Annotated in this window: 49 protein-coding genes and 1 riboswitch (1 of these 50 running past the window's edge); of the genes, 11 read left to right on the top strand and 38 right to left on the bottom strand. The window is 40.4% G+C overall.

Annotated features, from left to right (window positions below; genetic code table 11):
• Positions 1-36: 36 nt before the first annotated feature.
• From ectA to AB1H92_RS05190, 8 genes are all read right to left on the bottom strand, one after another.
• Entirely contained in the window at positions 37-570 is a 534-nt protein-coding gene (gene ectA, locus AB1H92_RS05225; RefSeq protein WP_243835724.1) for a diaminobutyrate acetyltransferase, read from the bottom strand.
• Positions 571-1,416: 846 nt separating this feature from the next.
• A complete protein-coding gene (locus tag AB1H92_RS05220) occupies positions 1,417-2,475 on the bottom strand; it encodes a hypothetical protein (protein ID WP_115361789.1) in 1,059 nt (352 codons plus the stop codon).
• Positions 2,476-2,564: 89 nt separating this feature from the next.
• Positions 2,565-3,677, bottom strand: a complete 1,113-nt coding sequence (gene menC, locus AB1H92_RS05215; RefSeq protein ID WP_115361791.1) for an o-succinylbenzoate synthase — start codon at positions 3,675-3,677, stop codon at positions 2,565-2,567.
• An 11-nt stretch (positions 3,678-3,688) separates the two neighbouring features.
• Positions 3,689-4,516, bottom strand: coding sequence for a GNAT family N-acetyltransferase (locus AB1H92_RS05210; RefSeq protein ID WP_115361794.1), 828 nt, complete (start codon positions 4,514-4,516; stop codon positions 3,689-3,691).
• Between the two features lie 4 nt (positions 4,517-4,520).
• A complete protein-coding gene (locus tag AB1H92_RS05205; protein WP_115361796.1) occupies positions 4,521-5,651 on the bottom strand; it encodes a M20 peptidase aminoacylase family protein in 1,131 nt (376 codons plus the stop codon).
• A complete protein-coding gene (locus AB1H92_RS05200) occupies positions 5,648-6,508 on the bottom strand; it encodes a MurR/RpiR family transcriptional regulator (RefSeq protein ID WP_115361798.1) in 861 nt (286 codons plus the stop codon). The genes AB1H92_RS05205 and AB1H92_RS05200 overlap by 4 nt, the downstream gene beginning before the upstream one ends.
• A gap of 265 nt (positions 6,509-6,773) precedes the next feature.
• Complete coding sequence (locus AB1H92_RS05195) at positions 6,774-7,727, bottom strand: calcium/sodium antiporter (RefSeq protein ID WP_115361800.1); 954 nt, start codon at positions 7,725-7,727, stop codon at positions 6,774-6,776.
• Between the two features lie 215 nt (positions 7,728-7,942).
• On the bottom strand, positions 7,943-8,803 hold the full coding sequence (locus tag AB1H92_RS05190; RefSeq protein ID WP_172481047.1) for a DMT family transporter: 861 nt from the start codon (positions 8,801-8,803) through the stop codon (positions 7,943-7,945).
• 536 nt (positions 8,804-9,339) lie between these two features.
• Between AB1H92_RS05190 and AB1H92_RS05185 the strand changes: the two genes are divergently transcribed.
• Genes AB1H92_RS05185 through AB1H92_RS05175 form a run of 3 tightly spaced genes read left to right on the top strand, consistent with a single transcriptional unit; the run spans position 9,340 to position 13,422 of the window.
• Entirely contained in the window at positions 9,340-10,662 is a 1,323-nt protein-coding gene (locus AB1H92_RS05185; RefSeq protein ID WP_115361804.1) for a sigma 54-interacting transcriptional regulator, read from the top strand.
• A 50-nt stretch (positions 10,663-10,712) separates the two neighbouring features.
• Positions 10,713-12,035, top strand: coding sequence for an aspartate aminotransferase family protein (locus tag AB1H92_RS05180; RefSeq protein WP_115361805.1), 1,323 nt, complete (start codon positions 10,713-10,715; stop codon positions 12,033-12,035).
• Positions 12,036-12,054: 19 nt separating this feature from the next.
• Positions 12,055-13,422 (top strand): YjiH family protein, encoded by a 1,368-nt coding sequence (locus tag AB1H92_RS05175; RefSeq protein WP_115361807.1) that lies wholly within the window; start codon positions 12,055-12,057, stop codon positions 13,420-13,422.
• Between the two features lie 226 nt (positions 13,423-13,648).
• Here AB1H92_RS05175 and AB1H92_RS05170 read toward each other — a convergent pair whose 3' ends face one another.
• The 6 genes from AB1H92_RS05170 to AB1H92_RS05145 form a co-directional block, all read right to left on the bottom strand.
• Positions 13,649-14,389: an SDR family NAD(P)-dependent oxidoreductase gene (locus AB1H92_RS05170; RefSeq protein WP_115361811.1), complete on the bottom strand. Its 741-nt coding sequence runs from the start codon at positions 14,387-14,389 to the stop codon at positions 13,649-13,651.
• A gap of 272 nt (positions 14,390-14,661) precedes the next feature.
• Positions 14,662-15,033, bottom strand: a complete 372-nt coding sequence (locus AB1H92_RS05165) for a putative zinc-binding protein (RefSeq protein ID WP_115361813.1) — start codon at positions 15,031-15,033, stop codon at positions 14,662-14,664.
• A 338-nt stretch (positions 15,034-15,371) separates the two neighbouring features.
• Positions 15,372-15,713, bottom strand: coding sequence for a cupin domain-containing protein (locus AB1H92_RS05160; protein ID WP_115361815.1), 342 nt, complete (start codon positions 15,711-15,713; stop codon positions 15,372-15,374).
• An 11-nt stretch (positions 15,714-15,724) separates the two neighbouring features.
• A complete protein-coding gene (locus AB1H92_RS05155; protein ID WP_115361817.1) occupies positions 15,725-17,005 on the bottom strand; it encodes a TRAP transporter large permease in 1,281 nt (426 codons plus the stop codon).
• Positions 17,002-17,472 carry a TRAP transporter small permease gene (locus tag AB1H92_RS05150; protein ID WP_115361819.1) on the bottom strand — a complete coding sequence of 157 codons (471 nt, stop codon included), beginning with the start codon at positions 17,470-17,472 and terminating at the stop codon, positions 17,002-17,004. The genes AB1H92_RS05155 and AB1H92_RS05150 overlap by 4 nt, the downstream gene beginning before the upstream one ends.
• Before the next feature lie 63 nt (positions 17,473-17,535).
• The gene (locus AB1H92_RS05145) at positions 17,536-18,540 is read right to left on the bottom strand and encodes a DctP family TRAP transporter solute-binding subunit (RefSeq protein WP_115361821.1); all 1,005 of its coding nucleotides are present in this window, start codon (positions 18,538-18,540) and stop codon (positions 17,536-17,538) included.
• A 451-nt stretch (positions 18,541-18,991) separates the two neighbouring features.
• Between AB1H92_RS05145 and AB1H92_RS05140 the strand changes: the two genes are divergently transcribed.
• On the top strand, positions 18,992-20,143 hold the full coding sequence (locus tag AB1H92_RS05140; protein WP_115361823.1) for an aminotransferase class I/II-fold pyridoxal phosphate-dependent enzyme: 1,152 nt from the start codon (positions 18,992-18,994) through the stop codon (positions 20,141-20,143).
• A gap of 286 nt (positions 20,144-20,429) precedes the next feature.
• Here AB1H92_RS05140 and AB1H92_RS05135 read toward each other — a convergent pair whose 3' ends face one another.
• From AB1H92_RS05135 to AB1H92_RS05110, 6 genes are all read right to left on the bottom strand, one after another.
• A complete protein-coding gene (locus AB1H92_RS05135) occupies positions 20,430-21,704 on the bottom strand; it encodes a Zn-dependent hydrolase (protein ID WP_115361825.1) in 1,275 nt (424 codons plus the stop codon).
• A 99-nt stretch (positions 21,705-21,803) separates the two neighbouring features.
• On the bottom strand, positions 21,804-22,850 hold the full coding sequence (locus tag AB1H92_RS05130) for a C45 family peptidase (protein WP_115361827.1): 1,047 nt from the start codon (positions 22,848-22,850) through the stop codon (positions 21,804-21,806).
• A complete protein-coding gene (locus AB1H92_RS05125; protein WP_243835723.1) occupies positions 22,847-24,466 on the bottom strand; it encodes an amidohydrolase in 1,620 nt (539 codons plus the stop codon). The genes AB1H92_RS05130 and AB1H92_RS05125 overlap by 4 nt, the downstream gene beginning before the upstream one ends.
• 32 nt (positions 24,467-24,498) lie before the next feature.
• Positions 24,499-26,010, bottom strand: coding sequence for a sodium:solute symporter (locus tag AB1H92_RS05120; RefSeq protein ID WP_115361831.1), 1,512 nt, complete (start codon positions 26,008-26,010; stop codon positions 24,499-24,501).
• Positions 26,010-26,228 (bottom strand): hypothetical protein, encoded by a 219-nt coding sequence (locus AB1H92_RS05115; RefSeq protein WP_115361833.1) that lies wholly within the window; start codon positions 26,226-26,228, stop codon positions 26,010-26,012. The genes AB1H92_RS05120 and AB1H92_RS05115 overlap by 1 nt, the downstream gene beginning before the upstream one ends.
• A 759-nt stretch (positions 26,229-26,987) precedes the next feature.
• Positions 26,988-27,488 (bottom strand): TspO/MBR family protein, encoded by a 501-nt coding sequence (locus tag AB1H92_RS05110; RefSeq protein ID WP_115361835.1) that lies wholly within the window; start codon positions 27,486-27,488, stop codon positions 26,988-26,990.
• 221 nt (positions 27,489-27,709) lie between these two features.
• Here AB1H92_RS05110 and AB1H92_RS05105 point away from each other — a divergent pair, with 221 nt between their 5' ends.
• A complete protein-coding gene (locus AB1H92_RS05105; RefSeq protein ID WP_134268484.1) occupies positions 27,710-28,192 on the top strand; it encodes a cobalamin B12-binding domain-containing protein in 483 nt (160 codons plus the stop codon).
• A 178-nt stretch (positions 28,193-28,370) separates the two neighbouring features.
• Here the strand turns inward: AB1H92_RS05105 and AB1H92_RS05100 are convergent, their stop codons facing one another.
• From AB1H92_RS05100 to AB1H92_RS05090, 3 genes are read right to left on the bottom strand one after another with little or no spacing between them, the layout of a single operon-like run.
• Positions 28,371-28,826 carry a hypothetical protein gene (locus tag AB1H92_RS05100; RefSeq protein WP_115361839.1) on the bottom strand — a complete coding sequence of 152 codons (456 nt, stop codon included), beginning with the start codon at positions 28,824-28,826 and terminating at the stop codon, positions 28,371-28,373.
• Complete coding sequence (locus AB1H92_RS05095; protein WP_243835722.1) at positions 28,792-30,051, bottom strand: DnaB-like helicase C-terminal domain-containing protein; 1,260 nt, start codon at positions 30,049-30,051, stop codon at positions 28,792-28,794. The genes AB1H92_RS05100 and AB1H92_RS05095 overlap by 35 nt, the downstream gene beginning before the upstream one ends.
• Positions 30,048-30,857 carry a DNA replication protein DnaD gene (locus AB1H92_RS05090; protein ID WP_115361841.1) on the bottom strand — a complete coding sequence of 270 codons (810 nt, stop codon included), beginning with the start codon at positions 30,855-30,857 and terminating at the stop codon, positions 30,048-30,050. Before AB1H92_RS05090 ends, AB1H92_RS05095 begins: the two co-directional genes overlap by 4 nt.
• A gap of 356 nt (positions 30,858-31,213) precedes the next feature.
• On the opposite strand from AB1H92_RS05090, the gene AB1H92_RS05085 reads away from it, so the two are divergent.
• The 5 genes from AB1H92_RS05085 (at position 31,214) to AB1H92_RS05065 (ending at position 39,820) form a co-directional block, all read left to right on the top strand.
• Positions 31,214-34,210 carry an efflux RND transporter permease subunit gene (locus AB1H92_RS05085; protein WP_115361843.1) on the top strand — a complete coding sequence of 999 codons (2,997 nt, stop codon included), beginning with the start codon at positions 31,214-31,216 and terminating at the stop codon, positions 34,208-34,210.
• Positions 34,211-34,497: 287 nt separating this feature from the next.
• Positions 34,498-35,829, top strand: a complete 1,332-nt coding sequence (locus AB1H92_RS05080; protein WP_115361845.1) for an LLM class flavin-dependent oxidoreductase — start codon at positions 34,498-34,500, stop codon at positions 35,827-35,829.
• Positions 35,830-36,182: 353 nt separating this feature from the next.
• Entirely contained in the window at positions 36,183-37,133 is a 951-nt protein-coding gene (locus AB1H92_RS05075; protein ID WP_243835720.1) for an AEC family transporter, read from the top strand.
• A 159-nt stretch (positions 37,134-37,292) separates the two neighbouring features.
• Positions 37,293-37,394, top strand: a riboswitch (purine riboswitch).
• Positions 37,395-37,519: 125 nt separating this feature from the next.
• Positions 37,520-38,476: a nucleoside hydrolase gene (locus AB1H92_RS05070; RefSeq protein WP_115361847.1), complete on the top strand. Its 957-nt coding sequence runs from the start codon at positions 37,520-37,522 to the stop codon at positions 38,474-38,476.
• A 129-nt stretch (positions 38,477-38,605) separates the two neighbouring features.
• Complete coding sequence (locus tag AB1H92_RS05065) at positions 38,606-39,820, top strand: NupC/NupG family nucleoside CNT transporter (RefSeq protein WP_115361849.1); 1,215 nt, start codon at positions 38,606-38,608, stop codon at positions 39,818-39,820.
• A gap of 112 nt (positions 39,821-39,932) precedes the next feature.
• Here the strand turns inward: AB1H92_RS05065 and AB1H92_RS05060 are convergent, their stop codons facing one another.
• Positions 39,933-41,225 carry a (Fe-S)-binding protein gene (locus AB1H92_RS05060; protein ID WP_115361851.1) on the bottom strand — a complete coding sequence of 431 codons (1,293 nt, stop codon included), beginning with the start codon at positions 41,223-41,225 and terminating at the stop codon, positions 39,933-39,935.
• A complete protein-coding gene (locus tag AB1H92_RS05055) occupies positions 41,218-42,636 on the bottom strand; it encodes an FAD-binding oxidoreductase (protein ID WP_115361853.1) in 1,419 nt (472 codons plus the stop codon). The genes AB1H92_RS05060 and AB1H92_RS05055 overlap by 8 nt, the downstream gene beginning before the upstream one ends.
• A gap of 848 nt (positions 42,637-43,484) precedes the next feature.
• On the opposite strand from AB1H92_RS05055, the gene ggt reads away from it, so the two are divergent.
• Entirely contained in the window at positions 43,485-45,200 is a 1,716-nt protein-coding gene (ggt, locus tag AB1H92_RS05050; RefSeq protein WP_115364108.1) for a gamma-glutamyltransferase, read from the top strand.
• A gap of 243 nt (positions 45,201-45,443) precedes the next feature.
• Here ggt and AB1H92_RS05045 read toward each other — a convergent pair whose 3' ends face one another.
• From AB1H92_RS05045 to AB1H92_RS04985, 13 genes are all read right to left on the bottom strand, one after another.
• Positions 45,444-46,823, bottom strand: coding sequence for a M28 family peptidase (locus AB1H92_RS05045; RefSeq protein ID WP_115361855.1), 1,380 nt, complete (start codon positions 46,821-46,823; stop codon positions 45,444-45,446).
• Positions 46,824-47,101: 278 nt separating this feature from the next.
• Complete coding sequence (locus tag AB1H92_RS05040) at positions 47,102-47,617, bottom strand: flavin reductase family protein (RefSeq protein WP_115361857.1); 516 nt, start codon at positions 47,615-47,617, stop codon at positions 47,102-47,104.
• Between the two features lie 73 nt (positions 47,618-47,690).
• Positions 47,691-49,133 carry a cytosine permease gene (locus AB1H92_RS05035; RefSeq protein ID WP_115361859.1) on the bottom strand — a complete coding sequence of 481 codons (1,443 nt, stop codon included), beginning with the start codon at positions 49,131-49,133 and terminating at the stop codon, positions 47,691-47,693.
• 66 nt (positions 49,134-49,199) lie between these two features.
• The gene (locus AB1H92_RS05030) at positions 49,200-49,865 is read right to left on the bottom strand and encodes a cysteine hydrolase family protein (protein ID WP_115361861.1); all 666 of its coding nucleotides are present in this window, start codon (positions 49,863-49,865) and stop codon (positions 49,200-49,202) included.
• Between the two features lie 81 nt (positions 49,866-49,946).
• Complete coding sequence (locus AB1H92_RS05025; RefSeq protein WP_115361863.1) at positions 49,947-50,213, bottom strand: YciI family protein; 267 nt, start codon at positions 50,211-50,213, stop codon at positions 49,947-49,949.
• A gap of 11 nt (positions 50,214-50,224) precedes the next feature.
• Complete coding sequence (locus AB1H92_RS05020; RefSeq protein WP_115361865.1) at positions 50,225-51,670, bottom strand: aldehyde dehydrogenase family protein; 1,446 nt, start codon at positions 51,668-51,670, stop codon at positions 50,225-50,227.
• 24 nt (positions 51,671-51,694) lie between these two features.
• Positions 51,695-51,997 (bottom strand): hypothetical protein, encoded by a 303-nt coding sequence (locus tag AB1H92_RS05015; protein ID WP_115361867.1) that lies wholly within the window; start codon positions 51,995-51,997, stop codon positions 51,695-51,697.
• A 30-nt stretch (positions 51,998-52,027) separates the two neighbouring features.
• Entirely contained in the window at positions 52,028-53,524 is a 1,497-nt protein-coding gene (locus tag AB1H92_RS05010; protein ID WP_243835715.1) for an aldehyde dehydrogenase, read from the bottom strand.
• A gap of 4 nt (positions 53,525-53,528) precedes the next feature.
• Positions 53,529-54,341, bottom strand: coding sequence for an alpha/beta fold hydrolase (locus AB1H92_RS05005; RefSeq protein ID WP_115361870.1), 813 nt, complete (start codon positions 54,339-54,341; stop codon positions 53,529-53,531).
• Complete coding sequence (locus AB1H92_RS05000) at positions 54,341-54,919, bottom strand: amino acid synthesis family protein (RefSeq protein ID WP_115361872.1); 579 nt, start codon at positions 54,917-54,919, stop codon at positions 54,341-54,343. Before AB1H92_RS05000 ends, AB1H92_RS05005 begins: the two co-directional genes overlap by 1 nt.
• A 1-nt stretch (position 54,920) precedes the next feature.
• The gene (locus AB1H92_RS04995) at positions 54,921-56,069 is read right to left on the bottom strand and encodes an LLM class flavin-dependent oxidoreductase (RefSeq protein WP_115361874.1); all 1,149 of its coding nucleotides are present in this window, start codon (positions 56,067-56,069) and stop codon (positions 54,921-54,923) included.
• A 15-nt stretch (positions 56,070-56,084) separates the two neighbouring features.
• On the bottom strand, positions 56,085-56,753 hold the full coding sequence (locus tag AB1H92_RS04990; protein WP_243835713.1) for a GntR family transcriptional regulator: 669 nt from the start codon (positions 56,751-56,753) through the stop codon (positions 56,085-56,087).
• A 182-nt stretch (positions 56,754-56,935) separates the two neighbouring features.
• Positions 56,936-57,671, bottom strand: the 3' end of a protein-coding gene (locus AB1H92_RS04985; protein WP_115361878.1) for a BCCT family transporter. It continues 878 nt past the right edge of the window; the window shows 736 of its 1,614 coding nt (coding positions 879-1,614); its start codon lies off the right edge, out of view; the stop codon is at positions 56,936-56,938.

Below are 57,671 nucleotides of genomic sequence, written 5' to 3'. Positions count from 1 at the left end.
CTCCACTTTTTACGTTCAATTATTTTGTTCTCATTTTCATACTTGCTGAAAGGGGCCGATTTTGAATAACCGTTCGTCTTCGTGTCCCTTTCCTGGAAACTGGTCTTCAGTAAAAAATTCTGTCACATGGTACGCCGTCTTCAAGTCTCTTGATAACTTTTGAAATAAGGCTTCGGATGCTTCGTTTGAAGTCCCTACAGTCGCCTCCAAATACCGAATATTCCGACATGCATAGCGATGCAAAATCGCTTGCAACATCCTTGAAGCAAGCCCTTTCTGTCGCTGGGTTTCATCGACTGCAACTTGCCAAATAAAAAGCGTATCTGGCGTATTCGGTTGTATGAAGCCCGATATAAAACCGACAATTTGTTCGTTTGTTTCAACAACTACACTGGTTTGGTCAAAAAACTTCGCCCACATTAAATAACTATACGAAGAGTTTAAATCGAGTACACCGGTTTCTTTAATCAGTTTCCATATTGCTTTGCCGTCATCTTCCGTTGGTACTCTGAAGACCAGGGTCTCTTCTTGCTCAGCGACTGCTGTTGATCCCTGCTTACTTATTACCAAAACATTCACCTCCAAGTCCGACCACCATTACGAATGTTTCACCTTGGCGTTTTTTTGATGAAGTTTGACTTCAGTGCTTTTCACCCACATATTAGCAGGAATTATTTACACCTTCTAAACAATTGAATAACCATTGTTGATCCTATGAAACTTGAGAATTTATTCATGTGAAAAGATCGTTCCCGCAGTACGATGTTAATCGTATCAAGATAAGAGAATTTTAGAGAGGGTGGCTGATCAAGGATTGTTTTTACATTCCCGATAAGTCCTCATGAAGAATTATAAAGTGGATATAACAAGGGTAATTGGTGACTTTTGATTATCGCCCGCTTAGGAATTGCTGGCGACATCATCATTGGGCTGTTTTCTGCCTTGCAGTATGAAGAGCAAAAATTAGCGCCTTGCAAAAGGAATTCGTGTGTTAGGGTTCCTTTTGTTCATTGAAGAAACAGCTTTTTTCAAACAATTATTCGCTGAATATGAAAGACACTTTCTAAATCTTATATTCACTAACATACTATTTCATCCACCCACTCAACTATTTTAAAATCTAGTGAAAAATGGGTTATTCTTGCAAAAAGATATATAAATAATTTGAACTTTCTGTGCGTTGGAAGCACTGTTTTCATAATAGAATTGTCTGAAATGGATGTCAACAGTAATTGTAAAATTAACGACTTTCGAACTATTTACATTTACGATGAAGGTTTTGTGACTAATACCATATTGCGTGTTCACGATTATCTTATAACGAATGCTATTAAATACTGAATTGTTCATAGTAAAAGGTACCAGGTTCCGAACAATTAGAAATTGTATTGGAAACTGGTACCAAAAAATCTATATTCAAACTTTAACCGGCGCTCTTTTCTTCATAATCCATGCGAAAATAATCGCGGCGATTAATGTAAAACCTAGGTAGCCCATCGCGGGATAAACAGTTCCAACGAGCGTAATGAATCCAATAAAACTTGCCCCGTATGCGGCTAATCCGAACCCAACGACAGAACCTCTAAATCTTTTTGTTCCTGGTTGAATAAAGCGCGCCGTAAATGCGTACAACATTCCGACTGCTGTGTTGTAAATCATTCCAAGTAAAACAATCGACATGATTGCGCCAACCGCTGGACTCATATTGTTTGCCAAAAATAGCATCGGCATTGGCACTTCTGAAATTTCTTTTAACTGTGTCAGCATGGAGATATGTATGAGAAGGATGAGAAGACCCAGGCCAAGTCCTCCGATAATTCCACCCCATGCGGCTACTTTTTCATCTTTCACTGTGCCGCCCATGACGGTAAGCATCGCAGCGCCAGCCGCAATATTATAAGATACATACAAAAATGCACCTAATAACCAATTGGAGGCCCCTTGATTTTTATTCGTAACAGCTGCTTGAATACTTGCAGTAGAATAGTCAAAATTAACTAGAGAATAAACGACAATGATAATCACTAATACTAATAGAAACGGTGTGAATGCACTAATGAGTTGAATCACTTTTTGCACACTCAAGGTTACGGTGATAATTGTCAATACCGCCATGATGATACTTCCAAGGTAAGCGGGCAAGCCAAACTGCTGTTCAAAAATGGCGCCTGCCCCGGAAAACATAACGACCGTAACGCCAAACAAAAAGAATGTAATGACAAAGTCAACAAGTACACCTAAATAACGCCCACAAATATGGTAAATCACACTTTGGTGGGATGTCGTCTGCAGGCGACTGCCAAGCTGCGTCAAGTTCATCCCGATGAAAGCAAATAAGCCAGTTGCAACAAGCGCACCTACAATGCCAATTAACCCAAAACTACTGAAAAACTGTAAAATTTCTTGACCAGATGCAAAGCCCGCGCCAACGATCACGCCGATAAATGCCCCGCCCATTTGAACACTTTTCTTCATAAAATTTCCCCTTTAATTATGCAATGCCCAGTTGTTTGTTTTTTCTGAACATTTAAGGTGTAAAGGGTGTAAACTTTCACCCCTACCACTTACTCTGCTTTAAAATGCATTTTCTCTACAGTAAATTGATCCATTGCTTCAAAATCCGGCTCGTATCCAATTCCGTATCCAGTTGGTACTGTAATATAGCCATCTTCTACGACAACTTCCGGAGAAATGATATCTTGTTCCCAGTAACGCGATGAACCCGCTGTGTCACCCGGTAAGATAAAATTCGGAAGTGTTGTCAGCGCTACATTATGCGCGCGTCCAATTCCCGACTCAAGCATGCCGCCACACCAAACCGGAATGCCACGTTCCATGCAGTAATCATGAATTTTTTTCGATTCCGTCAATCCACCGACACGCCCAATTTTAATATTAATGATTTTTGTACTTCCAAGTTCGATTGCTTTTCGCGTATCCTCTAATGAATGAATACTTTCATCTAAACAGATTGGTGTTTCCAATTGTTTTTGCAAAGTCGCGTGGTCAATAATATCATCAGAAGCAAGAGGCTGTTCAATCATTGTTAAATTAAATTCATCTAGTTGCTTCAGCAGGTCAACATCTTCAAGCGTATACGCTGAATTCGCGTCCGCCATCATTGGAACATCCGGAAAATTTCTTCGAAGCTCGCGCATCACTTCAACATCAAAACCAGGCTTAATTTTCACTTTGATCCGTTTATAGCCTTCTTCAATAAAACCACCAACCGTTTCGACTAAACGATTCATATCTTCATCGATCCCGATACTGATGCCCACTTCAATCTTCTCTTGTTCTCCACCTAATGCTTCGGCTAACGTCAGTTTATTTCGCTTTGCGTAAAGGTCCCAAATCGCTCCTTCAACCGTTGACTTCGCCATATTATTTCTACGGATTGCAGAAAATAGTTCATTCACTTCATCGGGATGACCGATTTCTTTACCTAGTACTAATGGGAGTAGAAAGTCTTTAATCATATGTAAATTTGTTTCTAGCGTTTCTTCGCTATACCACGGCGAATGAAAGGCGACCGACTCCCCCCACCCGGTATTGCCAAGCTCATCTTTTGCTTCGAGCAATAAAAAGTCTTTATCTCGGAACGTGCCAAAGCTTGTTGTAAATGGATCTTTTAATGACATCTTCATTTTACGGATTGTAACTTCTTTAATAATCATTCAAATTCTCCTCATCGTTTAGTAGTTAGTGGAATTGTGTTTCTTTTAACCAATTGGTAATAATGGACACCATCGTCTGACTTTTTCAATCCAATTACAGCATAGCCAGCACTAAATAACCTTTGAAGCGCTGCTCTAATTTTCATTCGCCAATTGAGGGCGAGTTCGGGCTCATTCGTTTTAATCGATTGAATATCCGATGGTACCGGAATTTCAATGCCGTAGCCGTTTGCAGGAACTTTCTTGAAATCCCCTTCAATCTTTGGATTTCCTTTTTCGGATTGGCCTACTGTCAACGGCCTCTCATACGTAATATTTTCGGGCATCCAGTTTTCCTGAACCCGTTTACTTGAGATCCACCACTCGACTTGAAGCCGGTCCGAAGGCAGTCCCTTGTTTAGCCCATCTTGCATTTCACCATAACAATTTTCCAAATAGACTTGACTCATACCAAATAGTTTTTGCAAATTTAAATACGCATTTCGACTTTCCAATGGATCGAATGTCCACGTAATCAGGTCATATCCCATTTCTATTGCAATTTTACGTTGTTCATCCTTCAGCAGCTTGCCAATTCCCTTTCCTCGATGAGTTGGGTGAATGCCGAGCATATGCGAACATAAATAAGTCTTTCCATCGGCAAACCCCGGGAAGCTATAGGAGAATCCAATAATCTCGTCATCCATAAAGGCCCCTAACACTAGCCCGCCATTTTTCGAAGCTGTATACGTTTGGTGGGTTGGAATCGCGGGCGGCCCCCAAACCTCCTCCTGCATGGATTGGATCAGGCGGATATCTTCAATCGATTCTAGTTTCCGTATCGATAAATTCTTCGTCATCATTTCACTCCTCTAGTCGTTCAAAAGTCTGGCTAACTGTTCGAGCGAGTATTTCGATTCCAGTATGTATACTGTCGTGATTGAATGTCATTTTTGGATGATGAAGTCCCGGTGATAAATCACAACCTAAGCCGAGCATTGTTGCCTTAACAGTTGGTCTTTTCAATGTGTAATAATGGAAATCCTCTCCGCCCGGCGTAACGATTGGTGGGACTAAAAATTGTTCACCCACCGTTTCGATAATGGCTTGCGACATGATTTCGACAGCAGTTTCATCCACTTCAGCAGCCGCAATTTCAGCACTTATATCATAGGTGATCGAGACATCAAACATATTGGCAACAGACGAAATGGCTTTATCTACTTCGCTTATTAATTTATCCATGACCTGATTTGTTTGGGCCCGAATATCTAAACTGAAAACGGCATTTCCAGGAATAATATTTGCAGATTCCCCACCCGCTTGGAACATTGTCATTTTCGCAGAGTGCGGCACCATCGGATCGACATGGATTGATTGAATGGCATGGACGAGTTGGGCCATGACTTCTATCGAATTCTGTCCAAGATGCGGCCGCGCGCCATGTGTATCCGTTCCAATGATTGCACCCGTTAGCATCTTTGCAGAACCGTGTAAAATCGCAGGTGCTGAGTACCCATGACCGATTTCCTGAATCGGACGAAGATGTACGCCATACAAGAAATCAACATCATCAACAACTCCCTTTTCCACGAATGCCAATGCGCCCGTCCCCTTTTCCTCAGCTGGTTGGAAAATAGCTTTTAAGCGTCCCGTTTCAGGAATGCCCAACTTCTTCAAAACGAGTAACGCGCCAACGACCATGGCCATATGCGCATCATGTCCACATGAATGGTTCGCTTGATAAACGCCATCCACTTCTTGCCACAACGCATCAATGTCTGTACGTATCCCGACGCAAGTGTCTCCCGTTCCCATCGTCACAACGAGCCCCGTCGAATCCTCAAATGTCGACACTTGAAACCCTTCATTTTCTAGCAATTGTTGTATGTATCTAGTCGTCTCCACCTCTTGCCAACTAATTTCGGGATGCGTATGCAAATGGTGAAATACTTCATCCACAATAGGCTTAATCTCCTTTAGTACTGCTTTCATTGTTCATCTACTCCCTCTACGAATAAGAAATCACTTGCAATCGCTCGATACTGATTCTGTCTTTCTTCAAAACGATCCTTGTCATTCACCGACAATCCGGCTACAATAGCATTCATAAATGAAAATAGTGAAGCCGTCGCATCCAGTGTTGATTGATTTGGCGAATGAATTGGAAATAACAAATGACTATATTGACTGATTGGCGCCAGCAATGAATCAGTAATGCCAATAATGAAAGCCTCTTGTTCATGAGCCAACTGTGTAATTTGAATGGTTTGCTTTAAATAACGGTGAAACGAAATCACGATGACGACGGAATTACGATTCATTTGACGAAGCGTTTGAATAACATCCTCCGTTTCAGGTCGTATTAATTGAACATCATCCCTCACCAATCCAATCGCATAGGAAAGCCAATTTGCCGCGATATGCGACGAACGAAGGCCAAGCACATAAATTGTTTCTGCTTTGGCTAGTTGCTGGATAGCCGCTTCATAATCGGCTTCATTAATTTGTTTCATCGTCTCCATAATTTTCTCTAAATCTTGCGTCATCACTTGCTCAAAAAAATGGGGTGCTTGTTCGAGTTCGACCTTGGCTTGCTGATAAGTTGTTAAACTGCTTTCATGAAATAGCAATTGTTCTCGGATTGCTTTTTGCAATTTAGCATATCCTGAAAATCCCAAGCTATGGCAGAAGCGGATCACCGTCGTTTCACTGACCCCCATTGTTTCCCCAACTACTTGAGCCGGGGACATGGCAACAATCTTTGGATGATCCATGACGTATAACGCAACTTTTTTCTGACTAACTGACAGTTGGTTATAATGTTCATGAATTAATTCTTTAAATTCCAATCACTTTCGCTCCCAATGAAGTTTCAAAATCTTTTATCACTACGAATGAAGCCAATACTTCATAATGTACCTTAATTTAACACATATGTTAATAGAATTCAACGCATATTCTTTCAATTCATACTTTAAGAATTAAATGCAAATAAACCTCCTTCGTAAGTTTGAAGGAGGTTCTATTCTAGTGAAGAGTAGGCGCGTGGCCTAATTTCCGAATAAACATCAAAATTAAATTCCATCTAATCTTCTGCGCCATATCGCGACGCCGTTAATTCCGTACTATAATATATACTAAATAAATAATGTAAGCGGCGGCAAGTGCCAATCCTTCACGCTTTCCAACTTTGAAGTTGGTCCTTGAAAAAATAAATAGTAAGACAGTCAACACGATCATTAACACGACATCCGTAAATACTTTATCGTTCACTGGTAATGGAGAAATTGCAGCCGAGGCACCAAGTACAAATAAAATATTGAAAATATTACTCCCTACAATATTCCCTAGCGCAATTTCACTTTCTTTTTTCAATGCCGCTGAAATAGACGTGACAAGCTCAGGAAGAGATGTTCCTATTGCAATGACCGTGAGTCCCACCAATGTTTCACTCATGCCAAGGGAGTAGGCAATTTTTGTACCATTACCTACTACCAAATCCCCTCCAAATATTATTGCCGCCAGACCTAATATGGTAATGAATAAGTTTTTACCCCAACTGATATTCTGAGGCGTTGGTTCGTTCGCTGCATTCTTTCGGCTTCTCAGGCCGATTGCAATAACGTAATACATGAAAATTGACAGGAATAACAGGAAGATAAATCCATCACCGCGTGTAATCATATTGCCGCTGAATCCCTGTAATGCAATGTCACTCATAAGAATGAGCAATGCCACACCGGCAAGTAAGGTAAATGGGATTTCTTTCCTGATCATCTCACTTTCAACCTTTAAAGGATATAAAAAAGCCGCCACTCCTACAACAAGCGTGCTATTGAGTATATTACTACCAACTACGTTTCCCACTGCAACATCTGCATTGCCTTCCAGTGCCGCAATAATACTGACGGTCGCTTCCGGAGCACTCGTTCCAAAAGCTACAATCGTTAAACCAATTAAAATCGGCGGGACTTGAAGTAGCCTCGCGATATTGGAAGAACCGTCAACAAAAAAATCAGCGCCTTTTATTAACAATGCAAATCCTAAAATTAATAAAATATATGCCATTCATTTGTTCTCCTTCTATCCCATTCACGTGTTTCTATTATTGTTTTCTGTTTACCATAAATACATACCCTAATTTTATGGAATTTCAAACATAGTGAATAAACAGCCCTCTCTAATCCTTATACAGAACAACGAATAATCATGGTTATTAGAACTGAACTTCCTTATATTTTAATAAAAACCTTAACTAATCGTGTATGTGTATTTTTCAACTCTCATACTGGAGGTGCTGACTTTCTGCCTCTGAAGAACATGAATATCATTGCACTTAAAATAATAACGTACCCAATTAAACTGTACAGATCCGGCCCTTCCCCAAAAAACGTAAAACTAAATATCGTCGTAAAAACAACTGTCGAATATGTAAATATGGATATATCACGTGCCGCTGCATATTTGTATGCTAACGTAATCCCAAACTGACCAACCGTCGCAAATAAACCAGCAAGCAATAAATACAGGAACTGTTTCCCCGTCATTGGTTCATAAATCCATATTAAAAACGGTAATAGAACGACTGTTGAAAAGAAGGAAAAATAAAAGACAACCGTATAAAATTTTTCTCGATTTCCTAACACTCTCAAAAACGTGTACGCAGCCGCTGCAAATATAGCCGACAATACGCCAACGAGATAAGGAATGAAATCCACTGAAAAAGAAGGCTTGACGATAAAGAGCATCCCGATAAACGCCATCACAATCGTTACCATTTGGAATGGCAACACTTTTTCTTTTAAAAAGAGTGCTGAAAATATAATGACTAAAAACGGACTCATTTTATTTAACATATCCGCATCTGATAAAACCAGGTGATCGATTGCATAAAATAGAAATATGATGCCCAACGTTCCAAAAATTGAACGACTTATCAAAACAAGCTGGTTTTCCCGTTTACCAAATAAGCTTTCCTTATTATAAATAACAAGCACAAATGCAATGACTACAGAAACCAGATTTCGGAAAAATGTTTTTTGTACAGATGGCAGATCGCCTGATAATTTTACAAATAACGTCATAACCGCAAATCCGACAGATGAAATAAGCATGAATAAAATTCCTTTTACGATGTTGTTCAAAATGTACACTCCAAACTTCTCATTTACTTCTGAAACGCCATACATCACTCAAGTATCTACAATTTTAGATGAGAATTCAAGTGTACAGCTAGTAAAGTAGACCAATCAAAGATAAATTTGATTGGCCTACTCATTAATTTATCAAATTCTTCCTCGTCCGTTTTAAGGACGTTTCTATAAGCATCATGAATACCAGCGCCGTTATACAATACATCGATTGTGCCGTATTCTTCAATCGCATGATCAGTGAAAGGTACCTGTGCGAAAAACTATTCAGACAACAAACTACAATTGCATACACCTATGAAGTTAAGTTGATTGTAACAACGTTTATAGACATTCCTCTCTAACACTTATACAAACATTGAATTTTCATAATTAGGCCGCGCACAAGTACCCGACGCACTTTTTCAGTAGTTATTGTTATTTGACTATTCCAAATCGTTAGTTGATTATTACGTTTTCGTATCGTATAATTTATTCAAACATAAATGATTATTCGTTTCTGAATAATCCCTTAAGAGAAAGGTGGTCATATGACAAATTTTTATTTATATCCAAATTCCAAGAAAGAGATCATTGATTCCAATGATGAAGATATTATTGTAACAAGTCATGAGGGCATCATTTTGAAGGCATCAAAAATTAGTGGCAGACACTACGGGCTTGGTGCTGGAGATCTTCTTGGGAAATGTGTTTATGACTTGGAAAAGGAAGGTATTTTTAGCCCAGCGATTACACCTCTAGTACTCCAACAGAAAAAGAAGGTTATTGTTGTCCAAACGACACCAACCAATCAAAAAGTGCTGATTACAGGCATGCCTTTCTTTGATGAAATAGGTAAGGTTCAATTTGTGATTAGCTATTCCTATGAAGTGTCAGAACTTCTCGTCATCCAGGAGTATCTGAAAGAGTTGGAAAACGAAATGCTTCTGGCCAAAGAAGAATTATTGTTGCTTCGAAAAGAGCAACTTGCAACTGATGGTCTTGTCATTGAAAGTCGATCAACGATACGCGCCTACGAAACTGCCCAAAAAGTTGCACCGCTCGATGTATCTGTAGTTCTCTATGGAGAACATGGAACGGGTAAAACGACATTGGCAAAAGTGATTCATAATCATAGCTCAAGGAAAGAAGAAGCTTTCATAGAAGTGAATTGTGAAACCATTCCAAAGGCGCTATTTGAAAAAGAACTGTTAGGGAACGAACAAAAGCCAGGTTTGTTAACAGTCGCTCACAATGGAACGTTATATTTAAAAAATATCGATAAATTGTCAATTTATCTTCAAACGAAACTAGCAACCATTTTGAGAGAAATGAAATATACACCAATTAATACAGATGAAACGCGGGAATTGGATGTTCGGCTTATTTCATCAGCAGAACACACTTTGGCATCGGACTTATATTATTTACTTCATATCGTCCCAATTCATTTACAACCGTTAAGGGAAAGGAAAGAAGACGTAAGTGCCCTTCTATCGTTTCACCTAATGCAGTTTTCCAAAAAATACAATATGACTAAAAAACTATCGGATGGCGTTTTCAATTTTTTACTTACTATTGGATGGGAAGGAAATCACTTTGAGTTGATCCATTTAATCGAGCGACTCTTCGTACAAAGTAGCTCTACTGTCATCTCCTTTGATGATTTACCTGTCGAATACCAGATTGAATCGGACGCAGGATTATCAAAGATCGGACTTGAAGGGCGAACGCTTCCAAGCATTTTGGAAAGTGTTGAGAAGAAAGTGTTAAAAAACGCACAAGAACGCTACCGCACAACGACTGAGATGGCCAGATATCTAGGCATTAGTCAACCTTCAGTAGTGCGAAAATTAAAAAAATACACGATTTGAATGAGATTACTTAATTTCAGTAGACTCAAATCGAATTAGGAGGGTTAATGATGGTACAAAAAGATATTAAACAAGTAGATTGGCTTCATATGGTTGAAAACATCGGAAATTTACTAGCGCCAAGTATGGCAAAGGATCACCCTAACCTACCTGTCGTAAAAGCGGAAGGTTGTTATTATTACGGTGCTGATGGTAAAAAATATTTAGATTTCACGTCTGGTATTGCTGTTGAAAACGTGGGCCATCGTCACCCGAAAGTCGTTCAAGCAATTAAAGACGGTGTCGATCATCTTGTGCACGGTCCATCTGGTGTCATTATCTATGAATCTATTTTGAAGTTAGCATATGAGCTACAAAAAATATTACCGCCAAAATTAGATAACTTCTTTTTTGCCAATAGTGGAACTGAAGCGATTGAGGGCGCATTAAAACTTGCAAAATACGTAACCAAAAGACCTTATGTCGTTTCATTTACGGGCTGTTTTCACGGACGTTCAATCGGTGCACTAAGTGTTACGACATCTAAAAGTAAATATAGAAAGCATCTACAACCTTCATGGCTTGCCTATCAGCTACCATACGCTTTACCCGAATACCTTCCAGAAGGAGCAGATCCAAATATCTTTTTCCCGGAAAAACTGGAGCGTGACGTACAAAAATTGTTCGACCATCAAGTCGATCCTGAAGAAGTTGCTTGTATGATTATCGAGCCTGTTCTTGGAGAAGGCGGATACATTATCCCTCCAAAAGCATGGTTACAAAAGATACGTGAAATTTGTGATCGTCATGAGATTCTTCTTATTTTTGATGAAGTACAAACAGGATTTGGACGTACTGGTAATTGGTTCGCTGCGCAAACATTTGATGTAAGACCAGATATTATGGCAGTTGCAAAAGGAATTGCTGCAGGTCTTCCACTAAGTGCAACAATTGCTTCAAAAGAACTGATGGACCAGTGGCCATTAGGAGCGCACGGTACGACTTTCGGCGGCAACCCACTTGCTTGTTCTACCGCACTCGCCTCTCTCGAGATTATTAAAGAAGAAAAACTACTAGAAAATTCGACTGATATGGGCCAATATGCACTGAAAAATCTACTAGAAATGAAACAAAAATATCCAATGATAAAAGACGTTCGCGGTGTTGGGTTGATGATTGGTATTGAGCTTTGTAATCCAGCTACTGGAGAACCAGACGGCGATGCGGTAATGGAGGTACTCGATAGATGTCTTGAGAAAGGCGTACTCTTCTATCTATGCGGAAACTCTGGCGAAGTAATTCGAATGATTCCACCACTAACCATTACAAAAGAACAAATTGATCATGGTCTGGCCGTACTTGAAGAAGTGCTTATGGAGTTGAAATTAAGCTGAACCCAAAGGAGGAAAACCAATGACAACATTAAGCAAAGATGGAACAACTAAGGAGAAATATGGCGTATTGAAATTTATCATTCCATCTTTAATCGGCGTGTTATTATTTCTTGTGCCAATTAAAGTCAATGGTGAATTTACAATCGGGATTGGTGTGCTCGCCTCATCTCTACTCAATCTATTTGGAGAACAAATCCCATTATTCATTTTAGTCATGTTAGGAATCACCATGGTCATCACACTAGCTACTGTCACGTTTAAGCCTAGCTTTATACTGGACAAGCCATTTCTCAAATCAGTATTTCTTGTAGGACCATTTGGAATTATCATGCGAATTTTTGGGTTTGCAGTTGGTTATTTGGCTTACTTTGAAGTAGGACCTGAATTTATTTCATCTAGAAACACGGGCGGGGTTGTCTTATATGACCTTGCACCTGTTTTACTTACATGGTTCTTATTTGCTGGCCTTTTACTTCCATTGCTCGTTGAATTTGGCCTGATGGAATTTTTCGGTTCTCTCCTTCAAAAGGTGATGCGTCCCCTATTTACACTACCGGGACGTTCGTCGATTGATACGCTGGCATCATGGATGGGTGCTGGAACGGTCGGTGTACTCGTCACAATGAAACAATATGACCAAGGCAATTATACGAAACGAGAAGCTGCGGTGATTGCAACGACATTTTCCATCGCGTCTATTGCTTTCTCATTAGTCATTGCGCAAGTTGTTGGGATTGGTCATTTATTCATTCCGTTTTATTTAACTGTAACAGTGGCAAGTATTATTGCCGCAATCATTATGCCAAGGATTCCCCCACTTTCCCGTAAAGAGAACACGTATTATGAACCAGTGGGAAAACAAATCGATGAGGAAGTTCCGGAGGGGATAACTTTACTGCAATGGGGTTGGACAAAGGCAATTGAAAAAGCAAACACATCGAAGAGACCTATGAAACTAGTGACAGACGGTGTCCAAACAGTTCTCGACATTTGGCTAGGTCTTATCCCACTTGTCATGAGTCTCGGGGCGATTGCACTTATTCTTGCAGAGTTTACACCTATCTTCAATATCATGTCAACGCCACTTGTTCCACTGCTTGAGTGGATGCGAATTCCAGAAGCATCGGATGCAGCACCTACTTTGCTCGTTGGATTTGCTGATATGTTTCTTCCTGCCGTCATTGGGAGTGGATTAGAAAGCGAGCTCACAAAATTTGTTGTCGCGGCAGTATCTCTAACACAACTTGTTTATATGTCCGAAATTGGAATCTTAATTTTACGTTCAAATATTCCTGTCAGTTTCTTGGATTTACTCATTATCTTTATCCAACGAACACTTATTACACTGCCAATCATTGTTCTGATCGCTCACTTTATTGTGTTTTAATAATCAGGAACGCAATTCGGCATTGTGTCAATGTGGGTGTCAGTCACTGAAACTAATTCGTGAGCAACCTCCGTTGCAAATATGAATAAATGAAAAAAGGATTCTCGCTATATATTATTCCAGCAAGAATCCTTCTTTTACAATCACCATTTCCTTCATACAATCGTAGTGTATTGTCCGGATAATACCTTACACAGCGTTGAATGTGAATTTTTGGTAATGATTCTTAACGCCCAACAGTCCAACCACCATCAACCTTAATTTCTGCGCCCTGCATATAATTTGATTCTTCCGAAGCTAAGAATACGGCTACTGCTGCAATCTCCTCTGGTTTACCTGCCCTACCCGCTGGAATGTCGTTCAGTCTCTCATCTGAAATACCTTCTGTCATAGGTGTCTCAATAAACCCTGGTGCGATTAAATTAGCTTTAACTCCTTTACTACCGAAATCATAAGCCAATTGCTTCGTAAATCCAGCTATTGCATGTTTGCTCGTTACATATGTAGTACCACCTGCACCCGCAACAAATGTGGATTGGGATCCGATGTTAATAATACATCCTTTACCTTTCTCTAAAAAGATAGGCATAACAGCTTTTGTTGTAAGGTATGGACCTTTAACATTGATACCCATTAATTTATCAAATTCTTCCTCGTCCGTTTCAAGGACGTTTCTATAAGCATCATGAATACCAGCGCCGTTATACAATACATCAATCGTGCCGTATTCTTCAATCGCTTCATTAACCCCTTTTTCGACTGATGCGGAATTCGCTATGTCCATTGCTACAAAAATTGCTTCTCCATTATTTTGTTTAATCTCGCTAACAATACGTTGACCTTTTTCTTCATTTTGACCAACAACGACCACTTTAGCGCCTTCTTCTGAAAACATTTTAGCTGTCGCTTCTCCAAGACCTGATGTACCACCAACAATCAATGCAACTTTATTATCTAATTTTCCCATGCTAATTCGCTCCTTTATGTTTAGATATTGTTTATTGTAGAGCTACATTAAAAAAAGATAAACTTTATTGCTTGATGGTAAAAAGCTTCTAGCTAAAACTTACTGATTACGGTCATTAAAATTTACCACAAAATGACAACGAATGATCCAGGGAATGACACGTGTTAACCTTCTTCGTCACAGTTAAATACTGGAGGCCCGTAAGTGCTCAACACTCCCGGGCCTCTAGTATTTATTGTCTTTTATAATGCCACATCTCCTACTAAACAAGATCAATGTGTAGGAACAATTAATTGATCTACGATTTCATTGTAAACCTTCTCTGTAAGCACTGGATCTGGGTCTACACCATTTTTCTTCGGCACATTAAACTGTGTTAAGACAAAATGATGTTTTGCTTCAAGGTCATGTCTTGCTAAAATATGTTTCGTACAAGCGAGTGGACAACCATCAAGCGCGATAATATCCCTGCCCGACTTCGCTGTTCTCACAAGTGGCTTCACATCGCCGCCAACTCCTGCAATACAAGACATTTCAGCAATGTCTGCCCTATCCATTTTAATTGCAATCGTATTTGCGGTCTGCGCCGCAGAAGAACAACCAGAACACGAATAAACAAGCGGCATATCTGTTTTTTTCTTCATCACATTACAACCCCTTCCTGTTTTCAACCCAAATCAAATGATTCTAAGTATTCAAGTATTAATTTTAATAAACTTCTACCTTCAATACTGTGATAAATATCACAGACATGTATGGACCAAGTACAAGCACTCTACAAAAACAACCAACTTAGTTATCTCAATTGTGTGGATAAAAAAAGGCCTTTCGTTAGTTCTAAGAACTACAAAAGACCTTTATGTTTACGCAGATTCCTATTTTCCATACAACTTAAACATGTTTTTCCACATATGACAATAAACAATCTTGAAGGGTGCTATTTATTATGATTCTTTAAGCAGGACAATGTAAATCCACTTCCTTAACTAATCACAATAGCCATAATTTCTAAAGGCACATCACCTGTGTTTATTATGCCGTGCCCTTGACCTTTACAAATAAAACAAAAATCCCCTTTCACTACTTCTTTCTCAACCTTCCCATTGTCAATAAAAACCCCTTCGCCCTCGACAATAAAATACCCTTCAGAATCTTCTACATGTTGATGATAACCAATCGACGCCCCGACCTCAACAGATACTCGCGCCAACATATCTAATCCTTGAATCCCGTCTTCCCTCGTAATATTTCTTTCAACTAAAACTTTACCATTTCCACCATGCAAGCAATGATACGTTTCAATCAATCCAGGTTTTTTTATCATTTGTCCTCCTTTTATTCAAACCAACTTGGAATTACTGTTGAAATACTCGGTACGGTAATAATAAGTAAAACAACTGCAGCGATAATACCAATCACATGAAGGACATAAGGAAATGTATCTTCTATGCCCATATTTTTATCTGTAACACTTGCTCCAGCAATTAAAGACAATCCTACAGGAGGTGACACATTTGCCAATGCAAAATTCATAATTAATACCATTCCAAAATGGATTGGATCAATACCATATTGAAGTGCAATTGGCATAAAAATTGGTGCCAATAAAACGATTAATGACGTCACTTCTAAAAACATACCTAGCAACAATAATATTAGGGAAACGACTAATAAAAATTGCCATGGTGTATTTGCAAATTGTAAAAAGAATTCCGAAATCATTGCCGGAATTTTATTCGCAGTGAGTACATAAGATAATACATTGGCCACAGAAATTATGATTAAAATTGTAGCAGATGCCAACGCAGAATCCGCCATAATATCTTTGAAAGTCTTCATCTTTATTTCCTTGTAATATAACGCTAAAATAAAACTATACACAACCGCAATTACCGCCGCTTCTGTTGCTGTCGCAAATCCTGAGAAAATACTTCCCAAAATAAATACAGGAGATAGTAAAGGTAAAATTGCTTTTCGAGCGATTCTAAAAAACTCCTGACGACTAACCGGTTCAGCCTCCTGGATACCAAAACCTTTTCGTTTCGCCATAAATGCCACATAAATACAAATCGCAATCGTTAAGACAATTCCAGGTAAAATCCCGGCAATAAATAATTTTCCAATTGAAATATCAGCTGTGATTCCTAAAATAACCATCGTTATACTCGGCGGAATAATCAACCCTAAAACGCCTGCCGGTCCAATAATTGCAGCGATGAAAGAGTTACTGTATTTTTCCTTTTTTAATTCAGGAACAACAACAGATCCGACAGCATAGGTCGTAGCTACTGTAGAACCTGAAACCGTCCCGAAAAGTGCACTTGTCACAACCGCAGTCATTCCCAAGCCACCTGTCAACTTTCCTACAATTACATGGGCCAAATCCATTAAGCGTCTCGTAAGTCCTCCTTTTCCCATAATATTTCCCGCTAAAATGAATAAAGGGATTGCTAAATATGAAAAACTATTCACCCCAGCAAACATTCGTTGAACAACAATTTCCAATGAAACTCCACTTACTAGTAACATAGCAACACTGACAATCCCCATCGTATAGGCAATGGGTATTCCTAAGAAAAGTAGAAGGAAAAATAGCACTAGCATCGAAATGATCATGCAAAAGATTCTCCTTCCGCAGTAGATTCAAACATATGTGTTGATATAAAGTAGATAGAAAAAATTGAACTGACAGGAATGGCTGCATAAAACACAGACATAGGTAATTGTAAGGTCGGTGATAAATTTCCCATTGATGAAAATGTTAATTTAAACCCGTAAACTAGCAAAATACCGAAAAATAAAATGGTTAGAATATGTACAAAGAAATAAATCCACTTTTTTATCTTCGTGCTTACCTTCTTAACGAAAAAAGTTACCGCTAAGTGCAATTTTTCATGAATTGCTAAACTTGTTCCTAAAAACGTTAACCAAACTATCATCAATCTAGACAATTCCTCTGTGCCTGGTAATGAATAATTTAACATTCTAGAAACGACTTGTGTAAAAACGACTATAACTAATAAAGCAATTGAAACCACACATAGAAATGTTAATATTCTCGCAATCATTTTAGTTATTTGCATTCCATTGACCTCCAGTTTCATATGTGCATAAAGAAAAAAAGGAAGGAAGTCCCCTCCTCTTCCTTACCACCCCGAAGCTTCTCGGTAAATATTCATTAATTCTTCCCCGAATACATCTTTTTCCCATTTCTCATAAACTGGCAACATTGCATCACGGAAAGCTTCTTTGTTTACATCGTCATTCACTTGCATTCCATTTTCTTTTAAACTTTCAATATATTCATCTTCTTGCGCATCATTTTGAACAATCACTTCTTGTTGAATTTTTTCAGCTTCTTCTAAGATGATTTGTTGATCTTCTTCAGAAATCTTTTCCCAAACATCTGAAGATACAACTAACATGATCGTATTGTAAAAATGACCCGTCAGTGATAAATAGTCTTGTACCTCATAAAACTTTGGCGCAACAATATTCGCCAAGGGATTTTCTTGCGCATCTACTGTACCTTGCTGTAAAGCTCCATATAATTCGCTAAAAGCCATCACAGTTGGAAGCGCGCCTATCTTTTCAAATGCATCGACACGTAACTTTGTTTCAGCAACCCGAATTTTCATCCCTTTCATATCTTCAGGTGTCACGATTGGTTGCTTATTATTTGTAATATGCCGAAATCCCCATTCAAGATAACCAATTTTCTTCATTCCTTGTTTCTCAATGATATCTGCTAAATAATCCCCAAATTCCCCTTCATATGCGGAACGAGCATGTTCAATGTCTTTCCACATGTATGGTAAATCTTCAATCGCCAATTTAGGATCTAACGATTGCATGGTGCCAATCATAATTCCTGCTGAATCCATCGTACCAAGTTTAACTTGCTCCAACATTTCAGTCTCAGAGCCTAGTTGGCTATTAGGAAATATATCAAAGGAAACTCTGCCATCCGTTCTTTCATTTACTTTTTCAGCCATTTCTTCAATTAGTTCCGCAGCCGGCGTTCCTTCAGATAATGCATGACCTAATTGAAGTTTCGTCCCTTCCCCTCCAGCATCGCCATTCTCGGAACATCCTGCCAACATAAATAACAATACAGTTACACTTAAAAATAAAACTATCTTTTTACGCATATAAATCCTCCCCCATAGTAAAAGCTGCTTTCCCTATCAAAGCGAAGAGATTGAATTTTAACTCTCCACCCCATTTTCTAAGTTAATAAATAAATGTATAATGTATACTTAATAACTCATAAATATACTAACTTACTCATAAATAGTTGTCAATTGAATATTTTTAATAATTACCCATATTATTTTTCAATTATAAATTGATCTTTCAATCAGGCGAGATTTCTCTAAGTAATCCTTATAAATGAGCAATCTAAGGTCAGATAACCTCCCACTTATCTTTATATCTCCGCTACCATTCTAGCTTCCCATTAATATAGATAAGTTAAACTTGTTTTTCATCAGTGAGTTAGAGAATTAAAGAATTCAACGCAAGAAGAGATTTACAATTCCGCTCTTTTGGAATATAGTGTTCATTGTATAATGTATACATATTAAGAAATGAGGAGAATTCATGCTAAACAAAATAAATCCTATTGTAAAGGATATTAGTGTTCCAGGTATTCGAGTTTTTGCAAACAAAGTAAGTGAATATTCGAATGGGATTAATCTAACAATTGGCCAACCGGACTTTCCCACACCAACTCGTGTAAAAGATGCCGGAATTAAAGCAATCGAAAATAATCTCACCGGTTACTCACATAATGCTGGTTTATTACCTTTAAGAGAGGCTGTATCTAATTTTTTTCATGAAAAATACGGCTTTCTATATGATCCTTATGAGGAAATTATCATTACCAACGGGGCAAGTGAAGCGATTGATTCTGTATTAAGGACGATTATCACCCCAGGTGACGAAGTTATTCTGCCAATCCCTTCCTATTCGGGATATGAATCGATCATCCAATTAAGCGGCGGGAAAATCGTGACACTCGATACAACGAAAACAAATTTCATTCCCGATCCGGATGATTTAGAAAAAATAATTTCTTCTAAAACAAAAGCAATTATTTTAAACTTCCCTTCGAACCCGGTCGGCGTTTCGTTGAGAAAAGAACAGATTGAACCACTTGTACGTCTATTGAGTAAACATAAGATTTTTATTCTGTCTGATGAAATTTATAGTGAAAATGTATTTGATTTTGACCATATTTCTTTTGCAAGCTATCCAGAAATTAGACCTCAATTACTATTATTGCATGGCTTATCAAAATCGCATGCGATGACCGGTTGGAGACTTGGTTATGTACTAGGGGATCAAAAAGTCATTGAACAAGTATTAAAAGTTCATCTAAATAATTCCATTTGCGCATCACTGCCTAGCCAATATGCTGCAATTGATGCTTTAAACAATTGTCGTAATGCGCCGGAAAATATGAACAGAGCCTATATCGAAAGAAGAGATTACGTCTATAATCGATTAACTGAAATGGGTTTACATGCCTTAAAACCAAATGGCACATTCTACATTTTTCCTTCCATTCAGCATACAAAATTAAGTTCGCTTGAGTTTGCAACTCGACTTTTAGAAGAACAATATACTGCGGTTGTTCCGGGAAGTGCCTTTAGAGCTGAAGACTACATTCGCATTTCATTTGCCAATTCAATGGAAAATATAAAAGAAGGCCTCGACAGAATCGAAGCTTTCATCTATAGCTTGAAATAATAGTTTGGATATGGCGGAAGTCTCTAATTTTTTGTGAATCGCGGTTCTACATCACTATTCATGTAAATTTAACTAGATGTATTCTTGTTTAGTCTATAAATGTTACTCAGGATACTTCTCTTGAATACGTGGAAATTGGTCTTTTGGTTGAAGTGTTTAAATGTAAAGAGCAACGTCTTCAAGGACATTGCTCTCCTTGACTTAAGCGCACGTTGGCTGAATAACAAAACTTCCAATTGGATTCACACCGTTCCTGTTTTCACCCCTCTTTGAAAAGCAATATCTATCATTTTATTGAGTGTGTGGACTTACTAATAACAGACGTCTCTCTGTCCTTGTCATCCGATTTTTTCCTGTCCAACTTTAATAACGTATTCAGCAAGACATCGGCCCCTTTTGCACACTCTTCGTATGATGTATATTCGTCTTCGCGATGACTATATCCTTTCATGCTTGGAACGAAAATCATTGCCGATGGGATATAGCTTGCGATGAACTGCGCATCATGCCCCGCACCGCTGTACATCCGGCGGGTCTTGTAACCAAGCTCCCCCACGGCTTCATCTACAGCGTCGACAATAACAGAATCAAAGTCTACTGTTGAACGTTCCCATAGTTTTTCATGCTTAAATGTGCACTGCTCAATTTCCTCAGGCAACTGTTCAATAATCTCCTCGACTGCACGGATAACATCGGAATCTGTATGGCGCGCTTCAATTGTGAATGTCACATCGTTCGGAATGACGGTGTGAATGTTCGGATATGCGTTGATACGACCAATTGTATAGACGAGGTCCTCTGGCAACTTCTTTAGTTCTTTCTGGAGCTGTACAATCACGTTGGCAGCTGCGAACATAGCATCTTTTCGCATTGTGATTGGCGTTGTCCCAGCGTGATTCGACTCGCCTTTAATAGAAATCTCATAACAGACCATGCCCATGACCCCTTCCACTACCGCAATATCTTCTCCATAACTATCAAGTACTGGACCTTGTTCAATATGGAGTTCGAGGAAGGCAACTGCTTCTTTTAGTCTGTTCTCCTTACCTCCCTCGAAGCCGCTCTGTTTTAACGCTTCCCCAAACGATATGCCTTCCGTATCAACTGAGCGAAGCATTACCTCTTTGGCGAATTTACCTGATAGAACACCTGACGACATCATAGCCGGATCGAAACGCGCCCCTTCTTCATTGGTGAAATTTATGACCATAACCGGATGATTGAGCTCCATATTACGGTCACGAATGGTTTGCACGACTTCAAGTCCAGCAATGACACCAAGTGTCCCATCAAAGCGTCCTCCCCTCACGACAGAGTCGAGATGGGAGCCCATTGCAATTGGGGGTAATTCCTTTAGACCTGGAAGTATTCCATACATATTGCCCATATCATCTACTTTCACCGATAGCCCGGCATCTTCACAAATCTCCCTGAAATGATTACGTGCCTTTATGTCTGCTCGGGATAAAGAAAGACGAGATACCCCGTTGCCTGGCGTCGCACCAAACGCACTGAATTGATTGATTAAATTTCGCAGCCGATTGCGATTGACCCGCTCCACTTTACATCCCCCCAGTAAGTTTATTTGCTTGATTTTCTTCTAATAAAGATCACATTAATACCAGTCCATCGGTTGACGTCTCAATTAAAACAGAATGCATCATTTCAAACGATTAACATTTGTGCTGCATGGATGCCCAAGTCGATATTCAAAAGTACCTTCCGTCAAATTCATTACGATGCTAAATACGGTTTCCATTTGCGTGTGTTCAGGGTCATTAACATTCACATGTCTGCAGATTGAATCAGGATATCCCTGATGATCAGATAGGACGCTGAACAAATCTTCCTGCTGGGGATCGTCATCCAACTCACCTATCAAATCTCGAATTCGTTCCAGTCTCGGAACGGAATCTAAGATCGGAAAGTCGCACACTGCTTCTTGGAGCTGTGTATCGCAGATGTGGTTTGTATGCAATACCATCCCATTCTTTGGTCCAATGGTTGCCGTACGAACGGGCGATACTTCCATTCCAGCCATTCTGCCGTCTCTGGAGGCAATTAGAAAATGCGCAGGTGAGGCCATTTTCCCTTCAACAATTTCAGTTGCCTCCTCAAAAGAGTGCGAATCGAGTACTGCCCTTAACCCAAGATGGATCGGGACTTTCGGCTGCCAAGTGCGGGTCAGGAGTGCATTCAAGCAAACACCAACACCAGCTGAGTTTATACCAATTTTTCCGATAATCCCGCCTTCGGTAATCATACGGATAGCCGGTTTATCCTTCTGTTCTATATGAACGTCAAGTAGCGCACCTGTCTGACTCCCTTTCCAGTCCCAATTCTGACCAAGCCATGTCCTTTTGCCACTATTAAGAGCAAAAGACGTGCAACCGTCTGGAGTAGATGTAAGTGCAATCTCGCTCCTTGCATTTAATGCCAAAATGTCTTCGAAGCGAACACCAGCCCCATCTGCAACCCCTTGCATTTCCTCAATATATTCGGGTCGAAAAGCCATAATGGCATCATGATGTAATAGCGCTTTCTCGCACACTTCATTCCATGACATACCTGTGTATCCATAGAAAAGAGCCTCGTATGTTTCGAGGCTAATATTAATTTCTGTTTTTCCTTGCTCCCCATGACTGCGACCGATGTCATACGGTGAGCCACTAAGCGTGATTGCTTTCACTATCCGGATATTATTCATGCCCGAATTACTTCCATGTTCCGGTCATAAACAGTTTCGCCACCGATGATTGTCCGGTCAATATTGATTAGAAGGATTTCATCCACATTGGCAGTTAAGATGGACCGATTAAGGATTGCGATGTCCGCCATCTTCCCGACTTCAATTGATCCAGTCTCCTTTTCACCAAATCCAGAGTAAGCTGCGTTCATCGTGTAGCAACGAATGGCGTCAAGCAAACTAATCTGTTCAGCCTCTCCAACAACTTGGCCGGACTGCGCCTTCCTCGTTATTGCACCATGTATACCTCGCATCGGATTAAAATCTGCGACCGGACAATCTGCTGTTAGCGTCGCAGGAACTCCATTTTCGGAATAGCTTTTAAGTGGATACATTCCTTCTGCACGTTTTCCGTAGTTCTTCATGTAGCCATCCCCATATTCATGAAAAAATGCCGGGTTTGGTGTCGGGACAACTCCCAATTCCTTCATACGTTGTACATGGTCCTTCCTAGCAAGTCCTGCATGCTCAATTCGATGGCGAGCATCCTTGTGCGGATGGAGCTTAAGTGCCTTTTCAATCGTATTGAGCAACTGGTCAATCGCCGCATCCCCTTGTGCATGAGCAGTAATCTGCCATCCTTTTTCATGCGCGGGAATAAATAGTTCGTCTAGTTCTTCTTGTGTCAGGTAATGGATACCATAGTTTTCAGAATCGCTCGTATACGGCTCGGTCGTCCAAACGGTCGGTCCGCTACTCGAGCCGTCGAGGAACACCTTGACCGGACCATACTTGAAGCGCTCATTCCCGTCTCCCGTTCGAATGTCTTTTTCGAGGTAATGACGGACTACTTCTTCCGGCTTATTCAAAGCACCCACCATCGCATAAACACGCTGTTTTATTATCCCCGCTTCAGCGTCCTCACGAAGTGCCTCGATATTATTAATGCCATAACCGGTTGCATCATGGATTGATGTAATACCCTTCTCCGCAAAATGGTTAGAGGCAATTCTATGCGCATCACGAATCTCTTCGCGGGTATGTGCGGCGAGTTGATACAGGTTCATATGCGCAGTCTCGATAAGGCGTCCATCTGGTTCTCCGTCCGCACCGCGACCAATTTCGCCACCTTCCGGATTTGGCATATCACGAGTAATGCCTCCAATCTCAAGCCCCTTACTGTTTACGGCTGAAATATGCCCGCACGCGCGAACTACCATCACTGGATGCCGGTCCGTGGCGCTGTCTAACTCCTCTCGCGTAGGAAAGCGTCCTTCCTCGATGATTGTTTCATTAAACCCCCAGGCCCGAACCCACTGACCTACCGGAACTTCCGCAGCCTGTTCCTTCAACTTCCGAAGTAAATCCGGAATCGAACGGATTTCTGGATTTTTGCATGAAACAGCAAGCACATTCGCCCCATACATTGTCGTATGAATATGGGACTCGATGATGCCTGGCATAAGTGTCCGACCATCAAGATCAGTCACTTCGCTTTCCCCGTCCTGAAGCTTAAGTATTTCATCCGTTGTTCCGACGGCCATAATCCTACCGTCTTTGATAGCGATTGCTTCAGCAATTTCATCTTTGCCATTGACTGTAATAACTTCACCATTAATGAATAATTCCTTCGCCACTCTGCATACCCCTTCCACGTACTAAATGATAGTTAGATGGATACCGGTTTCGTAACTTCCTCTGAAACTTCTTTTTCCTCGTACAGTTCTTCAACCATATCAGGGAAAAAGTCCTCAACCGCCTTCTTTGAGACTGGCTCTGTCATAAGCGAGACAATAAAGAAAATCGGCAAGTTGATAAAGAGACCCCAGACACCCGCATGGATACCCAACGGATGCGGAAACCAAACCGAGAAAATGAGCGTTAGAACGAACCCTGCCGCTAGACCCCAGAAGGCTCCCTGCTTGGTCGCACGTGGCCAGAAGAACATGCCTACTAGCGCTGGAAATGCCTGACCGATAAAGCCATAGCCAATGAGCAAGATGTAAACGAGACTTGCCGGCTGCATGATTGAAATAGGTGCAACAATGAGTCCCATAATTGGGAAGATGAGCCAGCGCGTCATTTTTCCAGCCTTTTCATCAGATAACTTAAATAGCGGTTGGATAATGTCTTTGCTATAGCTAAGTGCCGTTGAATGAATACACGGCTCGCTTGACGACATTGCAGCTGCAAGTGTTCCTGCTCCTAACAAACCAGCAAGAAAAACCGGCATGCTATCCATCGCCATCTGGATTGCCACAGTATCCGCATTGGCCAAAGTTGGATACACAAAAATGCCGATGAACCCAACGACTAACATTGGTATACAAACGATGTAATATGTCGGCAACATCGTGGCAGCTGTACGTATTGATTTTCGAGTATCCGCGCCCATCCACTGAATCCAGTGTGTCTGCCAAACAGAAACCATAGAGATCAGAATGGATGTCGTCCAGAATGCAAAGCCCATATCCCCCAGATTTCCGGGAAGTGTAAGGAATTGAGGTGCTTCCTCTCGTACCCGTTCAAAAACCGGACCGAACGAATAGCCGCCTGTGAACTGCTTCACTACCCAAAGTCCAAACGACCAGGACACAACGAACATAAGTGCTCCTTGGAAAGCATTCGTGATGCCAATTGCACGCAGCCCGCTTCGAAATAGATAGATAGAGATGACTGAAAGTGAAAGAATAACCCCTAACCAGATTGGAATCTTACCATGGCTCATTACATTCAAGATATAAGCTGATCCTGTTGTCTGGAGTACGGCATAAGCAAGAATTCCAATAGAAGTCACGAATGTAGCCAAAGCGCCCAACGCCGGACTTTCATACCGATGCGTAATTGCCGCCCCTTGCGTCACATGGTTAAATTTCACACCTAAACTCCAAACTTTCGGACCAAGATACCAGGCTGTGATGCCCATAAACGTCAAGTAAACGACTACATACAAAACTGGAACACCTTTTGAATATGCCCATCCGGGCGCTCCCATGAATGTATAAGCACTAATCCCTCCCGCACCGACAAGCAGGTACATGATGATTGGTCCCAAACTTCTTCCCGCTACTCCCCATTCCTCAACCTTGTTCATGTTTCTTCCCTTACCTGCACCAAAGCCAAGCCAAACGGCGACAACCATATACAATACTGTAATCATAAATGGAATCCACTGTGCCATCAGTCATTCACCCCTATTTTATTGAGTACCATGAGCGTACTAGTCGTCAGTATAATTAAGGCGACCGACCAAACCATCAGGACTGGCATACCAAAAAGGATGGTTGTCTTATTCAATAAAGGAATAACTGGCCAACTTCCTAACAGGATAATTGCGAGAATCGCCATTAGACCAAACCAACCTTTATTCGTTTTTGGTGTTCTGAACGTTGCTTTCATCCATTCTACCCCCTAATTTGAATGTCTTAGCGTGAAATTTGTCAGTTACCCTCGAATTGTGGGCGCTTACAAAACACCTCCAAATAAATTACTTGCTATCAACAAACATTACTACACAGAATACTTTTATTCTTCTGTCAATGCGTATAGTTTTATCTATCTTTTTTGGACAGATTGTCCAATCGATACATTAAAATCATGTTTGATATATACGGCCGACCTAATTAGAATAATTCATGTCATGTCTTTGTATAATTGATAACTTTTACATACAACCAAAAAGCCGAGGACACAATTCCCCGACTTTCTCAATCAATTTTAAACAACCGTACAACCGCATTAATGACTGTTATGTATAAACGTCACTTCAAATGAATGAAGCATTCATGTCACCATCAAAATCATTAAACCTACCAAAATAATCTGTAAAGCTTAGCGGTGGTACTCTAAGCGGACTATCGCCTCCAATTTAATTGTTTTCTTTTGTTACACACGATAGACCATTAAGGATAAATCCCCACAAGTATTTTGTTTCACTAGATTGATTTTCACAAATTCTACTATCCGCATTTTTTTAAGTCTGGTCTTTAAAATCACACAAAAAATAACCATAAACGCCACCTTTACAGCAACGTTTACGGTTATCTTTGTATCTCTTATTTTACGCTAACAGTTAATCAATGGATTCAGGATTTGTTTTACTGAATTAGAGGAAAATCCTGCAGACCTTCCCTTGCTCACTTAATTAAGCTTCTTTTTTCAAGAATACTCTGTATGTCTTCCACGATTCATTTTCCAAGTCGCATAGTTTAGTGCAACTGCATAGGTTGTCCATCCAGTGTATGGAATCATTAAGGAGCCTGCAAGCTTGCTTCCACGGTAGAAATAATACGTATTCAATGTTACCGCCGTCCATAGCATCGATGCATCCACAAGTGCAGTTCCTCTTAAGTTCCACCGGAAAAACAGAAAGGACCAAAGAAAGTTTAGGCCAAGTTGTGTTGTATAAGTTGCATTGCCGCCGGTCTGCAGATTACTTGATTTTGGCTGTTTATCGAATTGATGTTTTGCGACACCCATTAAAGTATATAGACTCGTCCATGCCACGGGAAACACCCAACTAGGTGGGGCAAAACTTGGTGTCTGCAAATTTTGATACTTAGCTTTTGCAGACTTTGTTGCCAATGTACCGGCAATCGTACCGCCAATAAGAGGTATTGCAATGGATGTTACTAATTTCCATTTGTGATTAGGCACCATTAACGGCTTCACTCCATTCCTATTTTTCCAGAGTATTACCTTATTCCTTTAGTTCTATGTAAAATATCCTAAACTTGGTCCCAGGATGTGCTTTTCTATATACGCTACAAAGAACACTTATACTTGCTTAAGCACGCCATCCGTCATATTGAAAACCTTGTCACAGTAACCTACATGCTTTCGGTCTATCCGACTTTTTGACATCCGTTGTCATTCCTTTTTTGAATAAGATAGGAAGTAAATGGAGTAATAGAGAATGGGATGCATATCAAGAATCCGTCTCAAGCCTTGTCGTACGAGATTTTTTAGTACAAATTCGGCGTAATTTCAGATACAAAGAGGATGCTCCTTTAATTGTAGGCGCCTGCCTTCCTTATGAGCAGCATGAAATCCCTTTGCATATTCTCTTATTGCAATTTATGATGCAAGGCTGGAAAACCATTCTCATCGGCGCTTCTCCAGCACCAGGTTCAATTGAATCACTTGTAAAAAAATTAGAACCAGTAATAGTCGTATTATCAGCAACAACAACAATTCCATTTGAAACGGATCGAAACTTGTTAAACAGCCTAGACCAATTTGCCGTTGAACATCCACAAATTGATTTTTATCTAGGGGGAACAGGTGCGCTTGACTATACAAAAAACAAAACATTGTGCGCCATAGATATTACGAATTCATTTGAAGAAACCTTAATTAAATAGTATAAAAGCAGCATTTTGAAATAGTTTTCTTCATGTTGCCTGCTGGTCGTCTTGCAGATACTCGTGAAAAAGTACCAGGTTCTAATTTAATTCTGAATTGTTTTAGGACCTGGCAATTGACATGACATTGCTAGTTTAAAATGGATTTGATGCAGGCGCTCAAAACTATATTTGCTTCTTATAATCTCGCTCCGCGCCCCCAAATCTCCCCCGCATAATACGGAAACTCAACCACCTCCCTTTTCAACTCCCGAAACGACTGCCACTTTTTCGTTTCCTCACAATAAGTTGACGTGTCCATTTTATCGCTCATGTCTAAAACGTTACGCGCAACCTCCCCATAAATCCGTCGGTGCTCAGCACGCGCTTCATCATCCCTTTCCGCTAGATAAAGCGCAAATTTTTTAGACGCCATGGGAATGATATAAAATTTTACACCGCACATCTTCAATTGATTTTCATCGCGCATTTTCAAAATAGCTGTATAATCCAATTGCTCATAAGGGATTTTGCTTTCTGGATCCTCTAGATGCACAAATCCTTTTTGCACCGCGAAATAAATTGCATGGGCTAAAAACGATTCGTCATAATAAACGGCATCATACAACAACTCTTTCACTGATTGGCTCACCATTCAGTACCTCCCCGGTATATTTGTTGTATTGCGCGACAGCAGTGCCAACTGGGCCATTTCGATTTTTCGCAACAATCATTTCCATCAAATTGTCGTCCTCGTCTTTTGTGTAATACGCATCGCGATACAAAAATACAATGACATCCGCATCTTCCTCAATCGATCCAGATTCGCGCAGGTCTGCCATGATGGGACGTTTATCCTGCCGCTGTTCCACAGCACGACTCAATTGCGCCAACGTGATCACTGGACAATCAAACTCTCGAGCAACAGCTTTCAACTCTTTCGTAATGCTAGATACTTGCAAATGCATATTCTGTTTATTTTCATCCGAATGAATCAGTGTTAAATAGTCAATTAAAATAAGTGGTTTCATCCCTTGATGTTCACTCATCATTTTGCGTATTTTCATGCGCATTTCTGGAACCGTTTGCCTGCTGCGGTCAAAAATCTGGATCTTCGTTTCACTCAATAACCCGATTGCTTGAGGCCAAATTTCTTTTTGACGGTCCGTTAACATACTGTATGGATTTCGCATGCGGCTTCTTGAATATCGTCCAGTGGATGCAATGAGTCGATCTCTCAAACTACTGTCCGACATTTCAAGTGAAAAGATGATCGGTAAATAGCCTTTCCAACCAGATTGCTTCGCGATATGTAGCATCACGTCCGACTTTCCCATAGACGGCCTGGCCGCCAAGATTGTTAATTCCCCGTCCTGGAATCCATTCGTCATATCATCTAATTTGTCAATGCCTGAAGGGGCCCCTTCCTTTATGTCCTTTTCAATAAATGCATCTTCATAAACGTCCACCAGCATTGACAAGATGTCGGAATGATCATTGACCCGATTATCGGTTAGTGCCGTCAGTTCAGCCGTAATCTTGTCAATCGACCAATCTTCATGCGCCGAAACATGCAGCACATTTTTCTTCTCCCGCTCCCGCCATACGTCCAACAACTCGCCAACATGATTATCAAACCTTTCAAGATGCGCATAGTTGGTCAGGTCATTCAAATAATTCGCACCGCCTAAATCTTGCGGACTGTAAGACGTCAGCAACGTAATCATATCAACGGTTTTACCGGCCTTACGAAGCTCTATCATTGATTGAAAAATCATTTTGTTTACTGGATCAGTAAATTGCATTACATTCAAGTTAGATTCGGTAATTAAATAATTCTCTTTCAACATTGCGCCGAGTACAGCTTTTTCCGCAATCATATGGATTCCCCCTTCGTAAGATCTAAACTGAATTCTTGAATTTGCTTTTTCGGTATGGAGACAACTTTTTCGTTTGCCAACGCTCGTTCTTGTTTCATCTGGGCGACTAAACGGTCCCAATGTCGCCTTAAAGAGGATGGAGATAGAATCACAGAGTGCCAAAATGAATGCCCCATAGCCCATTTCATCAAATACGTAATTTGTTCAACTGTCCTATCATCTCGCTCGACAATCAACCTGAAATCATTTGCCCACTTTTGAAAGTTCGGTTCCTTCGCGTGAGGTTGATTCATTTGGATCTCCTCAAACTGCGCCAAAGCAAGTTGATAAAAAATAGAAGATTCGTCGTAAACTTGTTTTCGACGATTACTTTTCTTTTCATTCTCTTCATTCTTTACATTCTTGTTAGCTGTTAAGTGTCTGTTAGCCGTCTGTTGATCGTCTGTTGATTCGGCTGTTGCAATTTCAGTTCCCCCTTGGTAAACGCCCCAGTTGACAAGGGTTATGAGCCGATTATGGGCTGTTGATTCGTCTGTTAGAAATCCGTATCTTTCAAATCTTTTGAGTGCTGTGCGGATTTTTTGTACGCTACAATTCTTCCCACATTTCTGAGCAAGATTAGGCAGAGATGTGACAAATTGGCCCGGACGCGCAGTAAAAGGTTTGCCCCGCCATTCCCATTGTTTTTCACTATGATTTGCCATCATTAATAACGTAATAAGCACCACTTTTTGTTCTGGTGTCGACTCCGTCCAAATTGGCTTGTCCATAATTCCCCGATGCAATTTTATCCAACCTTTATTCATATTGATCCCCCCGCTTTGTTTTAATTAATGAACACCCTCTTCATCCTTTATATAGAGAGTTATAACGAAAAAGGATACATTTATTGAAAAATAGTTTAAAAAGATTTTTAATCGGAGTGATTTAAACATAAAAAACACCGAACTCGGTTATGAGTTTTCGGTGTTGGGGAGTATCATTAATTTTTTTTCTTTAAATTAAAAGAGATTTTGATACAAATTGTATTCAGCACAGTGATTCGTCATTACGACCTAAGTCCAATCCAAAATTCATTCCTTAGCTTGTTATAACTGCCTCCTGATTACAATAAGTTTAATGTGGAAGGTTTTATAAATTCTAGGGAATAGGGCGTGGGGCTTTGATACGTTTTACAAATTGGGCATTTAAGAATAAGGCTGCTGTGATTTTGATGGTTGTTTTGTCGCTAGTACTGGGGATTGTCAGTTATTTCACAGTGCCTAAGGAGTTTTTACCGCCTGCGGATAATCCGATGGTGACGGTCATCGTGATTGGGCAAGATACCGATGCGGAAACGATGGCTGAGCAAGTGACAAAGCCGATTGAAAAAGCAATCGGGTCTGTGAAAGGGAAAAAAGATGTGTTTTCCACTGCTGCAGATGGCTTCACCTCTGTAGATATCTTACTGGATGCATCGATTGATATGAAAGAAGCAAAGACACAAGTGCAGGAAGCAGTCAACAGCATTCCATTACCAGAAGGTTATTCGAAGCCAATCGTTTCACAATTAAATATCGATATGATTCCATTGTGGCAAATTGGACTCTCCTTTCCAGGTGGCATCGATTCGAATGCCATGGAGAAAGTCGACAATGAAGTCATTCCGAAGTTCCAAGGAATTTCTGGCGTTTCGAATGTTTCAGTCTACGGCAGTCAACAAACACAAGTGAACGTGACGGTGGATCAAGAAAAGTTAGCAACGTATCAAATTCCACTTCAAGCGCTTCTAGGCATCCTTCACGGGAAAAATCTGGCTGTATCGGTCGGGGAAGCAACGATTGATGACAAAACAACGAATATTAAAATTGTCGGCCAAATTGACGGGATTGCCTCATTGGAAGCATTAGAAATTGTTCCAGGGATTTCATTAAAAGAAATTTCGACTGTTGACGTTGCGGATTCCAGTTCCACTTTTTTCACACATGTGAATGGCAAAGAGGCTATTGCCTTGGTGCTTTATAAAGAACCGAATGCCAATGCCGTCGCAATCGGTAAAAAAGTAGAGAACGCGATCCAGCAAGTGAATGTGGATCACAAGTCAACGATTGAAGCAGCCATGCTGATTTCGTTTTCTGATTTTATCGTCAACTCTGTTGACAGCATGATGCAAGCCGTTCTGCTAGGTGCATTGTTTGCAACAATTATCATATTTGTCTTCTTGCGCCATATTCGCATGACAGCAATTACTGTCATTAGTATCCCTCTATCACTCGGGTTGACATTATTATTACTGTGGCTGTCAGACATTACGTTAAACATTTTAACAATCGGTGCAGTTGCAGTCGCGGTCGGTCGATTAGTCGATGATAGTATTGTGGTCATAGAAAACATTTTTCGTAAAGCGCAAAATGGAGATTTTTCGAAGCCAGTCATTGTTGAAGCGACAAAAGAAGTTGCGTCTGCCATTACATCTTCTACGTTAACAACCGTCGCTGTTTTTTTACCAATGGGGCTTGTAAAATCGATGCAAGATCTCTTATTGCCGTTCGCCTTAACGATTACGTATGCGCTTTTATCGTCCTTACTCGTCGCATTGATTGTCGTACCGTTAATGAGCACAGGCCTACTGCAAAAAGGAAAATTGCCTGCATATAAGACACCGAGGCGATATATCCGAATTTTGGATTGGTGTCTACGTCATAAATGGATACCACTTGTAACGTCAATCCTCATTTTTATTGGCTCAATTGGCTTATATTTTGCAATGCCAAAAGGAACCGAAGATGCGACTGATCAAGACGTCGTTCTATCACTCTCGTATCCAGATGAAGTACCATTTACGACAGTCAAAGAAGAGGTTTTACAATTAGAAAATTTTTTTATGAGGCATTCTGACGTAGAAGAAGTCATTCTCTTCCTCGGATCAAACCCAGAAGATGCCGAGTTTAGTGAAGTGAACGCACAAAATTCGGGACGTTTCCATGTTGTGATGAAAAGCGGTGCAAGTACGAAAAAATTAATCAGGGAAATTGATCAGCTAAAAAAGCTCTATCCTCAAGCCGAAATGGAAGTCTCTTTCGTTTCAATGATGTCTTCAGGCGGTTCGACCATTTCACTCGATATCGTAGGAAATGATGCGTCCCAATTAGGAACGGCAGCAGATCAGGTCATGGATGAAATAGAAGGAATTACAGGCGTTAGAAAGGTTTCGAGCAATCAAAGTGATGTTAAAACTGTTTACGACATCGTCATTGATCAGAAAATAGCTAATGCAGAAGAAGTTGCAAGACAAGTGCAGTTGTTGTTAAATCCAATTCCCCTCGGAACGATTAAGCTGGAAAACCAAAATACGATGGTCTATTTAGACAGTTCCATCCACCCGAAGACAGATTATGAACTGAATGAAATCCAAGTCATCGTCAATGAACAACTCGTTCCCCTTTCGTCCATTGCGGAAATCGATAAAGCGGATAAGCCGACAAGTGTATTACGGAAAGATGGAAAAGAATATGTTCGCGTAACGATTGATGTAAATTCACAAGATTTATCCAAAATCTCCTACGAAATCACACAAAAAACGGCTGCTCTTTCATTGCCAGATGGGATTTCGATTGAAATGGGCGGAGCAGCAAGTGCACAAGCCGATCAATTCGCAGAGCTATTTCAGTTAATGGCGGTCTCTATCGGTCTCGTTTACTTAATTATGGTGATGACATTTAAGACATTACGCGCCCCGTTAGTCATTTTATTCACATTGCCATTGGCAGTCATCGGAGCCGTTTTCGGATTATTAATTGCTCAAACGCCTATAGATATCGGGGCCATGATTGGTGCGTTAATGTTAATCGGCATTGTCGTAACGAACGCAATCGTCTTACTAGACCGGGTTAGACAAAATGAGGCAACAATGTCGATTCGAGAAGCTTTGCTTGAAGCGGGCGCGACTCGCCTCCGTCCCATCGTCATGACAGCATTGGCAACGATTTTTGCCATGATTCCACTGTTAATGGGAAAAGAGGAAATGGGCAGCTTAGTATCAAAAGGTTTAGCGGTAGTGGTCATCGGAGGATTGACCGTTTCAACGTTGTTGACATTGATCATTATTCCGGTCCTCTATGAGTTGTTTCATTTTAAGAAAGCGAAGAAACAGCGTATGGAAAGTTTAGAAACGCAATGATTAAAAGAGTGATCGATGGCTTTGCGAATCGATCACTCTTTTTAAAATGGTCTTCTTTTAGGTGCAATCCCCCAAACAAACATGATTGTTTGAATTAACATGTTTGAATGAGTGACAGGTACGAAACTTGGCATATAATTGTAGTTTACTGTCTGAATAGTTTTTTCGCACAGATACCCATCACTTTACCTTCTGTCTTGACACCGAGCATGACACATATGATAATTTTAGATAATGGATGATTACCATAATTCATACTAACAAGCCACATGACTGGAGAGAGTACGATGCACGTAAGAAGGAAGTTGAAGTTAGGAACGATGATTCACGGGGTTGGTGAGAAGATTTCCGATTGGCGACACCCTACTATGCCATCAGATGCTAGTGTAAGTTTTGATTTTTATAAACAGCAAGCCCAAACGTCAGAACGTGGGAAATTTGATTTTGTTTTCATTGCAGATGCTTTATACATCAACGAAAAATCGAACCCACATTATTTGAATCGATTTGAACCGCTCACGATTCTCTCCGCACTAGCATCGGTGACATCAAACATCGGACTAGTGAGCACATTATCGACTTCCTATAGTGAACCGTTTTCAGCGGCGCGACAGTTTGCTTCACTAGATATGTTAAGTGGAGGTCGAGCGGGATGGAATGCGGTGACGTCAGGACTGGAAAAGACGGCATTAAATTTTAGTAAAGAAGTAAAAGATCATCCAAGCCATGCGATGCGTTATCAGATGGCTGCCGAGTTCGTTGAAGTTATGAAAGGCTTATGGGATTCTTGGGAAAATGATGCTTTTATTCGCAATAAAGCGTCTGGACAATTTTTTGATCCCAAAAAATTACATATATTGAATCACAAAGGTGAGTTTTTCTCTGTGCAAGGACCGTTGAATATCGCGCGTTCGCCGCAAGGACAACCAGTAATCTTTCAGGCTGGTTCATCAGCAGCAGGGATTGCGTTTTCCGCACGAGAAGCAGATGCAGTTTTCGCCATTATGCCTACTTTAGAAGAGGCGCAGCAATATTATGTTGACGTGAAAGAGCAAACAGCTAAACTTGGTCGTAACCCTCACGACGTGATTGTCTTACAAGGAATTAGCCCGATTATTGGAGATACAGAAGAAGAAGCGGAACGGAAATACGAAGAACTTGCTAGCTTGGTGACAATTGAACAAGCACTCGCTTTTTTAGGTCGCCTATTTGAGCATCATGATTTTTCCCAATATCCATTGGATGAACCTTTCCCGGATATAGGATGCATTGGCAAAAATAGTTTCAGAAGCGATACGGACCGCATTAAGTCTGAAGCACGCGAGCAAAACTTAACCCTTCGTCAAGTAGCGTTTAGAGAAGCGACACCCCGCACACCTTTTATGGGTACACCTGAGCAAGTCGCGAATCTTGTCGAAGCGTGGTACGAGCAGAACGCGGCAGATGGTTTTATGTTAATTGCTAATTTGCCAAGCGAATTAACTGCATTTGTTGATCAAGTTGTTCCTATCCTACAAAAGCGTGGAATATTCCGGACAGAATACGAAGGGACTACATTACGAGAAAACTTAGAGTTGTCTTATGCGGAAAACAGATATTCACTTAAGCGTGATGAATAACGGTGCCTACGCAAAGTGCAATTATAATCTTTAACTTAAGGTAACCATACAAACATAGGCCAATCAAATATTAAATTGATTGGCCTTTTAATTTTTTATATACAATTGTGTTCATTTCCTGAATCATGTCTTGCACGAGTCCCCGTAATTTAGCAGAAAAAGAACCACTAAGAGCGTGCCAACAAAACCTCCTCAATCGAAGTTTCGTAACCACTCCATCAACGTTGTCAGAATAGTGCTTAAGTTGTGTGAGTGACTGTCACCAATCAAGGTTCTACAGATACCCATCACTCTTTTCACCTTTTCTCTTCTGTAACCATAAATTACAAAAACAGTCTAAAGGAGCTACAGTTTTGCTACCCATTAGCGATTTTGTGTTAGCGATGATGCCGCTTTATATGATGGCGATTATTGGCTTTACTGCTCGCAAATTACGCGTATTCAATCAACATGCAAATCAGGTCATGACACAGCTCATGCTATATGTTACTTTGCCTGCCCTAATCTTGTTCTCGCTTCAAACGACTTATTCCATTGAATTGTTAATCGATTTTATTTGGCTTGTCATGATGTCTATTTTTGTACTTTCTCTATCCGTGTTCATTGCGGCTAGACTACGAAAAAGAGCCGCACTTCCTAACGAACAAAAAAGCGTATTTGAGAGCTTAATTATCTTCGGCAATCAAGGATTTATTGGGTTTGCCGTTATTCATATTTTGATGGCTGAGCAAGGAGTTATTTACTTAACGATATTTAATATTTGTTACTTAATTTTAATTTGGACGTATGGGATTTATATATTTACGATGCATGACCGAAGTGTAAATTGGCGTATGTTATTTTTCAATCCCGGGATCCTTTCAACACTTGTTGGCGTATGTATGCTATTTCTTCCGCTTAGTTGGCCGGACATCATTTTGACGACATTTGAAAATGTTGGGAAAATGACGGTTCCTTTATCGATGATTTTGATTGGGAGTTTTCTTGCAGATATTCGAATAAAAGATTTTATACAGTATGGGAAAAACAAGTATATTTGGATCGCGGCCATACTTAAATTAATGATAGTTCCTTTAAGCTTACTTGTTTTTATTTTTCTGTCTGTTCCACATTCGCTAATCATCGTTGCTATACTGACAGCTGCCATGCCGAGTGCGACAACTACTTCTGTTTATGCACAAAAATTTGGTGCAGATACTTCTTTTGCATCATTCGGCGTTATCCTCACTACACTTCTCTGTTTTATTACCCTCCCTATCATTTATACTATTTTGCAATGGATACAGCCTTTCATAAGTGATTAACAATTGCCGCCACTTTCCCAAACAAAAAAAATATTTGAATACGCATACATGTTGTTTTACTCCTATTCGTCAAGTGATGTGCAATTATCGAAATAAAATAACATCTACACTATCTATTGACCCGTTTAAAATAGGATGCTACTTTATAAAAGTCGAAAAACTGAATAGAAGCTTCTTGAATGTATATGCTTAGAAATATGGTCTAAGCGTTTCTACCTGGTAACCGTAAAAGACCGGACTACATGAAGAACGACTGGAATGTATTATTTTTTAATAATACAATTCCAGTATTTCTAAATGTAAAAAGGACCGAGGTAGAGAAATCTATCTCGGTTCTTTTATTATTTTCGGCAATATAATTCCAAGTGAAAAGGAAGCGAATTTGAATGACAAAGAAACCTATTTATTTCAATCATGATGGTGGAGTGGATGATCTCGTTTCACTATTTTTATTACTTAAAATGGATAACGTAGAATTGACAGGTGTATCCGTAATTCCCGCCGATTGCTATTTAGAGCCAGCGGTATTTGCTAGTCGTAAAATTATCGACCGCTTTGGAAACGGCGGCCTAGATGTATCAGAGTCAAATTCACGTGGTAAAAATCCTTTTCCAAAAGATTGGCGTATGCATGCTTTTTACGTAGATGCGCTACCGATTTTAAACGAATCTGGAGAAATACGCACACCAGTAGCAGAAAAGCCAGCACATCTGCATATGATCGATGCAATTCGTAACAGAGATGAAAAAACGACTCTATTATTTACAGGACCTTTGACAGACCTTGCACGCGCACTAGACATCGCACCGGATATCGAAGAGAAAATTGAAAAACTCATTTGGATGGGCGGTACGTTTAGAGAGGCAGGCAATGTGGCAGAACCTGAACATGATGGAACGGCTGAATGGAACGTATTCTGGGATCCAGAAGCTGCGGGTCGCGTATGGGAAACAGATATTGAAATCGATTTAGTCGCACTCGAAAGTACAAACCAAGTGCCATTAACATTAGATGTACGTGAACGTTGGGCAAAAGAGCGTAGCCATATCGGGGTGGACTTCCTCGGTCAATGTTATGCGATGGTACCGCCGCTCGTGCATTTCTCAACGAACTCAACTTACTATTTATGGGACGTGCTAACGACTGCAACAATCGGCAAAAAAGATCTTGTGAAAGTAGAAACAATTAACAGTACTGTTATCACGGATGGCCCAAGTCAAGGACGTACAGTTGAAACAGCTGATGGTAGACCGGTAAATGTTGTGTATGATGTAGATCGCGATGCTTTCTTCGATTACATGACGGAATTGGCTCGTCGAGTAACCGGCGAGAATTCTAAATAATTTTAAATCCGATTGTTTAAATCAGCGGAAGTTTAGACTCCTGCCGATTTGAAACAACAGAAGTCATTTACTCATAAAAATTTAGAACTTATTTATATATATTTCATACACATAGATTGGGGAGAAATTATGCAGTATATATCTGGAATAGTAGGGATTATCGGAATTTTAGCAATCGCATTCGCATTATCTACAGCACGTAAATCTATTAATCCAAGAACTGTTTTTGGCGCTTTAGCGATTCAACTTGTTTTTGCATTTATCGTATTGAAATGGGAATTTGGAAGAACAATCATTGAAGCTCTTTCAGGGATTGTTCAAAAAGTGATTGACTCCTCTAATGCTGGTATTCAGTTTTTATTCGGGGGCGTCTTGAACATAGAAGGCGCAGGCTTTACCTTTGCATTTCAAGTACTACCCATCATCATTTTCTTCGCTTCATTAATTTCTGTACTTTATTATCTCGGGATCATGCAGTTTGCAACGAAAGTCATCGGTGGACTTTTGGCAAAAGCACTTAAGACTAGTAATACTGAATCCATGTCAGCTGCCGCAAATATTTTTCTAGGTCCAACTGAAGCGCCATTGGTCGTTAAGCCATATATCGAGAAAATGACTAAATCCGAATTATTTGCCGTTATGGTCGGTGGAATGGCGTGTGTATCAGGTGCCGTTTTAGGTGGATATGCGATGCTCGGTGTTCCGATTAATTATTTACTAGCTGCAGCATTTATGGGCGCTCCAGCAGGATTATTATTCGCAAAAATAATCGTTCCCCAAACTGAAAAGATCGATACAGATGAAAGTGTAGTCATGGTTAAGGACGAGGAATCGAGAAATATTGTCGACGCAGCTTCTCGCGGCGCTATGGATGGACTGAAAATAGCAGTCGGTGTTGGGGCGTTATTAATTGCTTTTATCTCGCTTATCTTTTTAGCGAATACAATTATCGGGTCAATAGGCGGAATTTTCGGACTTGAATCATTGACACTAGAACAGATTTTAGGTTATCTATTCTTCCCCCTTGCCCTTCTCATTGGCGTACCGTGGGAAGAAGCATTACAAGCGGCTTCTTTTATTGGTCAAAAACTTGTACTAAACGAGTTTGTTGCCTACACTTCATTTGCCGCTGAAATTGCAAACTTATCTCCTAAAAGTGTAGCGATGATTAGTTTTGCACTTTGTGGCTTTGCAAACCTTTCAGCACTCGCCATGTTAATCGGTGGATTAGGTGCAATGGCGCCGTCAAGAAGACAGGATATTGCGGAGCTTGGAATGCGAGCAATTATTGCTGCAACGTTGGCGAACCTATTAAGTGCAGCAATTGCTGGTATGTTAATTTAAAGAACGAGTTTGACAATGTTATACTATCACCCTATGGAGCAGACAAATGAAGACTGCTCTATAGGGTTTATATATACAGAAGAAACCATCTATATTCCCTGCCATTTTCTCTTCACCCAACATCACACGCTTCCGCTATAAGTTCAACCAGATGAACAACTTTAATTTTATCTTGTATACCTTCTCGCTTAATCCCTAATAACATCTGTAGATGACAACCTGGATTTGTCGTAACAATTACGTCAGGGACATTTTTCTTCACATACTTCATCTTGTTATCCAGGATAAGAAGTGATTCTTCATGATGAACAATGTTGTATATTCCAGCCGATCCGCAGCACATATCTTTTTGTTGCATTGCTACATAAGTAATTCCAGGAATACGTTGCAATAGTTGTATTGGTTCTTCAACAACACCTTGCACATTTGTTAAATGACAAGATGGCTGATAAGAGACAACTTTATCTATGTCTTTTTTGAATGACAAATCTAACATAGATAAAACTTCACTTATGTCTTTGTTCTTTTCTACAAATTTCTTAGCACGCGAATGCCAAGTATCCGTACTATCAAATAGCAAATGATATTCGATAAGTGCAGCCCCGCAACCGCCGATTGCGTTCACGATGTAATCAAAATCATATTTTTCATAGGCTTCAATATTTTGTTTAGCGAGTGAAATCGCTTGTTTTTTCTCTCCTGCATGATGTTGAAGAGCGCCGCAGCAGCCTTGCTCCTGAATAGTTATGACTTCACATCCAGCAGACTCTAATAATTTAATAGATAGATCATTTACATGAGCAAAAAATGTATCCATCACACATCCCGGAAAAAAGCCGATTCTCAATTGCTTATCGCGAATCTCACTGTTCCCTTTACGCTTTCTTTTCACCGGAAGTACTATTTCCGGTGTAATTGCTTCCATACTTTCAATAGCTTTAGGAAATGCCGACATAATGTTAGATTTCCTTAAAACAGTTGTCATTTTCGTCTTTTGAAGAACATAGAGCCCTTGCCCAATCAACTTTAATATTTTTTTATTCGGTAAAGTATGATGAAGAATAATACTCCTCATCAATCTACTCTTCCTACTTCTCTCTTTCTTCCTATACTCAGCCAATACATCAACTGCAGAACTTAGAATTTTCCCGTACTCAACATTCGTAGGACATACAGTTTCACATGCACGGCAACCTAAACAAAGATCAATCGGATTTGCCATGTCATGAATGGAAATTTTCCCTTCTGCCGCCATTTTCACAAGGTTGATTCGTCCCCTCGGAGAATGAGTTTCTTTTCCAAATGAAATGTATGTTGGACATGCAGGTAAACAATACCCGCACTGGACACAGCTAAATGTTTCGTTATATGCTAATTTCTCTCTTAACCCCGTTTCACTAGTCATGACTCAACTCAAATCCTTGACCCGGTTCAGGAAAAATCTTTCCGGGATTTAATATATTTTGCGGATCCCATGCCTCTTTAATGAGCCTCATCATATGAAGTCCATCTTTCCCTAATTCCATCTCCATAAATGGGGATTTCATATTTCCGATGCCGTGTTCCCCTGACAACGTCCCGCCCAGTCGGATTGCAGTTTCAAATATCTCTTCAACTGCTTTTTCAGCACGCCGCATTTCATCCTTATCACGTGCGTCAGCAATGATATTCGGATGTAAGTTCCCGTCCCCCGCATGTCCAAAGACGACAAGATGAAGATTATATTTTTCTCTAATCCTCTTCAGTTGTTGAAACATTTCCGGAATTTTACTTCGCGGCACAGTAGCATCCTCTGAAATTTTCGTTGGCTTTATTTTCGCGATTGCTGGCGAAACGAGCTTTCTAGCTCGCCAAAATTGTGCTGCTTCATGATCATCTTTTGCTACTTGCACATGTCTGGCATTCACCATCATACAAGCATTTGAAACAAGCTCCATTTCCTTTTCTAATGCCAATGGATGTCCATCCAATTCAATGAGCAATATCGCTTCAACATCAGTAGGCAATCCAAGCAAAGCATGCTCTTCTACGGCTATAATCGAATGCTGATCCATGATTTCCATCTTTGACGGCATGATCCCTGAACGAAGCACTTTAGAAATAGCACGACCTGAATCTACAAGGTCATCAAACGAGACCATAGCTGTTTTCGTTGCGACCGGTTTTGGAATAAGCCGTAAGATTGCTTCCGTAATAATTCCAAGAGTTCCTTCAGAACCAACTATTAAATTTGTTAAATCAAATCCTGTTACATTCTTTACAGTGCTTCCACCTGTTCGAATGACTTTTCCTTTGGCAGTTACTACTTCTAACCCTAAAACGTAGTCTCTTGTCACCCCATATTTTAACCCTCTTGGACCCCCGGAATTTTCAGCAAGATTACCGCCAATTGTTGATACATGGGCACTGCTCGGATCGGGCGGATAAAACAATCCAAACTCGTCAGCTTTTTCATTAATATCGGCTGTAATAACGCCTGGAGAAACAATGGCTGTTAAATTTTCCGGATCAATTTCCAGCTTAGTATTCCATAAGGAAAAATCTAGTACAATACCACCTTTTATCGGTAGCGGGCCTCCACTTAAACTAGTACTAGTGCCTCTCGCCACAACTGGAATCTCATACATTCCTGCTAGCTTAATAATAGACACGACCTCAGCTGTTTCAAGAGGCTGGCAAACGTAATCGGGTTTAAAAACCCCAAATGATGCATCGAATGAATAACTAAATAAGTCGAAATCCTCGGTTAGTATTCTCGATGGATCCCCTAGCGCACGAATAAGCTCTTCAATGATTTTTTCTCTTAGCTTTTCCATTCCTAGATCCCTTGCCCGTAAATATGAAGTTCTTTCAAAGATTGTAAATGACTCACATATTCTATTTGCTCATTTTCCATTAAAGTTTTAGGTCTATTCTGAATAAAAAAGACTTCCACGCGATTGGATATCAATATCATCATCTCCAATAAAGCGGGTTGTTTGAAGCCTTTGCAATCGCTAAGTGGAAATTAATATCTTCTCCAATTCCAGCTTCTCCTGCCGCCTCCGCGCCCGCCAAATTTTTATAATAAGTAGTTAAACTACCTTTTTGTTTTTTAATATTTCGTTCAGGCGCACAAATTTAATAAACTATCATTAAATTAGTAAGCAAACAGCCGCGCCTGTTTATAATTTCTAGGAATTTAATCTGGTAGATATATCATACCTTACCCAGAGTGAGTATTCTGTCGATTTATGCACCAAACAAGTTCTATTTTTGTCGAATAACTTATATTTTGGAACACAGTAGATTATTCTCAAAATCTCTTCCACAGGAAAAGGTCCACTTTCAATTCATGTAGGGTGCCTATGGCAAATGCACTTGTAGTTTATTGTCCAAATCGATTTTTACGCAGGCACCTTTCACTAAACTCCCTTCGATTAAGTAGCATCATATTTGGCAATCTTAGGTCTAATTTCCAAGTCCCTCTTATAAATCGCCCATTTCTTGGAAAGTTCTTATGACTATTTTATAAAGCTCCCCTTCCCTCTCATGCATTTCACCTATCCTTTTCTCCTCATGTCATTATTCAGAAGTTTTTGTGAAATTGAGAAGAACTAACAATAAGGAGGAGTATTTATTGAGAAAATTGGGCTTTTCATTTCTGTCTCTGTTGCTTGCCCTCATGCTTGTGCCGATTTATCCGCAATCATTTGCGAGCGCCAACAATTTTGATGCATCGCATGAGACGGCTGTTGGAAAAGATGGGATGGTCGTTACAGCACATCCAGAAGCATCTAAAATCGGAGCCAAAGTTCTACAGAACGGTGGAAATGCGGTGGATGCCGCGATTGCGATTCAGTTTGCGCTGAATGTAGCGGAGCCAGAGATGTCAGGAATTGGCGGCGGCGGTTTCATGATGGTATATGACGCGAAGACGGAGGACGTTTCGATTATCAATAGTCGAGAACGTGCACCAGCAGGAGCGACACCAGACATGTTTCTTGATGAAAACGGAAAACCGATTCCATTTGCAGAACGCCATATCCACGGTAACGCTGTTGGGGTTCCTGGGACATTGGCGGGATTGTATGAAGCGCATGAAAAATGGGGAACGCAAAAGTTTCACCAGTTAATTCAACCTTCCATTAAGCTCGCAGACAAAGGTGTCAAAGTTAACTGGCCATTGGCAAAGTCAATTGAAGATAACAAGGACAAACTCGCAAAATCTGCTGCCAAGGACGTGTTCTTACCAAATGGACAGCCATTGAAAGAAGGAGACCTTCTCGTTCAAAAAGATTTGGCGAAAACTTACAAGCTCATTCAAAAGCAAGGACTGGACGTTTTTTATAACGGAGAAATTGGAGAGGCGATTGCCGGTACTGTACAAGATTTTGGCGGTAGCATGACGTTGGATGACTTGAATAATTATGAATTAACAATTGACGAGCCACTTTACGCGGACTATAAAGGGTACGAGGTTGCTTCGATGCCGCCTCCGAGTTCTGGTGGTCTGACAGTTTTACAAATCTTAAAGTTGTTGGAGCCATTTGACATTAGCCAGTATGGCATCCGCTCGCCGGAAAAATATCACCTATTAGCAGAAGCCATGCATCTTGCGTATGCAGATAGAGGTGCATATATGGGTGACCCTGAATATATCGATGTTCCTACTAAAGGATTATTGCATCCGGATTATATTGCTGAGAGAAGCAGCTTAATCAGTTTGGATCAGGCTAACACTAACGTACAACCAGGAAATCCTTGGAAATACGAAGATGGCCGGACACCTTCTAACATAGAACAGAACGATGAAAAAGCGATTGGACAAACCACTCACTTTGCTGTCGCAGATAAATGGGGAAATTTCGTTACCTTTACAACGACAATTGAACAACTTTTCGGTACGGGGATTATGGTACCTGAATATGGAATTATGCTAAATAATGAGTTGACTGACTTTGATGCGGTGCCTGGTGGTTCTAACGAAGTACAGCCAAATAAACGCCCACTTAGCAGTATGTCACCAACTATGCTGTTGAAAGATGGCAAGCCTTATTTATCAGTCGGCTCACCGGGTGGACCAACTATCATCACATCTGTCTTGCAAACAATCTTGAACGTAGTAGATTATGACTTGGACTTGAAAGATGCCATTGAAGAACCGAGAATTTACAGTAACCAATATCCAAATATTCGCTGGGAGCAAGGCGTTCCGGATGAAGCACGCGAACGCTTAACTCAAATGGGACATAGGTGGAATGCAGCACCCGGTGAAATTGGTAACGTGCAAGCAATTATGGTAGATCCAGATACAGGGCTTTATTATGGAGCAGCTGATTCCAGCCGTGAAGGTTCAGCCATCGGGTTTTGGAAACATGGGAACGGAAAAAATAAGTAGGATTAATTAAGAAAGATGCCATGCCGTGTTATGCGGCATGGTTTTTTTAATATTAAAAACCTCCTCATACCCGCTAAGAAAACATCGAAACAGTGGCATCACCGGAATTCATTCAGTCTAGTAGAAATGGAGTTTACCAATTTCAGATATACGAATGCCACCTAAACATTCAAATTGATTGAATCCCTACAAAATCAAATAGAAAAAAGCAGGAAGCTTTCTCCCGCTTTTTGTCTGAATTTCTTATTGGAGTCCCCCAACGATTCGCTCATAATCAACTGGTTTTGGTGAGACTTTTGCTCTCTCCAAAGCAGGCGTGTCTGGACGTGCAACCTGATAGACTGCCGCCCCAACGATTTCTGCTGTTTCTTGGAGTTTCTCTTTGCTGATTTTATCAAGTGAATCTTCTGGTGTATGGTACCAAGGCTCAGTAGGACTATGAATAAATAAGGCAGCCGGGATGCCTGCATAATAAAACGGCACGTGGTCGCTTCGGCCTTCTTGTCCATACCCTAATGGATTTCCTGTTCTCACGCCAGCAGCTGCCGAGAGATCAGTGACGGCATTTTTCTCTCCATCTACTGTAAACATTACCAGTTCTCCAGCATCCCTACTTCCGACCATATCCATTTGAAACATACCAACAATCCGGTCGCGCTCATCTTGAGATAAAGTTTCGACATAATGATAGGATCCTAAAAGTCCTAATTCTTCCGCGCCGAAACTTACGAAACGAAGTTCTGTATCAGTCGGCATATTCGCCATTACACGAGCCAACTCAATGGAGGCAGCTACCCCGGAAGCATCATCATTAGCACCCGGAGATCCTGGAACGGAGTCATGATGGGCACCTACAACAATGATCTGGTTAGTATCTTTCTTTTTATTAGTAGCTTCTTTGACAGCCACAACATTATGAGAAGTTTTTTGTGAAATACCACCGCCTGTTACATTGACAGTCGCCTCGATAGTTTGTCCTTCAGCTAGTAATGTTGCTAGCCTGTCTCCATCGGTTTGTGAAAGGGAAACGGCAGGAACAAATGCTTCATTAGGTGCACCAAGCGTTCCAGATAATGAACCGGAAGTATTATTATAAATCATTACCGCTGATGCTCCTGCTTGAGCAGCGTTTAACACCTTATCCGCAAAGGATATATCTCCTCTTTTGATTAAAGCGATTTTGCCTCCTAGCTCAATACCTGCTAAATCATCCTCTGTTGCCAAACCTGCATAAACCACTTCACCTGACACTTCCCCATTCGGTGTATACGTAAAGCTATTTGATGATAGGGGTTCGCCCGCTACATTAACGGAAACTTCTGGTGTTTGGTAACTTTCAAAAGTAAACGGCTGAATTTCTGTATCGTATCCAAATGAAGAGTATTTATCGTCGATATACTGAACGGCGTTCCATTCAGCTTCTGTACCCGCAACACGCGGTTCGCTGGAAAGATGCGCAATGTCGTCATAAATGTTATCAACATTGATTCTTTTGATAATTTTATTATCAAAAGCTTGCTGTGCTTGTGGGGGTGAACCAGGCGTTTCATTTGCATTCGCTACTGGAGACCCAACTACTAAACTTGTTGCCATCAATAGTGCAAGGATCGGTTTTCTTCTCATACTAAATCTAGCCTCCTAAAATATAGTTAGTGTTACACATCAATAACAGTTTACCGGAATATTCAGGTAAATGTAAATGGTACCAATCACCTGAATGGATCCTTTGTTACTCGACAGCTAGCTCCTGTGACAACACAACCTCATCCACTTCTTCAATCTCGTTAGCAAACTAAGTAGATGTAGAAATCACCTTTTTTAAAAAACCCTAATACCCTTGGCCTCTTCACAAAGAGTCCAAGGGGATTATGTCTTCCTCTATTTCAAATACATATTTACAATTATGATACTGGTTGTTTTTGCTTATAAAACTCTTCCGGAATTGGTCCAAACACTCTGCGATGGTAAAGCATTGGATCATTGCTCTGATCAATTTGAAGGTCAATTACTTCACCAATTAAAACGGTATGGTCCCCAGCCTCAATTGCTTTGAACGTTTTACATTCAAAAACCCCAAATGTACCATCGATAATCGGTAAATTATTTTCAGAAAAACTCCAGTCACAGTTGCTAAAACGATCTTCAACTTTACTTGCAAACGTTTTACAAAGTTCTTGTTGATGACCATGTAAAACATGTACCGCGAACTTTCCACCTTCTATAAACTCCTTCAATGACGATACACGATGATCAATAGACCATAGCAACATAAGCGGATCTAATGATACGGAAGCAAAAGAATTCACTGTCAATCCGACTGGCTTGCCATCTGCTCCAGTTGTCGTTACAACCGTCACACCTGTTGGATAATTCCCCATAATTTGCTTGAATAAGTCTTGTTTCTCTACTTTTTGCATAATAGCTCTCTCCTTTTTCATTCATATTTATAAATCCGACAACAGGCATTGAATAAGTACCGATTCTCTTTAATTAATATAATTTAGAAGTTTTTCCCCTTGGCATTGAGATTAGCGTATAGAGCAATGCAGTTATCAAAATGGTTGGATAGACAGCACCAATTGAACTTCCTAACAAGGCAGAGTCACGAACCAATAAAAAGAATATGACTCCGAATGTCCAAACTGCTACTGCTCTTATATTAATTCCTTTTGTATACCAATATTTCCCGCCTACTTTTTCAAATTCCTTTACATCATAGGAGCGCTTTTTAACAAAGTAATAATCGGCAACTAACACGCCAAGTAACGCACTCAGTACCATACCGATATATTCTAAAAAGCCCATAAAGGTATCTAAGAAACTAGCAAGATAAAGTGGCACAAGCATGAATACACCAGCTAAAACTGTGACGAGCCATATAGAGTGAAGCGGTTTAATTTTCTTTGTTACATTCGTTATTGAAATACCCGCAGCCATCAAATTGACGACATTTGTTGTCACACATGCTACGACAATAAGTAGTAGCGCAAACCAGCCAAGCCCAAGATTTGTAACGAGTGAACTTGGATCTGAATTCTCTGGATTGTAAACGCCTGTCGTAATTGCTGAACCGATTGTTGCGATAATGCCGATAAACGCAAACCACATGAGTGAAACGCAAGCACCGATTAACGGGGCAACTGTTGCTGTTTTCGCTGAACGTGTGTAACGTGTAAACTCGGCAATTCCTAGCACCCACGCTAAACTAAATGCAGCCATAATATCTACCGCTTTTCCGACAGGCATTACCGATTCGGCAGGTGGCCTCCAGCTCAAAATTGCTGAAAATGAATGCGTGCTCAAAACGACAATCGTAATCCAAATACCTAGTGCAAGGACTAAAACAATCCCGATTCTTTCAACTATTTTAATAGAATTTCTTCCCAGTGAAACCGCAGATAAATTCAAGCAGCTCATGAAAACAATACCTAAAATCATTGGACCCGCACTTCCCGGCTCCCCAAAAGCCGGCCATCCAAATAAATCTTTTAATATAAAACTCATCGAAATGACAGCTATAAACGTATTAACAACAGCCCATCCTAAAAAGACAATCGTATTTAACACCGTTGGGAGAAGACTTCCCCTAATTCCGAAAGCTGGTCTTGTGAGTGCCATGGTGGACGTCCCAACTTTATAACCCATGTACCCAACAAGAGCAAGTACAAGATAGGCAAAGGGATTGGAAATTAACGTGACTGCAATGGCACCTGCAAAAGCCATCCCAGCTACCGTTCCCCCTACATACCAGGACGCATTGTTTGAGTTTGCCCCTACCCAGATCGCTATCATGTCAAAAAAATTAATATTTCGTTGACTCATTGGAACTTCTTCGGTCGCATAATGTTCTTCTGTGACTACATCTTGGCCACTAACAACTTGGTCAAAAGCCTCTACCTCGATACTTGCTTCTACTTTTTCTGCAGCTTTCATATTTTTTTCCCCTTTTATTTGAATTAGAATTGTTACAGAAAGCGTCGTGTAGTAGTCCTCAAGATGTCACTCAACTGTCAATCTTCCAAAAACTTCACGTAAGTTTTCAGGTGTAAATTGTAACTCATCAGGTCCCTCAGATTTCCATACTTTATAATCTTCTCCCGATAACTTGTTGCTAAGTTGATTTGCATCATAGATTTCAATATCATAAACCCAATTCGCCATCATTAGAATTGCTGCCATATGGGCACCTTCAGTTGTTGTACCGCATATGTCTTTAACGAGATTAATTTGATAATCACGATAATAAGCATCCATCGCTGTTGAAATTACGCAAACGTCTGTCAAAACACCGCCAATGATCAAATGCTTTATTCCTAAACTCTTTAACATCAAATCCAAGCTGGATTCATGAAAACAGCTATACCTATACTTATCAACGATAATATCACCAGGCTCAGGCTTAATTTCATCCATGATTTCAATTGCATCAGTTCCTGTATGATAATAAAGAGGTTCCCCTTTTTCATTCACCGGCTCCCGATTCCCAAGTGCAATACCATCACCCCTGTTTAAATGGCGCGTATAAATGACTGGGATTCCTTTTTGTCGACATTGCTCTATAAGACTTGCTGTTTTTTCAATAATTCCATCCATGCCAACGACGTCCGACGTCCCGCCTTCCTTTTGAAGGTCAATTAAAAGTAAAGCAGTGTTTTTCACATCCATTTTCACACCTCCAAATTACCATGTACCATACAAGATTTTAGTGAAAAACATCTCCAAAAAAATACGTTTTATTGCTACAATTCATTTAACTGTAAGTGCTCCCCACTCTTTTAGCTCTAGTCGCCGTACTCCCTCAACAACATGTGGATCTGCCTCTGCGAATGCCAAAGCCTCTTCATAAGAATCAGCAATATAGACAATAAGGCCGCCCGTTCCATCTGTAAAGGGGCCTCTTGCAAACACTTTTCCCTCCGCTTCTAATTCTTCCAAATAAGCGATATGACGAGGAAGAACTTCAGCATTTTTCTCAGCATCCATCATGTGTAATAGTGCCGCATAATACCCCATCCCTTTACCTCCTAATTACGGTTCCAAACTACGAGTTTCATCTCAGTCATGTCTTCAATCGCGTACTTCAAACCTTCACGGCCTGTTCCGCTTTCCTTTACACCGCCGTACGGCATATTATCCACCCGGAATGTTGGAATATCGTTAATCATTACTCCGCCAACATACAACTCTTCTGCTGCATTCAGCGCTGTAGTAATATCATTTGTATAGATTCCTGCTTGCAATCCATAACGTGAATCATTCACTTGGTCAATTGCCTGCTCGACGTTTTTCACTTTATTTACAACAATAATCGGAGCAAACACTTCATTGCAACATACTTTCAGCGTAGATTTTGCTTCCAGAATAATCGTTGGATAAAGAATATTTCCTTCTGTATTACCGCCTGCTACAACTTTTGCTCCTTGTTTTTTCGCTTCTTCTATCCAACTTTGTGTCCGCTCTACATCCTTCGCTGAAATAAGTGCTGATACATCTGTTAGTTCATCAAGGGGATTTCCGACAACTAACTTTTTCGTTTCTTCAATAAGTTTAGTTACAAACTCTTCATAAATATCTTCATGAACGTATGCGCGTTGCAAGGAAATACATACTTGACCTTGGAAAGCGAATGCCCCTGTTACACAACGCGGGATAATTTTATCAAGATCGACGTTTTTATCAACAATTACTGCTGCATTGGATCCAAGTTCTAAAGTAACTTTTTTCAAGCCAGCCTTGCCTCGGATTTCGATGCCCACCTCTGGGCTTCCCGTGAAAGTTATCATGCTGATTCGGCTATCCTGAACAAGTTTGTCTCCCGTCACCTTGCCGCTTCCAGTAACTACGTTTAGGGCTCCTTTTGGCAATCCTGCTTCAAGAAGAAGTTCCGCAATAAAATATGAGGATAACGGTGTTTGTGTAGCTGGTTTTAAGACGATTGTATTCCCACTTGCTATAGCAGGACCAACTTTATGGGCAACTAAATTCATCGGAAAATTGAAAGGTGTAATTGCGCCAATGGTACCGATTGGTTCTTGTACCGTATAAGCTAGTCGATTTTCACCGCCGCGAGCCGCATCAAGTGGAAGTGTTTCACCATGAATGCGCTTTGCTTCCTCAGCTGCAAACTTATACGTTTCAATCGTACGACTAACTTCACCCCTTGCTGTCGTAATCGGCTTTGCTGCTTCTAATGCAATAATTTCAGCTGCTTCTTCAGCTCTTTCTTGCAAAGCATGAACGAGGTTTTCCAAGATTTCCGCACGTTTATAAGCGGGCATACTCGCCATCACTTTTCGGGCATTTACAGCTGCTTCAATTGCTAAATCAGTTTCAGCAATTGAAGCCAACGGGACCTCCGCGATAACTTCACCTGAATATGGAGATTGAAGCGGACTGTATTCCTCCGCCGCGACCCACTCTCCATTAATAAGAAGATGTTGTTTCTTTACATTAGTATTAAGCTTCGTCATGATTAACCTTCTTCCTATATAGGCTTATTTAGCTAATTGCCACATTTTATGATTATTATTTTTTTCTATCTCCAATAGATATTCCTCGATTTTAATCTTTAGCCCGCCACTTCCAAATTTGGGGCGCTTATTATTTAAATCAGCATCCTTTTGAACATAGTCGAGAAAGTAAAGGATATTCTTTCTTCGATCGATAATTCGTTCAAATCCTCGTTCGTAAAAGAATTTATCAATTGTATTATAGAGTCCTCTATTTATGCCATAGTCTTCGTTACATACACGAATGAAGGATAAATCCGGTAAGTGAATCAATTTTTCGATAGTCACGTCGATTTCTCCCTTCCTATTTAGCATGATTTAGCGCATAATGAATGGATCAGGTATCGCTTCAGATGATGTATTCACCCAAACTACTTTACTTTGAGTATATTCATAAATTGCATCAAAACCGCTTTCTCTTCCGTACCCGCTTAACCCGGAACCTCCGATTGGTGCAATAGGCGATATGCTCCGGTAGGTATTCACCCAAACAATACCTGCTCTAATCGCCTTGGCCACACGGTGGGCTTTTGCTATATCACTCGCCCAAATTCCAGCCGCCAATGCATAGTCAGTACTGTTTGCCATCTCAATTACTTCAGCCTCATTTTTAAATGGGATGACACTTAAAACAGGACCAAAGATTTCTTCTCTTGTAATACGCGCGTTATTGTCAGTATGTTCGAATATCGTCGGTTCAAAATACCATCCTTTTTCTAAGTGTTCAGGCTTTTTACCACCGATTATGATTTTTCCGCCTTCCTCTTTCCCGAGCTTTACGTACTTTTCAACACGTTTCAATTGTTCCTCTGTAGCAAGCGGTCCCATTTCAGTAGTGTCCGAAAGAGGGTCACCAATCATTATGTTTGAAACACGGTCAACAAGTCTTTCCATCACCTTGTCATAAATATCTACGTGTAAAAATGCTCGTGATCCAGCAACACAACTTTGGCCAGTGGCACCAAATATACCGGCAATAATTCCCATCGCTGCATTATCAGGGTCCGCATCTTCAAAGACAATGTTTGGCGACTTTCCTCCGAGTTCTAGTGATAATTGTGCGAAGTTCTCTGCTGTATTTCTTACGACATGGCGAGCAGACTCAGCTCCTCCAGTAAAAGCAACACGTCTAACGAGTGGATGTGCTGTCAATGTATCACCAACTGGTAATCCAAAACCTGTCACTACGTTAACAACACCAGGCGGGAAGCCAGCTTCTTCCACTAACTTCATAAGTTCAAGCAAAGAAGCGGATGTCATTTCTGATGGTTTTATCACAATTGTATTTCCAGCCACAAGTGCGGGCGCTAATTTCAATGTCGTTAAATAAAGCGGTGAATTCCAAGGTGTAATTGCAGCTACAACGCCAAGGGGTTCCCTCGTTGTAAAAGCAAACATATCCTGTTTATCCAAAGGAAGCGTATGACCGTGAATTTTATCGGCAAGACCTGCGTAATAGTAGAAGAATTCCGGCAAGTAATTTAATTGACCACGCATTTCTCGTATCAATTTTCCGTTGTCAATCGTCTCATACTGTGCAAGTTCTTCCACATTTTCAGCAATGAGATCGCCGAGTTTCCTGACAAGTTTTCCTCTTTCCGTATAAGTCATATTAGTCCACTCAGAATTTACAAACGCTTGATGTGCAGCTTGCACTGCTCGATTTACATCTTCAGCTGTTCCTTTTGCTACACGTGCCCAAGCCTCTCCCGTTGCTGGATTATAACTTGGAAAATACTCTCCACTTGACGATGCTGTCCATTCCCCATTAATATACATATCGAAAGTTTTAAGCTCAGTTTTTAATTCTGTCAAAACCTCATCTCCCTTCCCCTACAAGCACTGCTCTTTCAATAAATGAGTGAATTGCCTCGTGGATAATATCAGGTCTTTCAATCGGAAGCATATGTCTTAAGACAGGAACTACTAACAATTCAGAACCAGAAATTTTCTGATGAATTTGTTGTGACATTTCTGGTGTGGAACCGACGTCATTTTCTGCCGTAATGACGAGTGTCGGAACTGTGATTTGATCTAGTTTATCCCAAAGTTCTTGATCGGCTGTCGCAAACAACGAATATGCTTCTAAATAAGAAGCAGGATTATTAGTCTGAAGACGAGTACGAATCCGATTTACGACGTCTGCTTGATTTTGCAGATAGTCGGTTGTAAACCAACGTTGGATTGCAGGTTCAATTGTCGAATGAGCTCCGTTTGCCCTTACTTCTTCCACCCGTTTTAATATCGCTTGGCGTTGCATTTCTGTCCGATTCGCAACTGCATTCATAATTGTTAGCGTTTTCATTTTCGCCGAATTTGACAATGCATATGCCTGGGCAACCATGCCTCCCATTGAAAATCCTACAAGGTGAATCTTTTCGAGACTTAGACTTTCCACGAGTGCAGCAAGTTGTTCAACGTACTTAGAAAGTGAATAAGGACCAGGGGGATGCGAAGATTCCCCGTGTCCTATCATGTCATACACAATTACTCGATAATATTCTGACAAACTATTCACCTGTTGCTCCCACATTGCATGATCCAAACCGACTCCATGTATGAAAACGAGCGGTTCACCCGTTCCTTTTTCTTCATAATGAATGGTCTTTTGACCATACGTAATCTTTGGCATTAGACGAGACCCATTTCCAGCATGTCTTGGTGACGGTCTCCCGTTCTTGGGTGCGGACGTCCTCCTGTCGAAACACTGATTGCAACAACAATTTCATCAGCCCTCGGCGCATCTGGAATTGTCGCTTCAAACGTCAAGAAGTGTGAACGTTTCGAATCTTCATTTTTGTGGACCATTGGGATTAAAACTGCCGTTCCTGCGCCTCCACGCTTGTTTGTAAATGGCAAGATACTTTTCCCTTCAACCGCATCACGGAACTTGTTTCCAAACTTCAATGTATGAATGAAGGCGGAAGCATGCTCCATTTCTCCGTCTACACCGACGACCGCAGCTTTACCGAATGCTTCAACATCATCTGCTGAGCTGATATGCTTGAACAACTCTGCAACTAGCAACTCTCCAATTTCAGGAGCATACTCGTTAATTTCCGGCATTAAATCCTCAACAAATCCTCTTTCAACCCATGGATTTTTCATTACTAACATCGTTGTAATCATCTTAATTGGGTCTTCGAGTTGTTTGCCTCCCTCAATACGCGTTTCTTCAATAGCTGTATATACTTTACGAATTTCTAACATTTTACAATACCCCCTGTTTTGTTTTAGTGAAATTTGGCATTACTTCTTCTGTAAATAGCTTTAAGCTGTTCATCACTTTTTCGTGTGGTAAATGACTATGATTTTTCCAAAGTAATAGATTTTGTAAATTCAACTCTTCTTTTAATTCTTGAATTTTTTCTGTTACATATTCCGGTGTTCCGAATAATAAGTTTCTTGGGTGAAGGAATTCATATGTTAACTCTTGGCCGACTTTTACTTCTTCACCTGGGTCCATCAGATTACCAAGCCCTCTCCAATGGCAAATCCAGCGATATGTGTTTAGTACTGCTTCAGCAGCATCTTCCCGAGCCTGTTCCATCGTTTCTGCTACATACACATCACGTACAAGCGCAATTCCTTCGCCAAGAGGAACTTCATAGCCGCGCGCTTTCGAAGCTGTTTCACGATATAATTCAAAACGTCCTTTTAACTCTTTCACTGTCGGCATCCAGAAAATAGCATTAATACCGGTTTCAGCAGCAATTTTGATTGAACTTGGGGAGTCGATTGTTTGCCATAAATTTGGCATTCGACCTTGGTAAGTGTTTGGCATGATTGAAATTTTATTGATTTCCCCTTTTTCCATGTCCATAAACTCTGGTGATTGAGGGCTCATAGGATGAGTCCACTTTAGGCCTTCAGGTGGAAACTGATAAATGTCTCCATCGTGTGAAAAGAAACGATTTGACCAAGCCTTTTTCATTACTTCCACAGTTTCTTCAAATAATGCGCGATTCTGATCATTATTTTTCGGATCTGCCAGCGCATTTAAATTAGCAGCCTCACGACCATATAGTCCGCGAGCTAACCCGACTTCTACTCGCCCTTTGCTTAACTGATCTAACATTGCGATATCTTCCGCTAAACGAAGCGGTTGCCAAAATGTTGCGACGTTTGCAGCCTGACCGATTCGAATATTCTTTGTTCGAGCGGCGATATCTACTCCCATCATTAGAGGATTCGAAATCAACTCATTCCCCTCATGACCGAAGTGGTGTTCTGTATACCAAATGGAGTCGTAACCGTTTTCATCACAGTAAACCGCTTGCTCCCGTGCTTCATCTAATACTTTATCGTACTCCTCATGGCGACCTGGCCCTGCCAAGTTAGCGAATATTCCGAACTTCATAATTATTATTCCCCCTTATTTTGCGGTCTTTTGGTAAAGTCTTTTGGCAATTGCTTTTTTTAGTCCAATCGCACTTTCTCTAACGTGCTCTCTCATCGCTTTTTCAGCTCTTTCTCGGTCCTTACTTAAAATTGCCTCTAAAATAATTTGATGTTCTTTCAGTGATATTTCTAGACGATTTGGAACTTCAATACTTAGATAAACATAGCGATTATAAGGTATTTGATTAATCAGTAAATTGAACACATAACTCAGCTTGGAATTATTAGCACCGTCCATGATTGCCTGGTGAAAAAGATTATTCGCTTCGACGAATTTATTATGATCTTTTTTCTGTACGGCTTCTTCCATGAAAGATACAGCTTCTCGTACTTTACCTATTACTTTCAAATCTCCTTTTTCAGCAAGTATTCCCGCTGCAAGCCCTTCCATCGCTTCCTTTACTGTAAATAGCTCATCTAATTCTTTCTCAGTCGGTTTTAATACACATGTTCCAACTCGTGGAATGATTTCCACTAGCCCTTCTCGTTCTAATTGCTTTAACGCTTCCCTCACCGGAGTCCTGCTTATTTTAAAATACTGCGATAAAGCAGCTTCAGATAATTGCTTTCCAGGTTCGTATTCTCCCGTAATGATAGCTGTGCGGATCGCATCAGTTACTTGGGCCGTAATACTCGTTGTCAAAATACTCGTAATGGTAAACACCCCTTTCTAATAAAAGTGCCATGTACCATGGTACAAATATTCGTAACCTATTAATCTCCCACTAACTTCCTTATTTTTCATGTACCATGTACCATACAAGGTCTAACGTTAGTGTAATATCATTACTTTTAAATGTCAACAAATATTTAGAATCTTTTAAACTATCTCCTTGTTCCCTTTACTTCGACTTCCGTTGATGCAGTTGCTTCGCTAATTGTCGATGGACTTAGGTCTACCTTTTCTTCTACAATACCTTGTTCAATCGCTAATTGCTTTGCTATTTTCGGCGCGTACCAAAGAATTGGCAACATCAAAATGGAGATTGGAACAGCAGCGACGACGATAAATGATTGTAATGCACTAATTCCTCCCCCGCCGATTTTAATAAGTATCGTTGCAATTACAGCCATAATTAACGCCCAAAATACACGAACTATTTTTGGCGGATTTCCATCACCAGTAACCCCCATCGAAATGGAATAAGACATTGAATCAACAGTTGTCACAACAAAAAGAGTCGTTAACACGAGAAAGACTGTCGGCATAATAAATCCAAGCGGCATTTGTTCGGCAATAGCGATAATTGCGCTCGGCAATCCCCCGTCCAATAATGGACCACTTACCGATCCCCTATTGCCCAATTCATAAAAGATTCCCGTCCCACCTAAAACTGTAAACCAAAAATTTGTCGTAATCGGAGCAATGATTGCTACGACAAGAAATATTTCTCTAATTTTACGCCCATTTGAAATTCTTGCCACAAACAAAGCAACGAGCGGACCAAAACCAATAAACCAACCAAAGAAAAAAAGCATCCAATAACCAAGCCATGCCTCATCACCGCGAAATGTACTTATGTTGATGAATTCACTCATATACATTCCGAATGATGACATG

The sequence above is a fragment of the Sporosarcina pasteurii genome (assembly GCF_041295575.1).
GTDB classification, from domain to species: Bacteria; Bacillota; Bacilli; order Bacillales_A; family Planococcaceae; genus Sporosarcina; species Sporosarcina pasteurii.
The sequence above is the reverse complement of the archived record's forward strand: the minus strand, read 5'-3'. Positions and strand labels throughout refer to the sequence as shown.

What these genes read in the sequence shown, in the direction of transcription:
- AB1H92_RS05220 (WP_115361789.1), bottom strand. Translation starts at nt 2,475, where the DNA reads ATGAAGAAAAGTGTTCAAATGGGCGGGGCATTTATCGGCGTGATCGTT.
- menC (WP_115361791.1), bottom strand. Translation starts at nt 3,677, where the DNA reads ATGATTATTAAAGAAGTTACAATCCGTAAAATGAAGATGTCATTAAAA.
- AB1H92_RS05210 (WP_115361794.1), bottom strand. Translation starts at nt 4,516, where the DNA reads ATGACGAAGAATTTATCGATACGGAAACTAGAATCGATTGAAGATATC.
- AB1H92_RS05205 (WP_115361796.1), bottom strand. Translation starts at nt 5,651, where the DNA reads ATGAAAGCAGTACTAAAGGAGATTAAGCCTATTGTGGATGAAGTATTT.
- AB1H92_RS05195 (WP_115361800.1), bottom strand. Translation starts at nt 7,727, where the DNA reads ATGGCATATATTTTATTAATTTTAGGATTTGCATTGTTAATAAAAGGC.
- AB1H92_RS05185 (WP_115361804.1), top strand. Translation starts at nt 9,340, where the DNA reads ATGACAAATTTTTATTTATATCCAAATTCCAAGAAAGAGATCATTGAT.
- AB1H92_RS05180 (WP_115361805.1), top strand. Translation starts at nt 10,713, where the DNA reads ATGGTACAAAAAGATATTAAACAAGTAGATTGGCTTCATATGGTTGAA.
- AB1H92_RS05175 (WP_115361807.1), top strand. Translation starts at nt 12,055, where the DNA reads ATGACAACATTAAGCAAAGATGGAACAACTAAGGAGAAATATGGCGTA.
- AB1H92_RS05170 (WP_115361811.1), bottom strand. Translation starts at nt 14,389, where the DNA reads ATGGGAAAATTAGATAATAAAGTTGCATTGATTGTTGGTGGTACATCA.
- AB1H92_RS05165 (WP_115361813.1), bottom strand. Translation starts at nt 15,033, where the DNA reads ATGAAGAAAAAAACAGATATGCCGCTTGTTTATTCGTGTTCTGGTTGT.
- AB1H92_RS05160 (WP_115361815.1), bottom strand. Translation starts at nt 15,713, where the DNA reads ATGATAAAAAAACCTGGATTGATTGAAACGTATCATTGCTTGCATGGT.
- AB1H92_RS05155 (WP_115361817.1), bottom strand. Translation starts at nt 17,005, where the DNA reads ATGATCATTTCGATGCTAGTGCTATTTTTCCTTCTACTTTTCTTAGGA.
- AB1H92_RS05150 (WP_115361819.1), bottom strand. Translation starts at nt 17,472, where the DNA reads ATGCAAATAACTAAAATGATTGCGAGAATATTAACATTTCTATGTGTG.
- AB1H92_RS05145 (WP_115361821.1), bottom strand. Translation starts at nt 18,540, where the DNA reads ATGCGTAAAAAGATAGTTTTATTTTTAAGTGTAACTGTATTGTTATTT.
- AB1H92_RS05140 (WP_115361823.1), top strand. Translation starts at nt 18,992, where the DNA reads ATGCTAAACAAAATAAATCCTATTGTAAAGGATATTAGTGTTCCAGGT.
- AB1H92_RS05130 (WP_115361827.1), bottom strand. Translation starts at nt 22,850, where the DNA reads ATGAATAATATCCGGATAGTGAAAGCAATCACGCTTAGTGGCTCACCG.
- AB1H92_RS05120 (WP_115361831.1), bottom strand. Translation starts at nt 26,010, where the DNA reads ATGGCACAGTGGATTCCATTTATGATTACAGTATTGTATATGGTTGTC.
- AB1H92_RS05115 (WP_115361833.1), bottom strand. Translation starts at nt 26,228, where the DNA reads ATGAAAGCAACGTTCAGAACACCAAAAACGAATAAAGGTTGGTTTGGT.
- AB1H92_RS05110 (WP_115361835.1), bottom strand. Translation starts at nt 27,488, where the DNA reads ATGGTGCCTAATCACAAATGGAAATTAGTAACATCCATTGCAATACCT.
- AB1H92_RS05100 (WP_115361839.1), bottom strand. Translation starts at nt 28,826, where the DNA reads ATGGTGAGCCAATCAGTGAAAGAGTTGTTGTATGATGCCGTTTATTAT.
- AB1H92_RS05095 (WP_243835722.1), bottom strand. Translation starts at nt 30,051, where the DNA reads ATGATTGCGGAAAAAGCTGTACTCGGCGCAATGTTGAAAGAGAATTAT.
- AB1H92_RS05090 (WP_115361841.1), bottom strand. Translation starts at nt 30,857, where the DNA reads ATGAATAAAGGTTGGATAAAATTGCATCGGGGAATTATGGACAAGCCA.
- AB1H92_RS05080 (WP_115361845.1), top strand. Translation starts at nt 34,498, where the DNA reads ATGCACGTAAGAAGGAAGTTGAAGTTAGGAACGATGATTCACGGGGTT.
- AB1H92_RS05070 (WP_115361847.1), top strand. Translation starts at nt 37,520, where the DNA reads ATGACAAAGAAACCTATTTATTTCAATCATGATGGTGGAGTGGATGAT.
- AB1H92_RS05065 (WP_115361849.1), top strand. Translation starts at nt 38,606, where the DNA reads ATGCAGTATATATCTGGAATAGTAGGGATTATCGGAATTTTAGCAATC.
- AB1H92_RS05060 (WP_115361851.1), bottom strand. Translation starts at nt 41,225, where the DNA reads ATGACTAGTGAAACGGGGTTAAGAGAGAAATTAGCATATAACGAAACA.
- AB1H92_RS05055 (WP_115361853.1), bottom strand. Translation starts at nt 42,636, where the DNA reads ATGGAAAAGCTAAGAGAAAAAATCATTGAAGAGCTTATTCGTGCGCTA.
- ggt (WP_115364108.1), top strand. Translation starts at nt 43,485, where the DNA reads ATGCTTGTGCCGATTTATCCGCAATCATTTGCGAGCGCCAACAATTTT.
- AB1H92_RS05045 (WP_115361855.1), bottom strand. Translation starts at nt 46,823, where the DNA reads ATGAGAAGAAAACCGATCCTTGCACTATTGATGGCAACAAGTTTAGTA.
- AB1H92_RS05040 (WP_115361857.1), bottom strand. Translation starts at nt 47,617, where the DNA reads ATGCAAAAAGTAGAGAAACAAGACTTATTCAAGCAAATTATGGGGAAT.
- AB1H92_RS05035 (WP_115361859.1), bottom strand. Translation starts at nt 49,133, where the DNA reads ATGAAAGCTGCAGAAAAAGTAGAAGCAAGTATCGAGGTAGAGGCTTTT.
- AB1H92_RS05030 (WP_115361861.1), bottom strand. Translation starts at nt 49,865, where the DNA reads ATGGATGTGAAAAACACTGCTTTACTTTTAATTGACCTTCAAAAGGAA.
- AB1H92_RS05025 (WP_115361863.1), bottom strand. Translation starts at nt 50,213, where the DNA reads ATGGGGTATTATGCGGCACTATTACACATGATGGATGCTGAGAAAAAT.
- AB1H92_RS05020 (WP_115361865.1), bottom strand. Translation starts at nt 51,670, where the DNA reads ATGACGAAGCTTAATACTAATGTAAAGAAACAACATCTTCTTATTAAT.
- AB1H92_RS05005 (WP_115361870.1), bottom strand. Translation starts at nt 54,341, where the DNA reads ATGCCAAAGATTACGTATGGTCAAAAGACCATTCATTATGAAGAAAAA.
- AB1H92_RS05000 (WP_115361872.1), bottom strand. Translation starts at nt 54,919, where the DNA reads ATGTTAGAAATTCGTAAAGTATATACAGCTATTGAAGAAACGCGTATT.
- AB1H92_RS04995 (WP_115361874.1), bottom strand. Translation starts at nt 56,069, where the DNA reads ATGAAGTTCGGAATATTCGCTAACTTGGCAGGGCCAGGTCGCCATGAG.